This is a genomic window from Spongiibacter thalassae (genome assembly GCF_012272835.1).
Lineage (GTDB): Bacteria > Pseudomonadota > Gammaproteobacteria > Pseudomonadales > Spongiibacteraceae > Spongiibacter > Spongiibacter thalassae.
In genome coordinates this window covers 685,479-743,149 of sequence record NZ_JAAWWK010000002.1, presented here as the reverse complement: position 1 = coordinate 743,149, position 57,671 = coordinate 685,479, and the positions used below count along the sequence as shown (strand labels likewise).

At 56.7% G+C, this 57,671-nt stretch carries 51 protein-coding genes, 3 tRNA genes and 1 pseudogene (2 of these 55 cut by a window edge); 9 read left to right on the top strand and 46 right to left on the bottom strand.

Features of this window, described 5'->3' with window-relative positions; genetic code table 11:
- The 12 genes and pseudogenes from htpG to sdhC form a co-directional block, all read right to left on the bottom strand.
- Window positions 1-1,523, bottom strand: a pseudogene (gene htpG / locus HCU74_RS07550) (molecular chaperone HtpG); it reaches 395 nt to the left of the window's first position.
- Between the two features lie 75 nt (window positions 1,524-1,598).
- On the bottom strand, window positions 1,599-3,266 hold the full coding sequence (locus HCU74_RS07545) for an acyl-CoA dehydrogenase family protein (RefSeq protein WP_168449783.1): 1,668 nt from the start codon (window positions 3,264-3,266) through the stop codon (window positions 1,599-1,601).
- A 13-nt stretch (window positions 3,267-3,279) separates the two neighbouring features.
- Entirely contained in the window at window positions 3,280-3,891 is a 612-nt protein-coding gene (locus HCU74_RS07540) for a TetR/AcrR family transcriptional regulator (protein ID WP_168449782.1), read from the bottom strand.
- A gap of 130 nt (window positions 3,892-4,021) precedes the next feature.
- The gene (gene sucD / locus HCU74_RS07535; protein ID WP_168449781.1) at window positions 4,022-4,894 is read right to left on the bottom strand and encodes a succinate--CoA ligase subunit alpha; all 873 of its coding nucleotides are present in this window, start codon (window positions 4,892-4,894) and stop codon (window positions 4,022-4,024) included.
- Entirely contained in the window at window positions 4,894-6,060 is a 1,167-nt protein-coding gene (gene sucC / locus HCU74_RS07530; protein ID WP_168449780.1) for an ADP-forming succinate--CoA ligase subunit beta, read from the bottom strand. Before sucC ends, sucD begins: the two co-directional genes overlap by 1 nt.
- Before the next feature lie 142 nt (window positions 6,061-6,202).
- Window positions 6,203-7,639: a dihydrolipoyl dehydrogenase gene (gene lpdA, locus HCU74_RS07525; RefSeq protein WP_168449779.1), complete on the bottom strand. Its 1,437-nt coding sequence runs from the start codon at window positions 7,637-7,639 to the stop codon at window positions 6,203-6,205.
- A 68-nt stretch (window positions 7,640-7,707) separates the two neighbouring features.
- Window positions 7,708-8,904, bottom strand: coding sequence for a 2-oxoglutarate dehydrogenase complex dihydrolipoyllysine-residue succinyltransferase (gene odhB, locus HCU74_RS07520; RefSeq protein WP_168449778.1), 1,197 nt, complete (start codon window positions 8,902-8,904; stop codon window positions 7,708-7,710).
- 55 nt (window positions 8,905-8,959) lie between these two features.
- Window positions 8,960-11,797 (bottom strand): 2-oxoglutarate dehydrogenase E1 component, encoded by a 2,838-nt coding sequence (locus HCU74_RS07515; protein WP_168449777.1) that lies wholly within the window; start codon window positions 11,795-11,797, stop codon window positions 8,960-8,962.
- A 280-nt stretch (window positions 11,798-12,077) separates the two neighbouring features.
- On the bottom strand, window positions 12,078-12,794 hold the full coding sequence (locus tag HCU74_RS07510; RefSeq protein WP_210425144.1) for a succinate dehydrogenase iron-sulfur subunit: 717 nt from the start codon (window positions 12,792-12,794) through the stop codon (window positions 12,078-12,080).
- A 17-nt stretch (window positions 12,795-12,811) separates the two neighbouring features.
- Window positions 12,812-14,584 (bottom strand): succinate dehydrogenase flavoprotein subunit, encoded by a 1,773-nt coding sequence (sdhA, locus tag HCU74_RS07505; protein ID WP_168449776.1) that lies wholly within the window; start codon window positions 14,582-14,584, stop codon window positions 12,812-12,814.
- Between the two features lie 3 nt (window positions 14,585-14,587).
- A complete protein-coding gene (gene sdhD, locus HCU74_RS07500) occupies window positions 14,588-14,956 on the bottom strand; it encodes a succinate dehydrogenase, hydrophobic membrane anchor protein (protein ID WP_168449775.1) in 369 nt (122 codons plus the stop codon).
- Window positions 14,950-15,324, bottom strand: coding sequence for a succinate dehydrogenase, cytochrome b556 subunit (gene sdhC, locus HCU74_RS07495; RefSeq protein ID WP_168449774.1), 375 nt, complete (start codon window positions 15,322-15,324; stop codon window positions 14,950-14,952). The genes sdhD and sdhC overlap by 7 nt, the downstream gene beginning before the upstream one ends.
- Before the next feature lie 510 nt (window positions 15,325-15,834).
- On the opposite strand from sdhC, the gene HCU74_RS07490 reads away from it, so the two are divergent.
- Both HCU74_RS07490 and HCU74_RS07485 read left to right on the top strand, forming a co-directional pair.
- Window positions 15,835-17,118, top strand: a complete 1,284-nt coding sequence (locus HCU74_RS07490) for a citrate synthase (protein WP_168449773.1) — start codon at window positions 15,835-15,837, stop codon at window positions 17,116-17,118.
- A 179-nt stretch (window positions 17,119-17,297) separates the two neighbouring features.
- Window positions 17,298-18,311, top strand: a complete 1,014-nt coding sequence (locus HCU74_RS07485) for a GGDEF domain-containing protein (protein WP_168449772.1) — start codon at window positions 17,298-17,300, stop codon at window positions 18,309-18,311.
- A gap of 136 nt (window positions 18,312-18,447) precedes the next feature.
- On the opposite strand, the gene rdgC is transcribed toward HCU74_RS07485, so the two are convergent.
- Window positions 18,448-19,398 (bottom strand): recombination-associated protein RdgC, encoded by a 951-nt coding sequence (rdgC, locus tag HCU74_RS07480; protein WP_168449771.1) that lies wholly within the window; start codon window positions 19,396-19,398, stop codon window positions 18,448-18,450.
- Window positions 19,399-19,514: 116 nt separating this feature from the next.
- Window positions 19,515-21,173, bottom strand: a complete 1,659-nt coding sequence (locus HCU74_RS07475; RefSeq protein ID WP_168449770.1) for a hypothetical protein — start codon at window positions 21,171-21,173, stop codon at window positions 19,515-19,517.
- 155 nt (window positions 21,174-21,328) lie between these two features.
- Between HCU74_RS07475 and HCU74_RS07470 the strand changes: the two genes are divergently transcribed.
- Window positions 21,329-23,179: a cation:proton antiporter gene (locus tag HCU74_RS07470; protein ID WP_168449769.1), complete on the top strand. Its 1,851-nt coding sequence runs from the start codon at window positions 21,329-21,331 to the stop codon at window positions 23,177-23,179.
- 6 nt (window positions 23,180-23,185) lie between these two features.
- Here HCU74_RS07470 and HCU74_RS07465 read toward each other — a convergent pair whose 3' ends face one another.
- The 10 genes from HCU74_RS07465 to HCU74_RS07420 all read right to left on the bottom strand — a co-directional run bounded on the left by HCU74_RS07465 (window position 23,186) and on the right by HCU74_RS07420 (window position 32,957).
- Window positions 23,186-23,629 (bottom strand): nuclear transport factor 2 family protein, encoded by a 444-nt coding sequence (locus HCU74_RS07465; RefSeq protein WP_168449768.1) that lies wholly within the window; start codon window positions 23,627-23,629, stop codon window positions 23,186-23,188.
- A 14-nt stretch (window positions 23,630-23,643) separates the two neighbouring features.
- Window positions 23,644-24,513, bottom strand: a complete 870-nt coding sequence (locus HCU74_RS07460; RefSeq protein ID WP_168449767.1) for an amidohydrolase family protein — start codon at window positions 24,511-24,513, stop codon at window positions 23,644-23,646.
- Window positions 24,514-24,622: 109 nt separating this feature from the next.
- Window positions 24,623-25,039 carry an HIT family protein gene (locus tag HCU74_RS07455; RefSeq protein WP_345889666.1) on the bottom strand — a complete coding sequence of 139 codons (417 nt, stop codon included), beginning with the start codon at window positions 25,037-25,039 and terminating at the stop codon, window positions 24,623-24,625.
- Window positions 25,040-25,058: 19 nt separating this feature from the next.
- Window positions 25,059-26,159, bottom strand: coding sequence for an MBL fold metallo-hydrolase (locus tag HCU74_RS07450; RefSeq protein WP_168449765.1), 1,101 nt, complete (start codon window positions 26,157-26,159; stop codon window positions 25,059-25,061).
- Between the two features lie 204 nt (window positions 26,160-26,363).
- Entirely contained in the window at window positions 26,364-28,526 is a 2,163-nt protein-coding gene (locus HCU74_RS07445) for a xanthine dehydrogenase family protein molybdopterin-binding subunit (protein ID WP_168449764.1), read from the bottom strand.
- A complete protein-coding gene (locus HCU74_RS07440) occupies window positions 28,526-29,041 on the bottom strand; it encodes a (2Fe-2S)-binding protein (protein ID WP_168449763.1) in 516 nt (171 codons plus the stop codon). The genes HCU74_RS07445 and HCU74_RS07440 overlap by 1 nt, the downstream gene beginning before the upstream one ends.
- Before the next feature lie 112 nt (window positions 29,042-29,153).
- A complete protein-coding gene (locus HCU74_RS07435) occupies window positions 29,154-29,828 on the bottom strand; it encodes an outer membrane beta-barrel protein (protein WP_168449762.1) in 675 nt (224 codons plus the stop codon).
- Window positions 29,829-30,058: 230 nt separating this feature from the next.
- Window positions 30,059-30,145: transfer RNA gene (locus tag HCU74_RS07430), tRNA-Leu, on the bottom strand.
- Between the two features lie 86 nt (window positions 30,146-30,231).
- Window positions 30,232-32,553, bottom strand: coding sequence for a CFI-box-CTERM domain-containing protein (locus HCU74_RS07425; RefSeq protein WP_168449761.1), 2,322 nt, complete (start codon window positions 32,551-32,553; stop codon window positions 30,232-30,234).
- 29 nt (window positions 32,554-32,582) lie between these two features.
- A complete protein-coding gene (locus HCU74_RS07420; RefSeq protein ID WP_168449760.1) occupies window positions 32,583-32,957 on the bottom strand; it encodes a hypothetical protein in 375 nt (124 codons plus the stop codon).
- Between the two features lie 291 nt (window positions 32,958-33,248).
- Between HCU74_RS07420 and HCU74_RS07415 the strand changes: the two genes are divergently transcribed.
- The 4 genes from HCU74_RS07415 (at window position 33,249) to HCU74_RS07400 (ending at window position 35,899) form a co-directional block, all read left to right on the top strand.
- On the top strand, window positions 33,249-33,593 hold the full coding sequence (locus HCU74_RS07415) for a metalloregulator ArsR/SmtB family transcription factor (RefSeq protein ID WP_168449759.1): 345 nt from the start codon (window positions 33,249-33,251) through the stop codon (window positions 33,591-33,593).
- Window positions 33,594-33,616: 23 nt separating this feature from the next.
- A complete protein-coding gene (locus HCU74_RS07410) occupies window positions 33,617-34,102 on the top strand; it encodes an arsenate reductase ArsC (protein WP_168449758.1) in 486 nt (161 codons plus the stop codon).
- Window position 34,103: 1 nt separating this feature from the next.
- The gene (arsB, locus tag HCU74_RS07405) at window positions 34,104-35,126 is read left to right on the top strand and encodes an ACR3 family arsenite efflux transporter (RefSeq protein WP_168449757.1); all 1,023 of its coding nucleotides are present in this window, start codon (window positions 34,104-34,106) and stop codon (window positions 35,124-35,126) included.
- Between the two features lie 182 nt (window positions 35,127-35,308).
- A complete protein-coding gene (locus HCU74_RS07400; RefSeq protein ID WP_168449756.1) occupies window positions 35,309-35,899 on the top strand; it encodes a hypothetical protein in 591 nt (196 codons plus the stop codon).
- 260 nt (window positions 35,900-36,159) lie between these two features.
- Here the strand turns inward: HCU74_RS07400 and HCU74_RS07395 are convergent.
- The 13 genes from HCU74_RS07395 to HCU74_RS07335 form a co-directional block, all read right to left on the bottom strand.
- Window positions 36,160-36,233, bottom strand: a tRNA-Cys gene (locus HCU74_RS07395).
- 68 nt (window positions 36,234-36,301) lie between these two features.
- Window positions 36,302-36,377, bottom strand: a tRNA-Gly gene (locus tag HCU74_RS07390).
- A 116-nt stretch (window positions 36,378-36,493) separates the two neighbouring features.
- Window positions 36,494-37,054 (bottom strand): CDP-diacylglycerol--glycerol-3-phosphate 3-phosphatidyltransferase, encoded by a 561-nt coding sequence (gene pgsA / locus HCU74_RS07385; RefSeq protein WP_168449755.1) that lies wholly within the window; start codon window positions 37,052-37,054, stop codon window positions 36,494-36,496.
- 41 nt (window positions 37,055-37,095) lie between these two features.
- Window positions 37,096-38,928 carry an excinuclease ABC subunit UvrC gene (gene uvrC, locus HCU74_RS07380; RefSeq protein ID WP_168449754.1) on the bottom strand — a complete coding sequence of 611 codons (1,833 nt, stop codon included), beginning with the start codon at window positions 38,926-38,928 and terminating at the stop codon, window positions 37,096-37,098.
- A gap of 8 nt (window positions 38,929-38,936) precedes the next feature.
- The gene (locus tag HCU74_RS07375; protein ID WP_168449753.1) at window positions 38,937-39,596 is read right to left on the bottom strand and encodes a response regulator; all 660 of its coding nucleotides are present in this window, start codon (window positions 39,594-39,596) and stop codon (window positions 38,937-38,939) included.
- Window positions 39,597-39,732: 136 nt separating this feature from the next.
- On the bottom strand, window positions 39,733-40,758 hold the full coding sequence (gene murB, locus HCU74_RS07370) for a UDP-N-acetylmuramate dehydrogenase (protein ID WP_168449752.1): 1,026 nt from the start codon (window positions 40,756-40,758) through the stop codon (window positions 39,733-39,735).
- Window positions 40,755-41,237 carry a low molecular weight protein-tyrosine-phosphatase gene (locus HCU74_RS07365; RefSeq protein WP_345889665.1) on the bottom strand — a complete coding sequence of 161 codons (483 nt, stop codon included), beginning with the start codon at window positions 41,235-41,237 and terminating at the stop codon, window positions 40,755-40,757. Before HCU74_RS07365 ends, murB begins: the two co-directional genes overlap by 4 nt.
- Entirely contained in the window at window positions 41,230-42,000 is a 771-nt protein-coding gene (gene kdsB / locus HCU74_RS07360; RefSeq protein ID WP_168449751.1) for a 3-deoxy-manno-octulosonate cytidylyltransferase, read from the bottom strand. The genes HCU74_RS07365 and kdsB overlap by 8 nt, the downstream gene beginning before the upstream one ends.
- A 72-nt stretch (window positions 42,001-42,072) precedes the next feature.
- Complete coding sequence (gene lpxK / locus HCU74_RS07355) at window positions 42,073-43,062, bottom strand: tetraacyldisaccharide 4'-kinase (protein ID WP_210425142.1); 990 nt, start codon at window positions 43,060-43,062, stop codon at window positions 42,073-42,075.
- A gap of 2 nt (window positions 43,063-43,064) precedes the next feature.
- Complete coding sequence (gene msbA, locus HCU74_RS07350; RefSeq protein WP_168449750.1) at window positions 43,065-44,864, bottom strand: lipid A export permease/ATP-binding protein MsbA; 1,800 nt, start codon at window positions 44,862-44,864, stop codon at window positions 43,065-43,067.
- Between the two features lie 22 nt (window positions 44,865-44,886).
- Window positions 44,887-45,315, bottom strand: a complete 429-nt coding sequence (locus tag HCU74_RS07345) for a biopolymer transporter ExbD (protein WP_168449749.1) — start codon at window positions 45,313-45,315, stop codon at window positions 44,887-44,889.
- Window positions 45,312-45,971 carry a MotA/TolQ/ExbB proton channel family protein gene (locus tag HCU74_RS07340; protein WP_168449748.1) on the bottom strand — a complete coding sequence of 220 codons (660 nt, stop codon included), beginning with the start codon at window positions 45,969-45,971 and terminating at the stop codon, window positions 45,312-45,314. The genes HCU74_RS07345 and HCU74_RS07340 overlap by 4 nt, the downstream gene beginning before the upstream one ends.
- Before the next feature lie 71 nt (window positions 45,972-46,042).
- Window positions 46,043-48,367: a DNA internalization-related competence protein ComEC/Rec2 gene (locus HCU74_RS07335; protein WP_168449747.1), complete on the bottom strand. Its 2,325-nt coding sequence runs from the start codon at window positions 48,365-48,367 to the stop codon at window positions 46,043-46,045.
- Between the two features lie 210 nt (window positions 48,368-48,577).
- Between HCU74_RS07335 and HCU74_RS07330 the strand changes: the two genes are divergently transcribed.
- On the top strand, window positions 48,578-49,144 hold the full coding sequence (locus tag HCU74_RS07330; protein WP_168449746.1) for a DUF2062 domain-containing protein: 567 nt from the start codon (window positions 48,578-48,580) through the stop codon (window positions 49,142-49,144).
- On the opposite strand, the gene HCU74_RS07325 is transcribed toward HCU74_RS07330, so the two are convergent.
- Genes HCU74_RS07325 through HCU74_RS07315 form a run of 3 tightly spaced genes read right to left on the bottom strand, consistent with a single transcriptional unit; the run spans window position 49,141 to window position 52,335 of the window.
- Window positions 49,141-50,346, bottom strand: a complete 1,206-nt coding sequence (locus tag HCU74_RS07325; protein WP_168449745.1) for a lipoprotein-releasing ABC transporter permease subunit — start codon at window positions 50,344-50,346, stop codon at window positions 49,141-49,143. The genes HCU74_RS07330 and HCU74_RS07325 overlap by 4 nt on opposite strands.
- Entirely contained in the window at window positions 50,346-51,044 is a 699-nt protein-coding gene (lolD, locus tag HCU74_RS07320; RefSeq protein ID WP_345889671.1) for a lipoprotein-releasing ABC transporter ATP-binding protein LolD, read from the bottom strand. The genes HCU74_RS07325 and lolD overlap by 1 nt, the downstream gene beginning before the upstream one ends.
- A gap of 49 nt (window positions 51,045-51,093) precedes the next feature.
- A complete protein-coding gene (locus tag HCU74_RS07315; RefSeq protein WP_168449743.1) occupies window positions 51,094-52,335 on the bottom strand; it encodes a lipoprotein-releasing ABC transporter permease subunit in 1,242 nt (413 codons plus the stop codon).
- 117 nt (window positions 52,336-52,452) lie between these two features.
- Here HCU74_RS07315 and HCU74_RS07310 point away from each other — a divergent pair, with 117 nt between their 5' ends.
- A complete protein-coding gene (locus HCU74_RS07310; protein WP_168449742.1) occupies window positions 52,453-53,574 on the top strand; it encodes a 3-deoxy-7-phosphoheptulonate synthase in 1,122 nt (373 codons plus the stop codon).
- A 22-nt stretch (window positions 53,575-53,596) separates the two neighbouring features.
- Here HCU74_RS07310 and nqrM read toward each other — a convergent pair whose 3' ends face one another.
- The 6 genes in view from nqrM to HCU74_RS07280 are tightly spaced (at most 27 nt apart) and all read right to left on the bottom strand, a layout consistent with a single transcriptional unit that may run on beyond the window.
- Window positions 53,597-53,833: a (Na+)-NQR maturation NqrM gene (gene nqrM, locus HCU74_RS07305; protein WP_168449741.1), complete on the bottom strand. Its 237-nt coding sequence runs from the start codon at window positions 53,831-53,833 to the stop codon at window positions 53,597-53,599.
- Entirely contained in the window at window positions 53,833-54,885 is a 1,053-nt protein-coding gene (locus HCU74_RS07300; RefSeq protein WP_345889664.1) for an FAD:protein FMN transferase, read from the bottom strand. Before HCU74_RS07300 ends, nqrM begins: the two co-directional genes overlap by 1 nt.
- A complete protein-coding gene (gene nqrF / locus HCU74_RS07295) occupies window positions 54,878-56,101 on the bottom strand; it encodes an NADH:ubiquinone reductase (Na(+)-transporting) subunit F (protein ID WP_168449740.1) in 1,224 nt (407 codons plus the stop codon). The genes HCU74_RS07300 and nqrF overlap by 8 nt, the downstream gene beginning before the upstream one ends.
- Window positions 56,102-56,128: 27 nt before the next feature.
- On the bottom strand, window positions 56,129-56,737 hold the full coding sequence (gene nqrE, locus HCU74_RS07290) for an NADH:ubiquinone reductase (Na(+)-transporting) subunit E (RefSeq protein ID WP_168449739.1): 609 nt from the start codon (window positions 56,735-56,737) through the stop codon (window positions 56,129-56,131).
- Window positions 56,737-57,402 carry an NADH:ubiquinone reductase (Na(+)-transporting) subunit D gene (locus HCU74_RS07285; RefSeq protein ID WP_168449738.1) on the bottom strand — a complete coding sequence of 222 codons (666 nt, stop codon included), beginning with the start codon at window positions 57,400-57,402 and terminating at the stop codon, window positions 56,737-56,739. Before HCU74_RS07285 ends, nqrE begins: the two co-directional genes overlap by 1 nt.
- Before the next feature lie 3 nt (window positions 57,403-57,405).
- Window positions 57,406-57,671, bottom strand: the 3' portion of a protein-coding gene (locus HCU74_RS07280) for a Na(+)-translocating NADH-quinone reductase subunit C (RefSeq protein WP_168449737.1). The gene runs 502 nt beyond the window's last position; 266 of the gene's 768 nt are visible here — the last part of the coding sequence; its start codon lies off the right edge, out of view; the stop codon is at window positions 57,406-57,408.

The window sequence follows — 57,671 nt, the reverse complement described above, 5'->3', positions numbered from 1 at the left end:
CCGCTTCGTCTTCCAGGTCACCCAGGTCCAGCTGGCCACGACCAACGTCCTTGAAGGCCTTACCGTCAAACTCAGACAGGTGGTTCATCAGCCAGTCGTCGACACGGTCAGACAACAGCAGCACTTCGATGCCCTTTTTGCGGAACACTTCCAGGTGCGGGCTGCTGGCGGCGGTGCGGTGGTTTTCTGCAACAACGTAGTAGATATCTTTCTGCCCTTCCTTCATTCGGCTGACGTAGTCCTCCAGCGAATGGGTCTGCTCGGGCTTGTCGTCGTGGCTGGTCGCAAAGCGCAGCAATTTGGCGATTTTTTCCCGGTTGCTGAAATCCTCAGCCGGACCTTCCTTGAGGATCTGGCCAAAGGCTTTCCAGAAGGTCTGATATTTTTCGCTGTCGTTCTTGGCCAATTTGGCCAGCATGTCGAGAACGCGCTTGGTCAGGGCCGATTTCATCGCGTCAACGGCGGGGTCCTGCTGCAGAATCTCACGGGACACGTTCAGTGACAGGTCGTTGGAGTCCACCACCCCTTTTTACAAAGCGCAAGTACAGCGGCAGGAACTGCTCCGCGTCGTCCATAATAAAGGTGCGCTGGACATAGAGCTTAAGCCCGCGGGCGGCATCGCGGTTCCACATATCCATTGGCGGCTGGGTCGGCAGGTACAACAGGCTGGTGTATTCCAGCTTGCCTTCCACTTTGTTGTGACTCCAGGTCAGCGGGTCGACAAAGTCGTGGCTAACGTGCTTGTAAAAGGCCTTGTATTCGTCGTCGCTGACGTCATTACGCGAACGTGTCCATAGCGCCGTCGCAGAGTTAATGGTTTCGAATTCCGGCGCCTTCGCCTCTGACTCTGCATCCTCCTCTTTGTCCTCGGCAGCGTCTTTCTTCAGCATCTGTACTGGAATACCGATGTGGTCCGAGTACTTTTTAATAATGCTGCGCACCCGCCAGTCGTTGGCAAATTCCTTGTCGTCGTCACGCAGATGCAATACTACCGTAGTGCCGCGCTCTTCACGGGTGCAGCTTTCAATGGAGAAGTCGGCCTCGCCAGTGGATTCCCAATGCACGCCCTGATCGGCGGGCGCCCCGGCGCGACGGGTGAATACCTCAACCCGATCAGCAACGATAAATGCCGAGTAGAACCCGACCCCGAATTGGCCAATCAGCTGGGAGTCCTTCTTCTTGTCCCCCGCCAGATTTTTCAGAAACTCTGCCGTGCCGGAACGAGCTATCGTACCGAGATTGGCAATCACCTCGTCCCGCGACATACCAATGCCATTGTCGCTGATACTGATCGTGCTCGCGTCTTCGTCAATATCGATGCGCACACGCAAATCGGGGTCATTTTCAAACAGGCTGCCGTCGGCCAGTGCTTCAAAGCGAAGCTTGTCGGCGGCGTCTGAGGCGTTGGATACCAACTCGCGAAGGAAAATTTCCTTGTTGCTGTACATGGAGTGGATCATCAACTGCAGCATTTGTTTTGCTTCAGTCTGAAACCCGAGAGTCTCTTTCTCAACTGTCGACATTGTTATCACCTGTAAAGTCTGAAATCAGCGGTCTCTTCAGGACCTGACAGGGTTATGGGGACAGGTGAGGATTTTTCAAGGGTGGCCGACCACCAAAGCGCGACTCAGTATGGCCTCGATATCACAGGAGTCAGGCAAACAACCGTACATGCTGTGGCCTGAAGCGACCCGGGACGCGATAAACGCTTCGGCCACCGCCGGTATGGCGTATTGCTGCAACATAGCCGCCTGGAAACAGACCGCCATACGCTCCACCAGCCGCCTGGCGGAAAACTCTGCGCCGCCGTGATCTGCCAAATCAGCCTTCAGCGCGGCGATTGCCCCATCCAGAGTTGGCGACTTACCTTCACTGAGGGCCATTTCCGCAAACCAGCGCTGCTGTACCTCGGGAGATTTTTTAAAGGCCCGCAGCACATCAAGTGCCTGGATATTACCCGACCCTTCCCAGATAGCATTGATCGGCGCTTCGCGGTACAAACGCGGCATAATGCAGTTCTCGATCACACCATTACCGCCGAGGCACTCCATGGCTTCATAGGCATGCCCCGGCGTGCGCTTGCAGATCCAGAATTTACCCACAGCACTACCCAGGCGCAGCAACAGCTGGTCGGCTTCAGTGCCGCCATCCAGTGCCGCCGCCATACGCAGGGTCATTGCCAGCGAGCCTTCAACCTCCAACTGTAGATCCGCCAGCACATTGCGCATTAATGGCTGATCCAGCAACGGCCGCCCAAAGGCCGAGCGCTGACTGGCGTGATGCACCGCCTGCACCACCGCCTGGCGCTGGCCCGCAGTAGACCCCACCATACAATCGAAGCGGGTCAGAGCGACCATTTCAATGATCGCCGGGACACCCCGCCCCTCCTCGCCGACCATCCAGCCCTGAGCGGCGCGCAGCTCTACCTCCGAGGAGGCATTGGAAACATTGCCCATTTTGTTTTTCAGGCGCTGAACATACAGTCCGTTTTTTTGACCATCCGGCCGCCACCGGGGCACCAGAAAGCAGCTCAACCCCCCAGGCGCCTGGGCGAGCATCAAAAAGGCATCGCACATCGGCGCCGACAGAAACCATTTGTGACCGGTCAGGGCATAAAGCTCCCCAGGCCCCTCTCCAGCGACGGGCTCGGCCCTGGTGGTGTTGGCGCGAACATCCGATCCACCCTGCTTCTCGGTCATACCCATACCGATGGTCACCGCGTCTTTTTCAAAATACGGTTTATTACGCGGGTCATAGGCTTTGTTCAGCACCTTGGGCAGCCACTCCCTGGCGATAGCCGGGGTCAGCTTCAGGGTGGGTACAGCGGCAAAGGTCATGGTCAGTGGACAGCCATGTCCGGCCTCTACCTGGCTTTGAAAGTAGCTATAGGCGGCGCGAAGCACATGGCCATGCTTACCCTCGCTGCCATCCCATGGCTTGGCGTGCAACCCCTCCCCCAGGGCCATCGCCATTAAATCGTGGTAAGCAGGATGAAAACGCACTGCGTCTACGCGGTGCCCAAAGCGGTCGTGGCTATCAAATTGAGGCTTGAACTCGTTGGCATCAAAACCCCAGCCAATGACCTCGGCGCTGCCACAGCGGCTGGCATAGGCCGATAATGGTGTCAGGTCTACCTCTGGGGCAAAGTGGCTCAGAAGTCCTTTCAGGGCAGTATCGGCATAGAGAAGATTATAGTCTTGCAGAGGCTGTGACTGATTGAACACAGCGTGGGTATCAGTGGTGTTGGGGGCGTCCTGGTCAGACATGGTACAACTCCTTTCACGGCTGGGGGTCGCCCCCCACAGCTCGCAGCGAAAGACGACACAATTCGTTGATTAATTCCGCTTCACTTTGTTCTTCCGAGGCCCGCAGTGGCCCAAGCAGACTCTCTGCCAGCGCACCTACCAAGGCCGCAGCGGTCACACCCGGTCGCTGGGGGGCAAACTGCCCCTGTTCCACCCCTCGAGCAACGACACGCTCAAACAAGGCAGTGTAACTGCGGCGATATTCCAGCCGTGCCACATCGACCGCCGCATCAACAGGCTCTGCGATCAATGCCCAGGCGAAGCGAGGGGCCATAAATGCCCGCTCGGCAAACACCCTTGTTCCGGCAGCGATGCAGCTCGCCGGGCTCTCTGCCGATGTCAGCGCCGCCGCGACCGCGCGCAATTCACGGCGAGTCGCATGCTCAAAAACCTCTGTTGCCAGCTGATCCTTGTTCTTGAAATAACGGTATACCGAGCCAACACTCACCCCCGCATCGGCCGCCAGGGCTTGTATGGTCAGTGCCTTGAAGCCACCGGAGCGAACCAGACTCTCTGCACTCTGCAGCAGCCGTTCGCGCAATTCTGCCTTGCGACGCGCGATATCAGGGGTTTCTCGGTAAACCATTCCGGCCTCTATCAAGATGTGAATACTAATTCAGTTATTGACCCAATACCAGCATTGTAAAACCTCGCTGTGCGGATCAACAGACATAAAAAAAGGCGGCCAAAGCCGCCTTTCTCAAGTCAGGCCGGAATTACCAGCCAGTAACTTCTTTCAATGCATCGCCAATTTGCGCCAGTGAACGCACGGTTTTAACACCAGCGTCTTCCAGAGCGGCAAACTTCTCATCGGCAGTACCTTTACCACCGGAGATGATGGCACCAGCGTGGCCCATACGCTTACCTGCAGGTGCGGTTACACCGGCAATGTAAGACACAACAGGCTTGGTCACGTTAGCCTTGATGTAGGCCGCCGCTTCTTCTTCAGCAGATCCGCCGATTTCACCGATCATAACGATGGCTTCAGTCGCGGGATCTTTCTCGAACATTTCCAGAATGTCGATGAAGTTAGAACCGGGAATCGGGTCACCGCCGATACCGACACAGGTAGACTGGCCAAAACCGAAGTCAGTGGTCTGCTTGACCGCTTCGTAGGTCAGTGTACCGGAGCGGGAAACGATACCCACTTTGCCAGGCAGGTGGATGTGACCAGGCATGATGCCGATTTTACATTCACCGGGAGTGATAACACCGGGGCAGTTTGGCCCGATCAGGCGCACACCCAGCTCGTCACACTTCACTTTGCACTCAAGCATATCCATAACCGGAATGTGCTCAGTGATGCAGACGATCAGTTTGATACCTGCGTTAGCAGCTTCCAGGATAGAATCCTTACAGAATGCTGCGGGCACGTAGATAACAGAGGCTTCCGCACCGGTTGCATCAACCGCTTCTTTCACGGTGTTGAAAACCGGCAGGCCCAGATGCTCGGTACCGCCTTTGCCCGGGGTAACACCGCCGACCATTTTAGTACCGTAGGCAATCGCCTGCTCTGAGTGGAAAGTACCCTGACCACCAGTGAAACCCTGGCAGATTACCTTCGTGTCTTTATTAATCAGAATAGCCATTATTTACCCCCCGCTGCTTTAACAGCTTGCTGAGCCGCGTCGGTCAGGCTGGTGGCCGCAATAATGTCGAGGCCTGATTCTGACAACAGTTTTGAGCCCAGCTCAGCGTTGTTACCTTCCAGACGAACCACAACGGGTACGCTGACGCCTACTTCCTTCACTGCACCGATGATGCCTTCGGCAATCAGGTCACAGCGCACAATACCGCCGAAGATGTTAACCAGCACGGCTTTTACGTTGCTGTCTTCGAGGATGATTTTGAAGGCTTCAGTAACACGCTCTTTGGTCGCGCCGCCGCCTACGTCGAGGAAGTTAGCGGGGAAACCACCGTGGAGAGAAACGATGTCCATGGTGCCCATGGCCAGGCCAGCACCGTTTACCATACAACCGATGTTACCGGTCAGGGCAACGTAGTTCAGGTCCCACTCAGCCGCACGTGCTTCACGCTCGTCTTCCTGTGAGGGATCGTGCATGGCTTGCAGGTCTTTGTGGCGGTAAATTGCATTGCCGTCGATGACGATTTTCGCGTCCAGGCAGTGCAGATTACCTTCAGAGGTGATAACCAGCGGGTTGATTTCGAGCAGCGCCAGGTCTTTCTCCTGGAACATTTTCGCCAGTCCCATGAAGATATTGACGAACTGCTTCACCTGGGTCTGGTTCAGGCCCAGCTGGAACGCCAACTCACGGCCCTGGTATGGCTGAGCGCCAGTCAGGGGATCGATAACCGCTTTGAGAATCTTCTCTGGAGTCTCTTCGGCGACTTTTTCGATCTCTACGCCACCTTCGGTGGACGCCATGAAAACGATGCGACGGGTACCGCGATCGACAACTGCACCCAGATACAACTCTTTGTCGATATCTGTGCACGACTCAACCAGAATCTTGGAAACGGGTTGGCCATTTTCGTCTGTCTGATACGTGACCAGATTCTTGCCCAACCAGTTCTCGGCAAAGGCCTTGATCTCGTCGGTGCTGCTCACCAGTTTGACGCCACCAGCTTTACCGCGGCCACCGGCGTGAACCTGGGCTTTTACAACCCACTTGTCTCCGCCAATTTTTTCCGCTGCTGCTGCGGCCTCTTCCGGGGTGTCGCAGGCATAGCCTTTGGACACAGGCAGCCCGTATTCAGCAAACAGTTGTTTGCCTTGGTACTCGTGAAGGTTCATGTTGGAATTACCATCTCGGTCTGTGGAAGTGTTAAGCGGACTGAATCCCTGTCAGTGCGATTGGCCCGCTCCCTTTGCACATTGCGATGTTGCCGCAAAATTCGGGACTGCATTTTCCCCAATTTTGCGGACTACCGCAAATCTATTTGCGCTTCTTGCGATTGGGCATATGAATTGCTTGCCCGTTCACTGCCAGCGCGGCTTCATGTACGGCTTCAGACAGCGTTGGGTGACCGAAGACGGTCAGGCCAATATCTTCCGCTGAAGAGCCGAACTCCATAGCAATGACGATTTGCTGCACCAGATCCGCCGCGCTGGCGCCAATGATATGGCAACCCAGAATGCGATCGGTCTCTTCGTGGGCCAGCATTTTCACCATGCCAGTAGAGTCGTTTGCGGCAACGGCGCGGCCAATTGCCGCAAAGGGGAATGTTCCCGCTTTGTAGGGAATTCCCTCTGCCTTCAACTGTTCTTCGGTTTTGCCCACGCCAGCAATTTCCGGGTGGGTGTAGATCACCGAAGGGATACAGTCGTAATTCATGGTGATTTTGTGCCCGGCGATACGCTCGGCGACCATGACGCCCTCTTCGGAGCCTTTATGGGCCAGCATAGGACCGCGCACAATATCACCCACCGCGTAGATCCCCGCGGCGTCAGTCTCGCAGTGATCGTTGACGAAAATAAAGCCACGCTCGTCAAGGTTCACGCCGCAATCTGCCGCCAACAGGCCGTTGCTGAGGGGGCGTCGCCCGACACAGACAATCAACTTGTCGAAGGTTTCGGTTTTTTCTTCATCTTTATACGTGTAGCTGACCTTTACCTTGCCCTTGGCAGTTTCGGTGCCGGTCACACGGGCGCCCAGACGAATATCCAGACCTTGCTTTTTCAGAACTTTAGCCGCTTCCTTGGCGATCTGGCCATCAACCGCAGGCAGAAAGCTTTCCAGCGCCTCAAGTACCACAACCTCACTGCCCAGGCGCGACCATACGCTACCCAGCTCGAGGCCGATAACGCCGGCACCAATAACCCCGAGACGTCCGGGAACATCCTGAAACTCCAGCGCACCTGTAGAATCGACGATAATGTCCTGATCGATGGGTGCTGGTGGAATTTCTACCGGTACTGACCCCGCGGCAATAATAATATTGTCAGCGTCCAATACCGTCACCTCACCCTCGGCGTCGGTGACTTCCACTTTTTTGCCCGCCAGCACCTTGCCGGTGCCCTCTATCGCGGTGACGCCATTGGCCTGAAACAGACCACCGATACCGCCGGTCATCTGGTTCACAATCGCGTCTTTGCGCTTGATCATCTCAGGCACATTAATCGCTACGTCGCCGGTAGAAATACCGTGAATCGCGTAATTGTCCTTGGCTTCATGGTACTTGTAGCTGCTATCGAGCAGCGCCTTGGAGGGAATGCAGCCAACGTTCAGGCAGGTTCCGCCCAACGCGATCTTTCCGCTCTTGTTTTTGCCCTTTTCAATACAGGCGGTTTTAAGACCCAGTTGGGCAGCCCGAATCGCGGCTACATAACCTGCGGGGCCAGAGCCGATTACTACGACATCGTATTTCGACATAAGCTTATCTATCACTCCTGTTGTTGGCGTACCCAACGTTGAAAACGCGTGCTTCAGCTATTCCCGGATCAGATTTCCAGCAGAATACGTGCAGGATCCTCGATCAAGTCCTTGATCGTCACCAGGAACTGCACCGCGTCCTTACCGTCGATTAAACGGTGGTCATAGGACAGCGCGAGGTACATCATCGGCAGAATCACGACTTCGCCATTCACGGCCATCGGACGGTCCTGAATTTTGTGCATACCCAGAATCGCTGTTTGCGGTGGATTGAGAATCGGCGTAGAGAGCAAGGAACCGAATACCCCACCATTAGTGATGGTAAAGGTGCCTCCGGTCATCTCATCGATACCCAGTTTACCGTCGCGGGCGCGCAGACCAAAATCGCGAACCCGGTCCTCGACCTTGGCAATACTCATTTGATCCGCATCGCGCAAAACCGGCACAACCAGACCTTTTTCAGTCGATACCGCAACACCGATATCCTGGTAACCGTGATAAACGATGTCGTCGCCGTCGATTGAGGCGTTCACTGCGGGGAAGCGCTTCAGTGCTTCACAGGCCGCTTTGACAAACAGCCCCATAAAGCCCAGTCGCGTGCCGTTGTGGCTCTTTTCAAACAGCTCCTTGTACTGACTGCGCAGCTCCATCATCGGCTTCATGTTGACTTCATTAAAGGTTGTCAGCATTGCCGTGGTGCTTGTGGCTTCGAGCAGACGCTCGGCCACTCGCTTGCGCAGGCGCGTCATGGGCACACGCTTTTCAACGCGGTCGCCGGCTGGCACATCGACCGCCGGAGCCGGAGCGGCTTTGGCTGCTGGCTCGGTTTTACTTGGCGCCGCGGGCGCCTTGTAATTCATTACGTCTTCTTTGGTGATCAGTCCACCCTTGCCACTACCGGCAATCACACTGACATCAATCCCCTTTTCTTCCGCAGCTTTGCGTGCAGCTGGGCTTACTTTGAGATCATCGCTGCTGGCAGGTGCTTCAGCGGCAGGAGCTGCTGCCGGCGCGTCCGCACCAGCGGCACCCTCGTCAAACAGGGCTATCAGCTCGTCGCTCAGTACGGTGCTGCCTTCGGCGTGAATAATTTCCTTCAACACGCCGTCGGCGGGTGCCACGACTTCAAGAACAACCTTGTCGGTTTCAATATCCACCAAGGGTTCGTCGCGTTTAACAGATTCTCCGACCTGTTTGTGCCAGGTTGCTATTGAACCATCGGCCACAGACTCCGGAAAAGTTGGCGCTTTGATTTCAGTACTCATCTTTCATCCTGTCGTTTATATCGCTGCAAGCGTCTGTAATATGCGTAGTCCGTACTCAGAGTTTGAGTGCCTGACTGATGAACTCTTCCTGCTGCTTGAGGTGCAGCGCCATATATCCCGCAGCGGGAGACGCCGAGGGCTCGCGGCCAACATAGCCGAGCAGAAGATTTTTCTCGGGTTTGAAACTGCGAATCACCCGAGCCATACGATGGCGACTGTTGTACCACGCCCCCTGGTTACGCGGCTCTTCCTGGCACCACACCACCTTTTTCAGGTTGGGGTACTGGGCGATAACATTGCGCAAGTCATCGTAGGGGAACGGATACAGCTGCTCAAGACGAACAATGGCGATGGAGTCTTTACCATGCTCGCGACGGGCTGCACGCAGGTCGTAATACACCTTGCCGCTGCACAGGATCAGTCGTGTGACCTTGGACATATCAATATCGTCGGTCTCGTCAATAACGTTCTGGAATTGCCCTACGGTGAGTTCTTCCAAGGTTGAGACGGCCTCTTTATGGCGAAGCAGGCTCTTGGGCGACATTACCACCAGCGGCCGACGCAGCGGACGCACTACCTGACGGCGCAGCATATGGAATACTTGCGCCGGTGTTGATGGCACACAAACCTGAATATTGTGCTCAGCACACAGTTGCAGGAAGCGCTCCAGACGCGCAGAGGAATGCTCTGGCCCTTGCCCTTCGTAGCCGTGGGGCAACAGCATGGTCAGACCACAGAGGCGACCCCACTTGAGTTCACCGCTACTGATAAACTGGTCGATCACCACCTGGGCACCGTTAGCGAAGTCACCAAACTGGGCTTCCCAGATGACCAGAGCCTTGGGTTGGGTGGTGGCATAGCCGTACTCGAAAGCCAGTACAGCCTCCTCTGACAGCAGCGAATCGTAAATATCAAACGCCGGCTGCGACTCTGAAATGTGCTGCAGAGGCACATAGCGGCCTGCGTCGTTCTGATTGTGCAATACCGCATGACGGTGGGAGAAGGTACCCCGACCGACATCCTGACCGGTCAAACGCACCGGGTGACCCGCGCGCAGCAGCGTTCCGTAGGCCAGGGTTTCAGCGAAGCCCCAGTTGATCGGCATAGCCCCTGCAGCCATTTTGCGGCGGTCTTCGTAAATCTTGGCGACCTGGCGCTGAACACTGAAACCTTCGGGGACGTGGTTTATCGCCTCGGCGATATCCTTCAGTTCCTTGGCGGTAATCGACGTGTCACCGGCGACATCCCACTCGTGGCCGAGGTAGGGCGTCCAGTCAACAAACAGTTCGGTATTGGGTTCTTTCACCAGACTCTTGGCAACATGCTCGCCATCTTCAAGGGCCTGGCGGTAGTCGGCGGCCATTTTGTCTGCCAGCTCCTGGTCGATCACCCCTTCGTCCAGCAAGCGCGCGACATACAGTTCGCGGGTGCTCTTCTGTTTGGCAATCTGCTTGTACATCAGCGGCTGCGTGCCCGAAGGCTCATCGGCCTCATTGTGGCCGCGACGGCGATAGCAGATCAGGTCTACTACCACGTCTTTTTTGAATTCCTGGCGGAAGTCAGCGGCAAGCTGGGACACAAACAGCACCGCCTCGGGGTCATCACCGTTTACGTGGAAAATCGGCGCCTGAACCATTTTGGCAACATCGGTACAGTATTCGGTAGAGCGCGCATCTTCCTGCAAGCTGGTGGTGAAACCAACCTGGTTGTTAATGACAACATGCACCGTACCGCCGGTTTTGTAGCCGCGGGTCTGGGACATCTGGAAGGTTTCCATGACCACACCCTGTCCAGCAAAGGCCGCGTCACCGTGCAGCACGATGGGCACAACCCGGTCACCGATAGGATCGTTACGGCGATCCTGGCGAGCGCGTACCGAGCCTTCGACCACAGGAGATACAATCTCCAGGTGTGAGGGGTTGAACGCCAATGCCAGATGGACTTCGCCACCGGAGGTCATCACATTCGACGAAAAGCCCTGGTGGTACTTCACGTCGGCAGAGCCCTGGTATTTCACCTTGCCTTCAAACTCGTCGAACAGCTCTGCAGGATTTTTCCCGAGAATGTTGACCAGCAGGTTCAAACGGCCGCGGTGGGCCATACCAATGACAATCTCTTTGGCGCCGTATTCACCCGCACGCTGGATCATTGCATCCATCATCGGGATCAGGCTTTCGCCGCCCTCCAGACCAAAGCGCTTGGTGCCGGGGTATTTTGAGCCCAGCGATTTTTCCAGCCCTTCGGCGGCGGTCAGACGCTCCAGCAGGTGGCTGCGGGCCTCAAAGCCATATTCCGGCTTGGAGCGCACGCTCTCCATTCGCTGCTGAATCCAAGCCCGCTCTCGGGTATCGACAATGTGCATGAACTCTGCACCGATGCTGCGGCAATAGGTCTGACGCAGGGAATCGTATATCTCGCGCAACGTCGCCTGGTCTTTGCCGATATACAAACTACCCGTCTGGAAGACGGTGTCGTAATCCGCTTCGCTCAACTGGTGGTATTGCAACTCTAAGTCAGGCACACCCGGACGTTGCCACAACCCCAGAGGGTCCAACTGGGCCTCCTGGTGGCCCCGCTGCCGGTAGGCACTGACGAGCTGAATAACGCGAACCTGCTTGCGCTCATGGTCGCTGAAATCGGTGCTTGTCGAGCTTGTCGCGCGCACCAGCTGCTGCTTGGCCAAATGGGCGAAGTGGTCGCGGATGGGGCTGTGGGGGATGTCGCGAATTGCCGTTTCGCTGACGCGGGGCAATTGCTGAAAATAGTTACGCCACTCTTCGGGAACGGCGTTGGGGTCACTGAGGTAGGTTTCATACAGGTCTTCTACATAGCCTGCATTGCCACCGGATATATGGGAGCTCTTCCATAGAAGCTCCATTGACGCTTTCTGCATTCCTGTCCACCTGATAACGAGGGAGTGGTCATCGGATGCGGCTTCGCCCGATAAGGCGCTTGGCATCTGTTATACGCCTAAAGCGTTAAGTGTACGCTTTAGGGCCGATCTACACCACTGGCCGAAGCCCGGGCCCTCAATACGATTTTTCTCGCTAGTGCCGGTAAGCACCGAGTGTAAGTTGTTCCGGTGCCACCGCAGTGGCACCAAAGGACACAATACGCGCAGATATCACGCCCCGTCTGACGCGGGGCTTATATGTGTTACTGATGAAACGCAATTAGCTTGCGCGGCTCAGCAACATGTTCCGAATATGACCGATTGCCTTGGTCGGGTTCAGACCTTTAGGGCAAACGTTGACACAGTTTTGGATGCCATGGCAGCGGAATACGCTGAATGGATCATCCAGTTCGCTCAACCGTTGCTCGGTGGCGGTGTCACGGCTATCGGCCAGAAAGCGGTATGCCTGCAACAGACCGCTCGGCCCAACAAAGCGATCCGGGTTCCACCAGAACGACGGACACGCCGTCGAACAGCAGGCACACAGAATGCACTCGTACAGTCCGTCGAGTTTTTCACGGTCCTCAGGCGACTGCAACCGCTCAATTGCGGGGGCAGGCGTATCGTTAATCAGATAGGGTTTGATCTTTTCATACTGCTTGTAGAACAAACTCATGTCGATAACGAGGTCGCGAATGACCGGCAGACCGGGCAGCGGACGCAGCACCAGAGTGTTGCCGCCCTTACCGTTTTTCAGTGCTTCTGAAATCGGTGTCACACAGGCCAGACCGTTTTTACCATTGATATTCATGCCGTCGGAGCCACAAACCCCTTCGCGGCATGAGCGGCGATAGCTCAGGGTTGGGTCTTTGGCTTTCAGCAGCTCAAGCACGTCGAGAACCATGAGGTCTTTGCCCCCGGTATCCAGCTCGACGTCTTGCATGTACGGCTCCTGATCGACCTCAGGATTGTAGCGATAGAGACTGACTTTCAACATTTTCTCTTCTCCCCAGATCAGTAGGTACGCACTTTAGGTGCAAAGGCTTCGCGAGTTTTCGGTGTAAAGTTCACCGCGCGCTTGGCAACGCGTTTCTCGCCGGGGAAGTACAGAGAGTGACACAGCCAGTTCTCATCGTCGCGCTCCTGGAAATCGTCGCGAGCGTGAGCACCACGGCTTTCCTTGCGCTCTTCAGCGGCAATGGCGGTCGCCTCGGCAACTTCAAACAGGTTATGCAGCTCAAGCGCTTCGATACGCGCTGTGTTGTAGGCGCTGCTCTTGTCTTCCAGATGGGCATTTTCAATGCGGCCACGCAGATCTGCCAGCTTGCGAATACCTTCCTGCATGTAATCGCCACGGCGGAATACGCCGAAGTGATTCTGCATAACGTTTTGCAGCTCAGTGCGCAGGTCGGCAACTTTCTCGCCACCGGTGCTGTTGTTCACCCGGTTCAGACGTGCGCTGGCTTGCTCGATGTCGCTCTCGGAAGCATCGCGCATTTCTACACCTTCACGCAGCGCCTTCTCGATGAATAGACCCGAAGCGCGACCAAATACCACCAGATCCAGCAGCGAGTTACCGCCCAGACGGTTGGCGCCGTGAACAGATACGCAAGCCACTTCACCGCAGGCATACAGACCTGGAATCACCTGGTCGTTGCCGTTGGCATCGACGGTCAGCGCCTGACCGTGAACGTTGGTGGGAATACCACCCATCATATAGTGACAGGTCGGCACAACCGGCACTGGCTCTTTCACCGGGTCGGCATGTGCAAAGGTTCGGGACAGCTCACAAATACCGGGCAGACGGCTTTCCAGCACTTCTTCACCCAGGTGATCGAGTTTCAGATAGACGTGATCGCCATTGGGACCACAGCCGCGACCTTCCAGAATTTCCAGAGTCATCGAGCGGGCAACAACGTCGCGACCCGCAAGGTCTTTGGCGTTCGGAGCGTAACGCTCCATGAAGCGCTCGCCGTCTTTGTTAATCAGGTAACCACCCTCTCCGCGACAGCCCTCTGTAACCAGAACACCCGCGCCGGCGATACCGGTGGGATGGAACTGCCACATTTCAATGTCCTGCACCGGGAAACCCGCGCGCAGAGCCATACCAACACCGTCACCGGTATTGATATGCGCATTGGTGGTAGATGCATAGATCCTGCCAGCACCGCCGGTAGCAAAAACAGTAGCCTTGGATTTAACGTAAACTACTTCACCGGTTTCGATGCAAATGGCCATTACGCCGACAACGGCACCGTCCTGGTTCTTCACGATATCGGTGGCGTACCACTCGTTGAAGAACACAGTGTTGTTTTTCAGGTTGCCCTGATACAGGGTGTGCAGCAGTGCGTGACCGGTGCGGTCAGCTGCAGCACAGGTACGAGCGGCCTGACCGCCCTCACCGAAATTTTTGGACTGACCACCGAAAGGACGCTGGTAAATACGACCTTCTTCGGTACGCGAAAACGGCATACCCATGTGATCGAGTTCAAATACCGCCTCGGGACCAACGCTACACATGTATTCGATCGCTTCCTGATCGCCAATGTAGTCTGAACCCTTGACCGTATCGTACATGTGCCACTGCCACTGATCCTGGGGATCAGCACTGGCGATGGCGCAGGTGATACCACCCTGGGCCGAAACAGTGTGCGAACGGGTTGGAAATACCTTGGAAATTACCGCTGTTTTGTAACCGGACTGCGCCAGCTGCAGGGCTGCGCGCATACCTGCGCCGCCGCCACCAACGATAACGCCGTCAAAGCTTATTGTGCGAATATTAGCCATTACTTAACTCCACAGAATCTGGATGCCCCAAACGAGGTAGGTGAACAGGACAACTGCCGATGCAGCTTGAAACGCCAGGCGCAGGACATTGCCAGTGCTACCCATCAAACGTTCGGTCAAATAATCTGTGGAAACTGCCCACAGCCCAATCCACGCGTGGGCGACAACCGACAGCACTGCCGCAGTGCTGAATACACGCATAAATGTGCTACTAAAGAAGCCGCTCCACTGTGCGTAATCAAGGCTGGAACCTTCGCAGAACAGGTACACACCAACCACTACAAAATAGGCTAGCAGCACAACACCTGTGACGCGCTGCACCAACCAGTCAGACAGGCCGCTGCGGCCAAAATTAGTCACTGCCCTTACCATACCCATAACCCCGTCAGAACAACCAAAACCGCCGTTGCCACCAGCACCAGTTTGGAGCCAGTTTCACCGCCCTGCATGGATTCACCGAGACCGGCATCCATTACCAAATGCTTAACACCCGCTGCAGAGTGATAGCTCAGACCGATCAGCACAGCCCAGATAATCAACTTGCCCCAGAACGAAGACAGACATTCTTTCGCCTGCTCAAAGCCTTCCGGACCACTTAGACTGGTGCCCAGCAACCAGAACAACACGGCCATACCGGCCACAAGAAACACGCCGCTGACGCGGTGCAATATAGAGGTATATGCGGTAATCGGCAGTGCGATTGTCCCGATATCCAGGTTCACAGGTCGTTTATCGTTCACGGTATTCCACACTTTATTTCTGGCCCTTTGTGATACGGGCGGTTCAACGGAAGTGGATCTTTTAGCTACCCGGGCTCTCCTCCCGGGGCTTCTCCATCCTTTTAGAAAGAGGGGGCGCAAGGACCCTTGAAGAAACGCCGCGCATTATAGGGCTATCAATAGGCAAATACAAACCCCGAAAAATCGCCACACCCTGCCTTAAATTTTCCGAATATCAATAGCTTAACTCACTATTTCGCACCATTATGACGCCATAAAAAAACATACGCACAACAGTGGTGCACCATTTTCACTCATTCACCCCCTCGGAAGAACTTGGACCTTTGCAATTCCCTAAAGCGCTCCGGCACTGTAAAATGTGCGCAGCGTTGACAAAACGTTTCAGCTCTCTATATTTGTCTCTCCCCTAATGGGGACCTTTCCACGGTTGGCTCAGGCACTACCACGCCCATGCCAGACCATGGAAATCACCGCCACAAGCCTAGTAAAGAAGAAACAGGAGCCCGTCACATGAGCGAGAAGAAAGCCAGTCTGAGTATCGATGGCAAAACGCTGGAATTAAATGTTCATTCCGGCACCATTGGCCCGGACGTCATAGAAGTTGGCGCCCTGACGGGTAATGGATACTTCACCTACGACCCCGGTTTTGTCTCCACCGCAGCCTGCGAGTCAAAAATCACTTACATCGATGGCAATGCGGGCATTCTGTTACACGGTGGCTACCCCATCGAGCAACTGGCCGAGCAGTCTGACTACCTGGAAACCTGCTACCTGCTGCTCTACGGCAAGCTGCCCAACTCCACAGAAAAAGAGACCTTTGTAAACAAAGTGCGCATGCACACCATGGTCAACGACCAGATGAGCACCTTCTTCAAGGGCTTCCGCCGCGACGCACACCCCATGGCCATCATGTGTGGCGTAGTTGGCGCTCTGTCTGCCTTCTACCACGACTCGCTGGATATCGCAGACGAGAAGCACCGGGAAATTTCGGCGATCCGCCTGATTGCGAAAATGCCCACCCTGGCCGCAATGACCTACAAGTACACTATTGGTCAGCCTTTCATGTACCCGCAGAACCACCTCAGCTACTCTGAGAACTTCCTGCACATGATGTTCGGCAACCCCTGCGAACCCAGCAATGTTAATCCTGTGCTTGCCAAGGCGATGGACACCATCTTCCTGTTGCATGCAGACCACGAGCAGAACGCATCGACCTCAACAGTTCGCCTTGCTGGCTCTACCGGTGCCAACCCCTTCGCCTGTATTTCAGCGGGTATTGCCGCACTGTGGGGACCGTCTCACGGCGGCGCCAACGAAGCCGTACTGAATATGCTGGAAGAAATCGGCGACGAATCAAATGTTGACGCCTGCGTCGCTCGCGCCAAGGACAAGAACGACCCCTTCCGCCTGATGGGCTTCGGCCACCGGGTATACAAAAACTTCGATCCTCGCGCCAAGGTAATGAAGCAGGTTGCTGACGAAGTGCTGGGCGAGCTGGGCATCGACGATCCACTGCTGAAAGTTGCCAAGCGCCTGGAGCAAATTGCGCTGGAAGACCCCTACTTTGTCGAGAAGAAACTCTACCCCAACGTAGACTTCTATTCAGGCATTATCCTCAAGGCAATCGGTATTCCAACCAGTATGTTTACCGTGATTTTTGCTCTGGGCCGCACGCCTGGCTGGATTGCTCACTGGAGCGAAATGCACGCCAGCGCCTCGCGCATTGGCCGGCCGCGCCAACTGTATACCGGCCCCGAGCAACGGGACTTTGTCAAACTGGAAGATCGCGACTAAATCGCCAGATCCATCCACACGCTGGCAGCGTAAACCCCGGCACACGCTGGGGTTTTTTTTCCTCAGCGGTTCCGCAAGGACGTATTTGGTTAGCAGCCGCAAGGCGAAGGTATTCCACCACAGCACTCTGGTGTTATATTTATCAAAAAATTCATCCCACAGACATACAGGACGAATACATGCGACACCGGGACGGTGATCAGGCACTGACAGTTGTTGAAGCGCGGCGTATCGCCATGGAACGCTTCGGCTTCAGCGCCGACGACAAAGACTACAATATCTACCGCATACTCGACCTCGCGCGAAAGGCAACCGGCGCGCTTTACACCAGTTTCTCGGTGCCCATACGCGGCGGTTCGGCGATACTGGCGCTGGCGGGGGCAGACATGGGCACCCCCATTCAAGCCTCGCCCCTGTGCGAAAAAACCTACGCCCAGCAGGACATTGTTGTAAAGCAGCAACCCGACCTGGGCAGCTGGCTGGCATCGGTACCCGGTGCCAGTGACGTGGTCGTTGAAAGCTACTTTGGCGTACCGGTATTTGGCCCCGACAACCGGGTTGTCGGTTCGTTTTCGCTGTTTTTTGGCCAGGGTGGCCCCGAAGCAAACGACGAAATCAAAAAGGTGCTCAACGACTACGGCCGCCTGATTGAAGACAGCCTGATCATGCGGGCATTGAGCATTCGCGATCCACTGACCCAGATGTTCAATCGCCGCTATATGGAGCAGCACGCGAAGGAAGAATGGCGTCGGGCGATTCGCTTGAAGACCCCCATCAGTTTCGCCATGCTAGACGTAGACTATTTCAAGGCTTTCAACGACTCCGCAGGTCATGTTGCCGGCGATTCGGTACTTATCCGTCTGGCGGAAGTCATTACCACTGTGTGCAAGCGAGCCGGTGATGCAGCCTGCCGCTATGGCGGCGAGGAGTTCGCACTGATCCTGCCAATGACCCCCGCCACTGGTGCGGAGATCGTGGTGGAACAAATGCGCGAGCGTTTCAGCTCCCTGGCGATAGCCAACCCCGGCAAAGACAATGCGCCAGTGACCTTTTCCGCCGGCATCATCACCTTGGACAATTCCGAGGCACTGCAGGACCTCGGCGTGCTGGGCTGTTTCAATGAAGCCGATCGCGCGCTCTACGCCGCAAAACAGGCCGGACGCAACACTCTGATTCACGCCAGCAGTCTGTAAGCGAAAACCGTTATTCGCTGCGCTTTTTTGACCGTTTACCCATAAAAAATGGCCGAGTTTCCTCGGCCATTTTGCGTTTCATTCGTCGGCTTCCACGCGCCTGAACTTAGAGGTTGGTCGCATTGAAACTACGCTTTTAAGCTGACAAACGCTGCTCGCCTGTCTCGGCTTCCCCGGCGACATCGCTTAGGTCTTCGCCACCAAAGGCGTCGAGAACCGCAGGAATAAATCGGGCAAATTCCCCACTCATAATGCTGAAATCCGCATCGAATTGCTCGGCGGCGGATTCAGCGTTAATGTCATCAGCCTTGTCGCGAATCAAATCGCCAAACTGTACACGTTTGATCGCCAGCTGGTCGTCCACCACAAAGTCGATACCGCCGGTCCAGGTCATTGCCAGCTTGCTGACATACATGCCGGCTGATAAGTGGCTTTGAATCTGTTCCGATGACAGGTCCTGATTCTTTGCTCGAATCACGGCGGTTTCATCAGCACTGTCGCGCAGCTCACATTCGCCGCCCACCTCGAAGCCCTGCGGCGCGACATTTTTCACCCAGTCACTGAGCATATGCTGAGCGGTATTTTTCGCCTTAACGGGGATGACAGGCAAGCTGCCCAAAGTGTCACGAAGCAAGCCGAGCAGGTCTTCAGCACGCTTGTAGGAGGAGCTGTCCACATACAACAGCCCCTGTTCCACATCGATGTAGGCATACAGTTTTTTCGAACGGGAAAATGCTCTGGGCAGCAGCTCAAACACGATCTGCTCCTTTATTTCAGTGCGCTCTTTACGACCGGGTTTCCGCCCATCCTGATCCTGGATTTCACGAATTTTTTCATCGAGAAATTCATTCACTACCGCCGCAGGCAACACTTTTTCCTGCTGTTTAGCACACAGCATAATATAGCCGTTACAAACGTGCAGATATTCCGATCCGCTATCGCCGAGGGGCTTCACCCAGCCATAACTCAGTTGATCCTGACTGCCACAGGGGCTGAACGCCGACGCCTCGAGTTTCTCGTTCAATTCTTCAATTGAAGTCGTGAACGGACGGGTAAATCGATATAACAAAATGTTTTTAAACCACATTCAACTTTTCCAATCGGGCGGACACAGATCCGCAAACAAGGCGCTTCATTGTAGCGGTTTCGCCGCCAGACTCCACCGCCAATTCGACAACTGGGAGCGGCCCCGAAACAAGATCTTTATTCCTGTGCACCTGCCTCCCCGCCCCTGGCTGAAATCGACAAGGTGCGCGGCGTGTTTCCCGCCAATTGCTCGGCCATAGCATCGCACTCGGCAGTGCCGAAGTGAATTTGACACTGCCGCGCGATAGCGTCCTGCGGCAAGGCCACACAGGCCCAGCGAACGCCGTGCAGTTCCAGGCCATGCTCTGCGCAATAGCGCTGCGCCAGACTGGTCAATATCTCCCGCCCCGCCTCTTCCAGTCGATCAAGGCGCGCAGACAAGGCTTTCTGCAAGCGGGCCGGGCCGCTGCCGTCCCTGGCTTGCCAACGACCACTATCAATCAGCGAGAGCGCATCAACCAACCATTCACGCCAGATTGCATCAACGCGGGAGTGAGCCATAAATTGGGCTGGCGGCGCAGTGTGAACCGTTTGATTCAGGGCGGACTGATACTGGTCTACACTTGCAGACGAAGACGGCAGCCTAGCGAAGGCCGTGTGGAGCGCCTCTCTCACCGACGCAAAGTGCTGCGCCCAAACCTCAACGGAGACCTCATTAGGTGCCACACCGCCGTGACTGTCGGCAGCATAGGAGACGTAGCGGGGAGCAACGCCTTTTGGCGCATCAATACCGACGCCGGCGGGCTGCCCATCGCGCATAAAGAATGCCCGGCGCAATTCCCCGTATTTCCATACCAGTTGCAATCCCGCTGCGACCAGATCGCCCTGTGCCAACGCTCTCTTGTCGATTTGCATACTGCGCTCCTCGCCGTGGTGCAACAGGCGCAATCGGTGGAAATAGCCGCTGTTATCGATATCCTCGGCGGCAACAACGATTACCGTTGCGGGGTATTTTTCGCTCATCCCCAGAAATTGCTCAGCGTCGCAGTCGTAGGCATAAAAGTGAATCAGGCCCTGGGGTGCCGTGAGATTTGGCGCCCTCTCGCAGCCCCCCAACAAGGCGATATCCTGGTAACTGCCCGGCTCAAAATAAAAGTAGTGAATGCCACCCTGGGGGATTTCATAGTTGAAATATTGCCGCTCCACCACATAGCTGCCACCACGCAGGGCCGCATTGATCACCGCCACTCCCCGAGGCTTACCATTGCGATACCGCACGGCAACATCAAAGGGGCCATTAAGGGGGCGGTGGATTTTTACGAACTGCCGCGGCTCCTTGGCTGGGCTGATGCTATGCCGATACTGTCGATAACGCACCTGACCATCGAGCTGAAACAAATGGGGAGACACGAGAAACTGCCCATCGGGATAAACCGTCAGCCAGTCACTGCGATCAGCCTCGGCCAGCACGCTTCCGGCGGCGTCGGCGATCACAAAGCCACCGGCAAAACGTAATTGCTGATCGCTATGGCTAAAACGACCACTCAAGCGCAAAGACAAACGCTTGCCCTGCTCATCCATATAGTGTTGAACAAGCTCGCCCTCAGCCGGGAAGCCCTCGCGATCAAAACTGCCGATAAAATACGCGTCGCTGTCGGCGAAATGCAACCGGCCTTGCCGGGGCACTCCCCCACGCAGCTCGCCGCTAAACCGCGCGACAGCGGGTCCCTCTGCATCCAGCACCACATCCTTGCTGGTGGTGGCACACCCAAAAAGCGCTGCCGCCAATACCAGTCCGCAAACGGCAATGCCGCTGCGTTGTAATAAGCCTTTCATGTACTCCCCCATTTAACCCCCACCCAGCCCAATCCACTACGCAAATGCGCCAACAGCAAGACGTGAACGCATTGGCATTTGCCTCAGTGATCGTCTTTACTTGCTGCAGTAGTCATGCGAACGTGACGTGCTTTTATCAATTAATTCGGTGAGTTATGACCCTGTCGTTAGTGACCATTCTCGCAGTCGGTATTTTTTGTCAGTGGTTAGCGTGGCGCTTTCGTCTTCCTGCCATTGTACTGCTGGCCGCAGGCGGGCTCGCCCTGGGGCCAGTAACCGGTCTTATTCAGCCGCAACAGGATTTCGGCGATGGCCTGAAGGCGGTCACCTCACTGTTTGTTGCTATTATTCTGTTTGAGGGCGGTTTGAACCTCCAGTTCCACGAATTGCGAGAAACTGCCAAAGTGACCCGCCGTTTGACCTCAATCGGTGTTGTTCTGGCCTGGCTGCTGGGCACCGCAATGGCCCATTGGGTGGGTCAGCTAAGCTGGGGGATAGCCGCACTACTGGGGGCAATACTGGTGGTCACCGGGCCGACCGTCATTATGCCGCTGCTCAAGCATGCGAAGCTCAATCGACGCACCGCCTCCTACCTGAAATGGGAAGGCATTATCAACGACCCGATTGGAGTATTGCTCGCGGTACTGGTCTACCAATACCTGCTGTACTCCGGTGAAGGCCCCGCTCTGGGCCAGGTGCTGGGCAATCTCGGCCTGGCTATTGTCGCCGCGCTGGCACTGGGTGGCGGCCTCGCCTATGCTCTTGGCTACTGCTTTCGCCTCGGCTGGATACCGGAATACCTCAAGGCACCGTCTATAACGGCTGTCGTGTTGGGAGTCTACGCCCTGTCGGACCTCGTCCAGCATGAATCCGGCCTGCTCGCGACCACCCTGATGGGCATAGTAATGGGCAATATGCGGCTGCGCAGCCTCGATGAAATGCGCCGCTTCAAGGAATATTTGACCCTGATACTGGTGTCTTTTCTATTCGTTGTCCTGACCGCCTCACTCACCATGGAGTCGATTCGCTCCATTCACTTTTCCATGGTGTTGATGATTCTCGGCTTTCTGTTTGTGGTGCGCCCGCTGGCGGTCTATCTCGCCACCATCGGTACCCAATGCCAGTGGCAGGATCGCGTCTTGATCGGCTGGATCGCACCGCGCGGCGTCGTTGCGGCGGCCTCGGCGGGGGCCTTTGCCCCCGCGCTGATCGACGCGGGCTTCGAAGATGCAAAATACCTGGTGCCAGCGGTGTTTATGCTGATTTTCACCACCGTCATCGCCCACGGTTTCTCACTGGGGCCTCTCACGCGCTTGCTGAAACTGGGCTCTCCTGGAAAGGGCCGCATATTGATTGTCGGCGCGTCGCCGTGGACGATTGAACTCGCACTGCACCTGAAAAAGCTGGGCCAAGATGTCATTATCGCCGACAGTGAATGGGGCCGCTTGCAACCGGCGCGACAGCAGGGGCTGGAAACCTGGTTCGGCGAAGTGCTGTCCGACATGGCCGACGAGGCCATGGCACTGGACAATATCTACACTGTACTGGCGGCCACCGGTAACAACCACTACAACGCCATGGTGTGCAACCATTACGCCCCTCATATCGGTCGCCATCGGGTATACCAGCCCTACGATACCGGCCGCGAGCACGGCAAGCACCGGGTGGCAGAAATGCGCCGGGGTATCACCGCCTTTTCTGCCGATGTGTCCTACGCTGAATTGTGGACTCGCCTGATTCGCGGATGGGGTTTTCGCAAAACCAATATTACGGAAAACTTCGACGAAGCCGCCTTTCTGGCGAGCCTGCCAGAGGATGCGGTGCGCCTCGCGGTAATTCCGGAAAACGGCAAAATGGAATGGTTAAGTCAGAGCAGCCGACGCTTGCAGCCGGGGGACAAGGTGGTCAGTTTTGTGCCTCCAGAGAACAAAACCGCCGAGGCAGCCCGTCAACCCGGCAATGGCAAGCTCAGTGGCCAACAGGGAGAATCGCCATTGCCAGAGTGACACTGACTACAGCGCCATAAACTCCGGCGCATTGAACACCCAGCTTTTTTCTTCTACGCGACGGCTGATGCGCCAGCCGTCGCTTTCGCGACGATACTCGTCGGCGTACCAAAGGCCCAGCATAAAGACCGCCTCTTCCCCACCCGCCGGCATCACCATAGGGTTGAAACACATCACCCGTCCTCTGGCATTATCACCGTCAATCCACAACTGAATATTGGCATTCAGGTGCTGGGTGTCGGAAAACGCAGGCAGAGCCTCGCGCAGAAAGGCCATTGTCTCGCCCACGTCGCCTACACTCCCCCCGAAGGCGGAATAGTCGATATGGGCGTCAGTGGTAAACACCCCGGACAACTCCTCTACCGCCCGCCGATCAATAATATCCGCATAGCGGTAGAGCAGATCCTGAATTTCAAAGCGATCCGAAATTTCCTGCAAACTTAGGCTCATCAGCGTATCCCTTGCTAGTCGAGCTTGAACACCCGGCGCGCATTGTCGCGCAGGAATTTAGGCCATACGTCATCTTTAAAGGGCACGCCCGGCATATCGCGGAATATTCGATCCAACGACAAGCCCATGGGGAAATAGCCGGCATACATCACCTTGTCGGACCCACGTGAATTAGCGAAATTCACAATTTCCTCAGGGTAATGTTTGGGGGCAAAGGCGCTGGTCATGTAATACAGGTTGGGGTACTTCAACATCAGCTTCCACGCCAGCTTTTCCCAGGGCTCGGCGCCGTGACGCATCACTACTTTCAATTCAGGGAAGAACCAACACACTTCATCCAGAAGCTCCACCTTTTGTGGCGCCATGGGCAGGCGCGGCCCGGGCACGCCGACACAGGGACAAAAGGGAATATCCAGCTCCACCAGCTTGGCGTAGATCGGGTACCATTTCTTGTCGTTGTAAGGCACCTGCGGACACAGACCCGAGGCGAAACCGGTGACCGCCTTGATGCCGTAGTCACGATGAAAACGGACGATTTTTCGCACCTCGTCCATGCCGTTATTCGGGTTGACCTCAAGGGAGGTAAAAAACCTGTCGGGGTGGCGCGCCACAGCAGCCTTGGCCACCTCGTTATGATCGTCAATACCCAGCATCGCACGCTGAATATTGTGCTTGTCCATCTGCTCGATGGTGTAGGCGATATAGTCGTCTTTGTCCGCCGTATCGGGAATGTCCTTGAACATATACTGGGCGGGCATTTTGAACATTTCCCTACTTTCTTCGTCCATCAGCAGCGGCTTCATAAACTCATACCACTGGCTGTTATCTTCACCTGGCACACTCAGCATCAGGTCGATAACCTGGATATCACTCGGCATTGGCATAGCGCCCTTCCTCCCGTTTTTTGTTGTTATTAATTCTGGGTGTCTGACCCCTCGCCCTCAATGGCATTAAACGCCAGCCAATACACAAATTCGGTCAGGCAGCGATCTGTCACTCGCCGGCAAAAGCCCTGCGCAAACGCCCCGCCAGCTCGCCCAGTTGCTCCGCTGACGCGGGCTCGCGGCCGTGAATACGCGGAGTTTGACCGGTATAGCCAGGAATCAAGTGGCAGTGGTAATGAAACACCGTTTGCCCTGAGGCCGCGCCATTAAGCTGGTGCACCCCTATGCCATCCGCCGCGCAAACCTGTTTCAACACCGGCGCAAAACGCCGGGCGAATCTGCCGATCTGCGCAACCTCCTCCTCACTCATAGAGAAAATATCGTCGTGATGACGCAGGGGCACAATCAGACAGTGTCCCGGGGTGGCGGGTGCAATATCCAGAAAGCAGATCAGCTCATCGTCTCGATAAATCTCGTGGGCTGGGGCATTGCCGGCAATAATCTGGCAAAAAATACAGTCGGTCACGGCGGGCTCCTTGCCTATCCTAGACTTCGAAGGGCGCATCTCCTGGCTCGTAGGGAGCGCCGGTATACGGGCTATGCTCAGGGTCAGTGCTGCGGTAGCGACATATGCCATCGTCGCCGATCAAGCGCTCCATCCGCCCTTGGTAGTAAAGATAATGCAGGTGGGCAATGGCTTCGCCCAGGGCCAACGGCAATTGGCTTTCGTCGAGTTTACGTGCAAACAGCACGTCAAATAATTCAATGGCCGCCTTCGGCGTCTCGCAGGCCTTTTCTATCGCCGCCAAATGCCCCTGATGATGGGCAACAAGATAGTCGAGGCGCTGGTGCACCCCGTAAAACGGCGCATTGTGCGCGGGCAATACCAGGGTATCGGCATGAATATCGTTACGGAAGCGGTGCAGGGAATCCAGCCACTCAGCCAATGGATTGCCATCCGGCTCCACCGGCATAACGCTGACATTAGAGGTGATACGGGGAATAATCTGATCCCCCGACAGCAGGAATTTATCGCCTTCACAATACAGGCTGACATGTTCAGGGGAATGCCCCGAACCCGTCATTACTCGCCACTCCCGACCGCCGATAGACAGGGTGTCACCGTCGCGCATTCGCCGAAACGACTGAGGCATAGGCTCGATAATTTTACTGAATCCACGCAGGCGCGACGCCAGCCGCTCCAGGGTTTCCGGGGCTACCCCTGCGCGCAGATAATGGGCCTTGCCGGTCCAGGACATACCACCTTCCGACGGCGCGCCAAAGGTCCGGGCAGACAAATACTCGGCGGCGCTCATATACAGCGGTACCCGCCATTCATTGCACAACCACCCGGCCTGTCCACAGTGGTCAGGGTGCATGTGGGTGCAAATCACCGCTTTTAATGGCTTGCCCGCCATAGGGCCATTAATCAGTTGCAACCAGTATTTTTGGGTATCGCGCAGGCCCATACCGGTATCGACAATGTACCAACCCTCGTCATCTTCAAGCACATAGAGATTGATGTGATCCAGGGCCATCGGCAACGGCATCTGCAACCAATAGATGCCCTCGGCGACAGACAACCACTGCCCCGCTTCGGGGGGATGGTCAAAGGGATACGTCAACTCGGTTGAAAGTGCAGTCATAAACTCGGCCTACCTCGCCGCAACATGAAAAACGTCAAGTGTCGCACAGATTGGCCCGCAACGGAGTGATCTAATTGGCCCGCAACGGAGTGATCTAATCTGTGCAGAACGCGTTATCAAGGTCTGTTAACACCCATTGAATCGGCACTGCTGCGCCTGCAAAACCACAACAGGCACCAAGCAATTTGAGTCAGCGGTGCCTAGCTAGACCAGTCGCAGGGGTAATTCCCGCAGGCGCTGCCCGGTTGCCGCAAATACCGCGTTGGCCAGGGCGGGTGCCACTGGTGGCACTGCCGGCTCACCCACCCCGCTTGGACGGTCCTGAGCGGGTAACACATAGACCTCTATATCTGGCGACTCCGGCAGCCGTAACATTTGATAGTCGTGGAAATTACTCTGCTCGACAGCACCGTCTTTCAGGGTAATTTCCCCCTTCAAGGCAGCGGTCAGCCCGAACACAATGCCACCTTCCATTTGCGCGACCACCATATCGGGATTCACCGCCAGACCGCAGTCCACCGCACACACCACTTTATGCACGCGGATCGTTTTACCCTCTACCGACACATTGACCACCTGGGCAACCACAGTGCGGAAGGACTCGTGAACGGCAATCCCCTGATACTGCCCTGCCGGAGGATTCCCCCAGTCAGCCTTATCGGCGACAAGTTTCAATACCTTGGCGTAGCGCGAATCCTCGTCGAGCTGACCAAGCCGAAAGTCCAGCGGATTTTTCTTCACCTTGTGGGCCAGCTCGTCAATAAAGCTTTCCATAAAGAAGGCATTCTGCGAGTGCCCCACCGACCGCCAATACCCTAGCGGGGCAGTGCGCTTTTGCATCACGTAATCAGCGCGCTGGTAGTCGAACTGATAGGGCTGCTTCGCCAAGCCCTCGGTCGCCGACGGATCAGAGGGAGCTGCCAGCCCGCCAATCGTCGAGTGAGTGGCATCGGGCACCCAACGGGGCATAAAGCTCTGCGTCATCAATGGGATAAATTGACCGAAAATACTCGGCGCAACCGCCTTGCTTTGCAGGCTGGTGACCTTGCCATTGTCTATGGTCGCGGTCATCAGCGCGGTAGCACAGGGCCGGTACAGGTCGTGGCGAATATCATCTTCACGACTCCAGACCAAGCGAATCGGCGCGCCGGAGCGCTGGGCAATTTTTGCCGCCTCTACGATATAATCGGGAACAATTTTCCGGCCGAAACCACCACCAAGCAGCTGGTTATGCAGAATGACCTGGTCCTCGGAAATACCCAGTGCATCAGCGACCATTCCCTGTACAAACTGCTGCGACTGGCAGCCGCTCCAGATTTCCATTCCCCGCTCGGTTCTGACCGCCAGAGCATTGGGTGGCTCCATGGTGGCATGGGCCAGCAAGGGCACATCGTAGCGCTGCTCAAAGCGCTCTCCGCGGGCCAGTTCCGCACTGCCCCGCTCCTCGACATTCTTCCCCGGCTCACTGTCGGCCAGGCGATGGCGCTCGGCCCGCAGCGCGGCACTATCAACACCTTCCAGCGGTCCCGCCTTCCAGGTCACCTTAATCTTGTTTGCCGCCTGTCTGGCCGCCCAGTAGCCCTTTGCCACCACTGCCAGCGCACCGTCGATTTCCAGCACTTGCGACACCCCTTTGGTGGCCAGTGCCGCCTGAGCATCGTAGGACTCGAGGCTGCCACCAAAGTGTGGGCAGCGTACCATCACCGCCGTCAAGGTATTGGGATATTGAATATCCAGACCGTATTGCGCAGCGCCGGTAACCTTTTCCTCACCGTCGAGGCGAGTCATTTTCTTGCCGATAAACCGGTATTCGCTGGGCGCTCGCAGGGTAAGCGACTCAGGCCTGGGCAAAGTGCGCGCCAACGACACTGCTTCAGCATAGGGGACAGTCCCCTTCGGCGAACTTAACACGCCGTCGATCAGCGCGACCTCAGTTGCGGCTATGCCGTGGAGCTGGGCCGCGGCCTGCTTCAGCAGCGCCGACACCATTGCACCGGCTTCGCGCAGCGGCTCAAAGCTGGTACGCAGCGACGAACTGCCGCCGGTAATCATCGCGTAAAACTCAGGGTCGGCAAAATCGGGGTGATAGCGGGCGTGTTCAACAACGATCATCGACGGCGGCATATTCAACTCCTCCGCCACCAGGGTTGCCATTCCCGTCAGGGTGCCCTGCCCCATTTCGACTTTGGCCAATTGCAGAATAAAGCGCCCATCCGGGGTCACCTGCAAATAAGCACTGGGTTGCAGGTCTTCAGCGTTACGATGGGGCAAGGGCATCCGCCCGCATCCGGTCATCGTCACACCCACAACAAGGGCACCGGCAGTAATCGCCGTGCCCTTTAGAAAATTACGGCGGTTAAGGGTCATCACACCACCTCCTGCTGCACAGCTGTGCCAGTGCCCGGGTCGAACACCTGCACTGCCGCCAGCGAGGCCGCGCGATGAATCGCTCGCCGAATACGGGGGTAAGTGCCGCAGCGGCAAATATTGCCCGCCATAGCCGCGTCGATTTCTGCATCAGAGGGGTTAGGCTGGCTCGCCAACAGCGCCACCGCCGACATGATTTGCCCGGACTGACAGTAGCCGCACTGGGCGACATTCAGTTCTTTCCAGGCCTGCTGAACCGGATGCAAGGCCGAGTCGCTGGCAATACCTTCAATGGTGGTGATCGCCTGGCCCGCAGCGGCCTGAACGGGAAAGCTGCAACTGCGTATAGGCGAGCCATTCAGATGAACCGTGCAGGCACCGCACAGCCCCAACCCGCAGCCAAACTTGGTGCCGGTCATGGCCAATTCGTCGCGAATCAGCCATAACAGTGGCATGGAGGGATCGACATCCACCTCCAACGGCTGACCATTCAGCGTAAAACCTAACTTCGCCATCTACCCTCCCCGGACTACAACATGTCAAAAACCGGACAGAATTCGCCGGCCAAGACCGACGATTATGGCGAAGTTGTCACTGTAAACCTATTACATATCGTTAATTTAACGGCTAAAACCTGAACACAATATCCATCGACAGCACATCTGCCGACGACTCGAAACTCTGCTCGTCGTCGTCCAGCATATAATAGTCGTAGGCCAGCGACAGTGACGCCTCCCGCGACAACTGCATCATCACACCCACCCCAAAATAGGGGTCTGTCCCCTCTATGGTGTACTCACCGCGCCGATCGTTGTCCTCAACATGACCGTCCATCGACCAGCCGTAAAGACCAAAGCGCGTAAACACCGCTGCGGGCTCGGAAAGCGGCGAATGCAACCTCACCCCGAGAAAACCGCCGCCGACATCACCGTCCATCTCGACCTCCCCCGCCGCGTAGCCATTCGCCGCACGTCGACTGCCATCAGACTGCGCCACAGCGTGAATTTCACCCAGACTGGCGATACCAAACTCAACCGCCACATTGGGTGTAATAACCAGACCCACCCCAAAACGTACGGCGGTCGAGTCAGTATCCAACTCGATATCACTCAAAGAGCCATCCCCAAAACCATGACGAAAATCCGCGCGACGATAATCAAACTCACTCAATCCCAGACCACCAAATAAATACATGCTGGTATCCCGGTGAGAGGAATAAGAAGGACTATGCAAATGACCCGCCGTGGCCGTAGCGGTGGCTAGGCAAAGGCAAGCGGCAGACACAAAAGATGAAATTTTCATTGTGGGACTCTCCCTATTAGTTGGCGCCAGTATGGGAGGTGGGAACTGAATCGGTGCTGAATGGGTAAAGGTCACCCGCAACAAAGCACACGATAACATCTGATGTGATCAGGCTCGCCAGAACGAAGGGGAGCGGAGGCAAACAGCCCGTCTACTAGTAAGTCTACTATTGGATTAAACGGCAAAAATAGGCAACGGCATTGAAAGGCAAGAGAGTGCCTGGAACTTATTGGTGCCCGGGGCCGGACTTGAACCGGCACGACATTGCTGTCGGGAGATTTTAAGTCTCCTGTGTCTACCGATTTCACCACCCGGGCGGAAGGGCTGGCAATGAGGGCAAAGGCGCTCAAGGCAGTAGAGAAGGTTCGGGAGTCTAATAGCATAGCCCCCGAAAATCAACGTCTTAGCTGGCTTTTTCCAGCACTTGGCGGCGCTGTAGGTAAATCACTCCACCACCTATCATAGCGAGTAACAGGCAAAGTGCAGTGGCGGGGTATTTAATCGCCATTATCAACGGGCTTAAGCCCACCCTTACCACTGCCCGCGCCGAGGGCGATTCTGCAATGGCATTGGCCAGCGGCGGCGAGTGGCGGTAGTAAAATTCGACGAAATGACGGCCCAGCGGGAAGCTGAGCAGCACCTCGTCGCGAAACTTACGAAGCACCCAAACTTCGTCGGCCAGAAAGCTGCCATAGGCTGCGGTGGCGATAAAACAAGGGCCACCCCCGCCACCGCCACTACCCACCGACGGTGCAGGAGCAGGGCCAGGAGCTGGCGGTGCTCCGTCGCGCCCAACCCGCTCCTGTAGTAGCACTGCGGCGGCATCTACGTCGATCAATCCAGCGCCTGTAACATCATCGGGGCCAGCCGCAGCCCGAAACCCGGTAACGTCAATCGCCGAATCCGCTAACGCCGCCCGCAGATCGGCGAGGGTTGCCGCCGGAAATGTCTGCTTGAGTATCGCCAGGGCAGCCGCCAGGTTGGGCGCTGCTGCAGAGGTACCAAAGAAATTGGGAAATTCATCGTGCTCACCACTTTCCCGTGGCGTACCGGTTAAACCACCGAGAAAGGTGTTGTTATTGCCGTCGATAGCGCTGATGGTCGGAGCATAACGCTGCGACACCAGGTAGTTGCCATTGCGATCAAACTGCACCGGCTGAACGCCCCCCCGTGAGGTGAAGGATTCAGGGTCAATCGCGCCAGTGGTGTATTTTTCCGGGACAAATTCCGGCGACTCCCACCAGGGCACCGCTGCGACAGAGATAATACCGGGGGCAAGCGCATGGCCCCAGCTGCTGGCATAGTTGAAGGCGGGCTTGGCCTCCAACACATCTGCGCCGGTATACAGCAGGCGAAATTCCAGGGGTACAGAGGGCTGCTGAGGGATGGTGTCCTGCCGACCTTTGTAATGCTCTACCGCTATGTAAAAGGTCTTTGGCGCACCCTCGGTAACCAGTTCAACCCACTCGACGGGGTCGCCGGAGGGCGCACCCGTGCTCCCCTGGGGATCACGGCTACTGGCCACAAAGCCGGGTTGACCGCTCTGCATCGACGACACCCTTCGCTCTGTGGTGACGTAAAGGTCAAGGTCAATTTGCGCGCCACGGTCGGAGCGCACCGTCGCACCGGGCTGGTTCCAATTCAGAACCACATACAGCTGGGAATTTGGCGGCAACGTCAGTTCAAGGTAGGGGTCTGTCCCCTCCTCTGACCAGTTGTGAAGGTCGTTGCCGGTGGGCACGTTTTCGGTGCCGTTTTCATCTACTACGGGGTTAGCGTCGCGAAACACATAACGATGGCCTTGATCACCATCGTTGCCCACCGCAGAGAGATAGGGAATGCCCTGCTCAACGCATCGACCAGCGGCGATGGCTGGCAGGTCGTCCTGGTAGTTGTTCTCGACGACAAACAGAATATCATCGACCACAATCGTGGCATTACCATTGCTGCACAGGGTATCGATACCTTGTGCAAATTCCTGTCGACTCACGCCTGCGGTGTGGAAGGCCAACGCTGCCCCTGGGGCCACGTCATGCACCAATTCCGCCATCGCAGCGCCCTCATCGGTACCGCTTGTGGCGTCTTTGAATAAACGCACCGATGACGGTAAGTCGCCGCTTCGCTGTGGCTTGCTACCCTGCAGTTGGCCAGCCACTCCCCGCGCCGGTGTGGTCGAGGTTGTTCGCACATCGTCGGTCACGGCAAAACTGTCTGAGAGAATGCCGACAATCTGACCTTCGCCGTCAACACTGTAGCGACTGGCCATCTGGTCGCTGCGCATGGCTAGACCCGCGCGACTGGTTACACTGCCCCGGCGCAAAATGGCGGGCGGCGCGGTGCGAATACTGCTGACCCAGGGCAATGTTGCCAATTGCTCAAGCTCTGAGGCATGGCTGATCCTGAGCGTGGCGGAACGACCGTCGCGACTGACGAACTCCGGGACTAAACCTAATTCGCTGAAGCGCGCAGCGGCGCCGGCGTAGTCCAGCGACTCCAGACTGACCACCACGAGGTCACTACGCTCCACCGACAGCCGAGTACTGCGCTGCACACGCGCGCCGTCAGCGCTACTGAAGAAGTGATCTTGCAGGTGACTGCCTAGCTTGCCATTTTTACCGACGAACCCGCCATCGGCGGCTAGCGCCACTAGTGGCGACCACGCCAAACCAGCAAGCACAAAAGGGATCAAGCAACTGCGAGAGCGAAACTCGGGTCGGTTTGGCATAGAGAATCCTGTTACAGGGAGTCGAGCGGTCAGTCATCCAAACTCACCATTGTTACGCCTTCAAACTGCTGCAAGCGCTCCAGCTCGTCGCGGCTGGAAATTTTTATACGAATAATTTCAAACGCCGGATTCGCGTAAACCACAGAGTAGCCCTCGATGCGAAGGCGTTCAAGAAGTGGCGAACTCACCCCTGCCTGATGACGCAGGTTCATCTCCACTCCGTCGAATGTCTGCTCCCCTGACTGCAATAGCGCGAGCACGGGAATATCGTACAAGGTCTGGATCCGCGTGCGCTTTTCCTGCGCCTGATCCTGCCGCTGCTGCTCCTGGCCGGAACAGGCAAATGGGCCGACAACAACGACAAGCACAGCGGTCGCCAAAAATACTATCGATCTGACTATCATTGGCACCTCCTGTTCATCGGCTCCGGAAAATTAAGTTGCATCGCCGCTGTTGCGGCCTTTGGTTGACCCAACGCATCACGCTCGTTCGCCTTACTCGGCAAATAAGTACCTACCGCAGCAATGATCCAATTAGCGCTGCCACGCTCTCCCAATCTGCGTTACACACTAACCGTTTTAGCGCATTTGCGATGTAAGGGATTTACGTATGCCGACAAACACATTCACTATTCCATATATATGTTTTTTCGCATATGATACCTGCCAACAAAATGCCCCAAAGAAGGAAGCACCGTGACGCCAACCAGCCTGTCGCCCTTGCAGCTATTCAAATGCCTGTCGGAAGAGACGCGACTACACAGTATTGGCTTGATCTACCTCGCCGGTGAACTGTGCGTTTGCGACCTGTGTGACGCGCTGAACGTTAGCCAACCCAAAATGTCCCGGCACCTCGCCGAGCTGAAAAACTGCTCCTTGCTTGCGGCAGAGCGTCGGGGAAAGTGGGTTTATTATCGACTGCACCCGCAGCTACCGGACTGGGCGAGCGAGATCGTTGCGCACACCAGTCACACCCTGAAAAACCAATTCAACCTCCCCCAGCCACCCGTTAGCTGCGCGGAAGATAGCCGCTGCAACTGAGAATATTAGCGAAGGAAATCCCCATGAATATCTTGTTCGTCTGCACCCACAACCGCTGCCGAAGCATTCTCAGCGAAGCCCTGCTGCGGGACATCGCCGGTAACGACATTGCCGTGGCAAGCGCAGGCAGCGCCGCCTCTGGCCAGGTTCACCCCCTGTCGATCGCACATCTGCGCCGGGAAGGCATCGACACCACTGGCCTTCACAGTAAATCCTGGGACGATATCGAAGACTTTGCCGCCGATGTTGTCATAACTGTGTGCGACTCCGCCGCCGGGGAAGCCTGTCCGCTCTGGCTGGGGAATGCTCTGAAAATTCACTGGCCGCTGAAAGACCCCTCCTCGATCGCTGGCAGTGAGCAGGAAATCGACGACGCCTTTACCGCCTGTATCGAAGAAATTCGGCAGCGCTGTGCACTGCTCCTCGACCTCGTTCAGCGGGGCCTTCCCACGACAGACTGGCCCGCCGCATTGGCAAGCACTGGCGCGACAACTGGCAAGGGGAACTGAAATGGGTGTATTTGAGCGTTTTTTGAGCCTGTGGGTGGGTCTTGCTATTTTGCTGGGTGTCGCCGCCGGCACGCTGGCCCCGGACGCCTTCGCAGTAGTTGCCTCATGGGAATATGCCCACGTTAACCTGGTGGTAGCAGCGTTAATCTGGCTGATGATTTACCCGATGATGCTGCAAATTGAATTTTCCGCCATTCTGGAGGCCGGACGCCGCCCCAAAGGCATTGTGCTAACGGTGATTATCAACTGGCTACTCAAGCCACTGACCATGACCCTGCTCGCCTATTTGTTCTTTGAGTTTCTGTTCGCCGACTGGGTCGATCCCGCTTCAGCCAAGGAATACATTGCGGGCATGATTCTTCTCGGGGTTGCTCCGTGCACCGCCATGGTGTTTGTTTGGAGTCAGCTGACCAAGGGTGATCCCAATTACACACTGGTGCAGGTTTCGGTCAACGACATCATCATGGTGTTCGCCTTTGCGCCGATTTGCGCCCTGCTGCTGGGGCTTAACGACATTTACATCCCCTGGCAGACCCTGCTGCTGTCAGTGGTCCTTTACGTGATACTGCCTCTGGCTGCCGGGATTCTCACCCGCCGCGCACTCCAACCGGAGGCCCTGGGCAAGCTGAGCAAGGCTATCAAACCCTGGTCCATTCTCGGCCTGCTGGCCACCGTAGTACTACTGTTTGCCTTTCAGGCAGATGTATTGCTGAATTCGCCGCAGATTATTGTGATGATCGCAATCCCCCTGCTCATTCAGACCTACGGCATTTTCTTTATCGCCTACGGCATCGCCTGGAAACTGCGCCTGCCCCACAACATCGCAGCGCCCGCGTGCATGATCGCCACCTCCAATTTTTTCGAACTTGCCGTCGCGGTGGCCATTTCCGTATTCGGTTTGCATTCCGGCGCCGCTCTGGCAACGGTGGTTGGCGTTCTCGTCGAGGTGCCTGTCATGCTGTCACTGGTGGCCCTTGCGAACCGCAGTCGGGCTTACTTCCCAACATCACAAGATGGAAATTAATACTTTTATATCAAAAACTTAACAAACACTACGGCACGCATAACCAGCGGAGGGCATTACCCAAAAAGGAGATGGGGTGCACATTAAACTGTGACAATACGCATTTTTACGTAGTCACTATTGTGCAAACCCCTACGCCGACGCATACTAAAAGCGTTAGAAACAAAGGCGGGAAAATAATTATGCGTTTTTCAGATCTGAACTGCTTTGTAGACTTGCGCTGTTTCAAGCAGAGCTCCTTTTACGACGTTCCGGTAAAAGCCCTTCGCCACGAAGACTTGCTGGATTTTCTTATGCGTATTGAGATGGTCGATGGCAAAGCGGCCCGCGCCGACGCCATTCACCGCCTAAAGGTTGCTGGCCGACAGGCACAACAGAACGGCTGGATCGACGATGGTGCCCGCCTGATGCCCAGCGACCTCGGCTCGATGTCTGACGTCAGCATTCTGATCTCCCGTTTTGACCGCGGAGAGCGCGCCGCAATTATGTTTGCCCTGAGTGAAGGCACCAGCCTGATTGAAACCATCACACTGAAGCGCACCGACCTGCGCAAGCGTTCGCTGTCACCCGCGTCGCGGCAAATCGCCGAACGCATGCCTGCCCACATTCACTGCGAGTGGCTGTTTTGGCGCGAATGTGGCGGTATCGCCGTACCATTAAGCAACCTGCCAGGCCGCTGGGCGCAGAAAATGCCTATCAGCTGGGAGATATTCAGCAAAACCTTCCACCAACGCTGGGACTCACACTACCCACCGGTCAGCAAGCAAGCCTAACCCTACCCCGCCTTTAATGAAGGGCAGGTCGATCTGACGTGCCCTACTCTCCACCTCCCCCATGCGATAAACAATCTCTCAGCGAACGTATATTTCAATCACAGGGGTCTGTCCCCCAAAACGAGGGACAGACCCCATGGCCGGTATCGGGGTCTGTCCCCGCTTTCGGAGGGGACAGACCCCAACACACGCAGACATGCCGAATATGGCGATTGAATACTTGCGGAGAGTGGTTATTGATCGGGAGAGTCCCGTAGAAATGGAGGCGCGGGTCGGAATCGAACCGGCGTACACGGAGTTGCAGTCCGCTGCATGACCACTCTGCCACCGCGCCTTTGATCGTTTTGTTCTACACGTTTTCGTGTACACCGGCACGATAACCGGGTTTTCACAGGCAATAATTGGAGCGGGATATCGGGTTCGAACCGACGACCTGTACCTTGGCAAGGTACCGCTCTACCAACTGAGCTAATCCCGCAATATCTGAACAAACCTGCCGTTGGCCTGCTGTTCAAGAAGGCGCCTATTCTAGTCACTCACTGCGCGCTGTCAAGGAAAGTTGCTGATTTTTCGCAATTTTTTAACGTCGGGGCGCTATTCCGCCCCTGAGTCGCGAAGGTCTGGCCACGCGGCGTGAAGATAGATCAACATCGACCACAACGTGAGTACAGCGGCGACATACATGCAGCTCATGCTGGCGATGTACCAGTGACCACCAACGGTGGGATCAACCATTAACAAGCCAACAATGGCGACGATCTGGGCCGCCGTTTTCACCTTGCCAATGTACGACACCGCCACACTGGTGCGCTTACCCAGTTCCGCCATCCACTCCCGCAGTGCCGAAATCACAATTTCACGGCCAATAACAATCACCGCCGGCACGGTAAACCACCAGGCATCATAACGCTCGATCAGCAGTGCCAGGGCAACCGCAACCATCAGCTTGTCTGCCACCGGGTCCAGAAATGCGCCCAGGGGCGTAGACTGCCCCAACTTCCTCGCCAGATAGCCGTCCAGCCAATCTGTAACCCCCGCCAACGCAAACACCAGCGCGGTAGCGGTATAGGACTGGGGTATCGGCAAATAGAACAGCACTACGAACACCGGTATCAACAGTATTCTGAAAAGTGTCAGGGCATTGGGTATATTCATAAGACTCTCAACAGTTTCGGCGGCACCATTCTAGTGCTTTTCTACTCACTGCGCAGTCCTTCATAGATATCCCGCGCGATTTTCTCGCTAATACCCGGAACAGTGCTCAAATCCTTGATGCTGGCCTGGCGAATGGCCTGCAAGCCGCCAAACTGACGCAGCAAGTCCCGTCGCCGCTTGGCTCCCACTCCCGGAATAGACTCAAGGCCGGAGGTTCGGCGGGCCTTATCCCGCCGCGCCTTGTGGCCTGTTACCGCGAAACGGTGGGATTCGTCGCGAATGTGCTGAATCAGGTGCAGTGCCGGGCTGTTGTCCGGCAGGGTGATCTCACGACCATTGTCTCCGCGAATCAACACCTCGAGCCCCGCGCGACGATCACTTCCCTTGGCCACCCCGAGCATCATCAAATCGACCACACCCAGCTCGGCCATAACTTCCTGCGCCTGACGCAGCTGACCTTTGCCACCGTCTATCAACAGCAGGTCGGGGCGCGGAATTTCACCGCTGCTGATACGCTTGTAGCGACGTGTCAGCGCCTGGCGCATGGCAGCGTAGTCATCGCCGCCGACAACGCCTTCTATGTTCATCAGCCGATAGTCGGACTTCAGTGGGCCATTGCTGTCGAATACCACGCAGGAGGCCACCGTCGCTTCACCACTGCTGTGGCTGATATCAAAGCACTCCAGCCGCTCCGGCAAGCTGTCGAGGTCCAGCGCCTCCTGCAAGGCCTGAAAGCGCCCGGCCATGCTCGCTGAGGCCGCCAGTTTATTACGCAAGTTCTGTTCCGCTGCGGTCACCGCCAGCTGCAACCATTTTGCCCGGTTGGCCCGCACCCGGGTGGAGATCACCACCTTGCGCTCACAGTGCTCACTCAGGCTACTCGCCAACAGTGACGCGTCGGGCAGTTCAACATTGCACAGCAACTCTCGCGGCATATCCACAACACCGCTGCCCGCCAGGTAGTGCTGGGCAATAAATGCCTCAATATGACGCTCAACGCCTTCTTCCAAGGCGCTCTTGGGGAAATAACTGCGACTGCCCAGCACCCGCCCGCCTCGAACGTAGAGCAGCTGGATGCAGCTCATACCCGCAGCCACCACCCCGGCGATAATATCCAGGTCGCCGGATTCTCCTTCGATACACTGGCTCGCCTGCACCTGCTGCAGAAAGCCGATTCGATCGCGCAGTTCTGCGGCTTTCTCAAATTCCAGCGCCTCGGCATGGCGTTCCATATCATCTGCCAGCGCGAGCCGCAGGGCGTCGCTTTTACCGGTGAGAAACATCTCGCTGTGTTGAACATCCCTCAGGTAATCATCGTCGCTGACCATTCCCGCACAGGGACCGGTGCAGCGACCAATCTGGTACTGCAAACACGGGCGACTGCGATTGCGGTAGTAGCTGTCCTCGCACTGGCGCACCTTGAACACCTTCTGTAGCCAGCTCAGGCTTTCCCGAACGGCGCCCGCACTGGGGTAGGGGCCGAAATACTGCCCTTTGCCCCGTTTGGCGCCCCGGTGAATACTCAGCCGCGGGTGCCGGTGGTCGCTCAGGTATATATAGGGATAGGATTTATCGTCCCGCAGCAGAATATTATAGGGCGGTCGGTACTGCTTGATCAGGTTCTGTTCCAGCAACAGCGCTTCGCGCTCGGTACTGGTCACCGTGACTTCGATATTGGCGATCCGGGCCACCAGGGCCAGAGTCTTGTTGGTCAGCCCGGCGCTGCGAAAATAGCTGCCCAGGCGATTGCGCAGGTTTTTTGCCTTACCCACGTAAAGCACCTCGGACTTGTCATTGAGCATGACATAGACACCGGGTTTGCGGGTAACTGTGGCGAGGAAACGCTTGTGATCGAATTCAGAGGGTTCAGCCATACTGCCATTTACTGCCCGGGGCTCGGCGCCTCAATCAGGCCGTGGCTGATCGCCAGCAGCGTCAACGCAACATCTCCGGCCACGTCGAGCTTCTCGAAAATGCGATAGCGGTAGCTGTTTACGGTTTTGGTCTGAATATGCAGAGTATCGGCGATGTCCTGCACCCGCAAACCGTTGCCTATCATAATACTGATTTGAATTTCCCGTTCTGACAGGCTTTCAAAGGGCGAGCTGACTTCGTCGTCGTAATTTTTAAGGGCCAGCGCCTGAGCAATTGCCGGGCTGAGATAACGTTTGCCCTTTGCCACCTGGCGCACGGCCTTGATAATTTCATCGCCGGCATCAGCGCCACTGCCCTTGGACAAAAAGGCTGAGGCCCCGGCTTTCATCAGTCGACTGGGGATCGGCTCCTGCTCACAGGCACTGACGGCGATAATTTTGGTTTCGGGGGCCACCTGCTGTAGTTTGCGGGTCGCTTCAAGGCCACCCATTCCCGGCATGCGAATATCCATGAGGACGATATCGGGCTTTAATTCACGACAGCGCAGAACAGCTTCTTCACCGCTGCTTGCCTCTCCCACCACCTGTATATCGTCGGCGTCATCGAGCATTCGGGATATACCCGTTCGAACCATCGCGTGGTCATCGGCGACTAGAACTGTGATCATACATTGCCTCCACACCCAAGCCTCTAAACGATACCATTGCGTTCGCGCCCAAGCTACTCCAGATAGGATAACGACGCCGATTGTTACACCCGCGATTCGGTCTGGTCATCGCAGCTAACGACATCCAGCGCGCACGCTACACCACCCGAGGCTCAATCTCTAACGACACGCCAAAGGTCTCGCGTACGTCTAGTTGAATTGCCCCGGCCAGGGCCATCAGCTCTGCCCCGCTGCCATTGTCGTAGTTCACCAGCACAATGGATTGACGAGGGTGAACCCCTACCGGCCCCATTCTTTGCCCCTTCCATCCGCACTGTTCCACCAACCAGGCGGCGGCCAGTTTGACCTGCCCGTCCGGCATCGGCCAATGGGCAGCGTCGGGCCAGCGCTGCAAAAGGCTTCGGGCTTCCTCCTCGGGAATCAAAGGGTTTTTAAAAAAACTGCCCGCATTGGGCTCAAGCTGATAATTTGGCAGGCGCGCTCCACGTATTCGGGCCACGCAGGCCGAGACCTGCTCCGGGCTTACCGTTGCCAGGTCGACGCCCTGCTCCAAAAGCGTGTTTTTCACAATGTCATAGGACAGGACGGGGCGAGGCTCGGTATGCAGGCGCAGGCACACCTCAACAATAATGTAATGAGCCCCCTCGGCCGACTTGAACAGGCTGTCGCGATAGGCCAATTTGCAATCCTGCGCTGACAGCTGTCGCAAACTGGCTGTCTGGCGATCCCACACCGTCACCGACTCCAGAACCTCTGCCAACTCGACGCCATAGGCGCCGATATTCTGCACCGGGGCAGCCCCCACCGAGCCGGGTATCGCAATAAGGTTTTCAATACCGTACAAACCCTTCCCGAGACAATGTTCGACCAACGCGTTCCAGTTTTCCCCGGCAGCGGCGTGAACCAGGCAGTTTTGCCCCTGCGCTTCCTGGCGTACGCCGGTCATGGCCAGATGGATGACCATTCCCGGGTAGTCGCCACTGAACACCGTATTGCTGCCACCGCCGAGCAACAGCACAGGTAAATGTTGCTGCTTGGCGTAGTCCAGGGCCTGAATCAGGCTTTCAACATCGGTGACCGCACAGAAGTGCGCCGCCGTCGCCGGCAACGCCAGAGTGGTCAAGGGAGCCAATGCGTATTCGCGGGATACCGCCACAGTCATGCGGGTAAATCCTGTTTGAGTCGAGCGATCAGCCCGCGCGACCCGGCCTCCACTAACTCAAGCACCTCGACAAAGCCTTCGTCGCCGCCGTAATAAGGGTCGGGGACTTCCCTGAGTGCTGTATCACCAAAGGACAGAAACAGGGCAATATGCGCCCGGCTGGCGCCGGCGAGCGAGCGCAAGTCAGCCAGATTGCTGTTGTCCATCGCGAGGATATAATCGTATTCGTCGAAGTCGGCCGCACAGACCTGGCGCGCGCGCAAGGGCGACAGGTCATAGCCCCGCTGTTGCGCCGCAGACAGCATTCGCGGGTCCGGTGGTCGACCCACATGCCAATCGCCAGTGCCCGCTGAATCTACCGCAACCCGATCCGCCAATCCTGCCTCCGCGAGCTGGTGCAACAGCACGCCGTGGGCTGCCGGCGAGCGACAAATATTGCCGAGGCAGACCAGTAATACCCGCAGTTCCGGCTCAGCCACTGGCGGCTCCCAGAAGTTGTCTGACTTTCTCCAGATCAGCCTGGGTGTCTACCCCGCCCGGAATGGCCACACAACTTTCCTGCACATGGATACGAACGCCATTTTCCATCGCCCGCAGCTGCTCAAGACGTTCACAGCCCTCCAGCTTACCCAGTGGCCACTGGACAAATTGATTGAGAAATCCTACCCGGTAGCCGTAAATACCAATATGTCGCCAATACTTCTGATCCGCCGGCAGACCCTGGGTATTCCCCGGCTGCCAACCGTCGCGGCAATAGGGGATCGGCGCGCGACTGAAATACAGCGCGAAACCCGTCTCATCGGCAACCACCTTGACCACATTGGGGTTCATCACGGTGTCGATATCACCGATTTCTTCCATCAGGGTGCTGATCCCCGCCTCGGGGTGAGCCGCAAGATTGGCGGCCACTTGCTCAATGGCGGCCACCGGAATCATCGGCTCATCGCCCTGAACATTGACGACAATTGCATTGTCGGGCAGTCCCAGCTGCTGCACCACTTCCTGTAGCCGATCGGTACCACTCTCATGGGTGGCCCGGGTCATGCAAACCTGCGCACCGAAGCCCTTACAGGCATCAAATACCCGTTGGTCTTCAGTGGCGATCACCAGCTGTTGGGCGGCGCTTTGTCCCGCCCGCTCCCAGACATGTTGAATCATCGGCTTGCCGGCGATGTCCATCAGCGGTTTGCCTGGCAGACGGCTGGATGCATAACGAGCAGGAATAATAACGGTGTAACTCATAATTTTGCCTGTATCAAAATCTTCACCTCATCCCGATCCGCAGCGCGCTCAGGTGGGGGCAGTTAGGGAATACTATTCAAAGCGTTGCAGCCGCACCGCCAGTTCGCGGTAGAACGACTCGGGCAACTGGGCCGACACCGGCAGATACCAAGCGTCCTTCGGGGCAATACCACGACACTTTACCGCGTCTTTTTCCGTCATGACCAGTGGCTGATTGTCACCAAAGCGCAGGTCGTCGGCGGTATAAGGATAATGATCGCCAAAGGCATGTTCACTGACCTCCAGCCCCTGGTCACGCAGCAGCTGAAAAAACCGCGGGGGATGGCCGATACCCGCCAGGGCGTGAACAGGCTTGCCCACCGCCCCCCACTCCGTCAGGGACTGAGCTACCCCAGTATGCAGATTCACCAACTGTGTCCCCGCCAGCGTCATGGCGAAACCCTGCACCCCGAGATCAGCCCGTGCCACACCATTGATCAGCGTCATATCCACCGTCGACGCCCGGGCAACCGGCTCCCGCAGCGGCCCCACCGGCAAGCAGTGGCCGTTGCCAAAACCGCGCTGACCGTCAACCAGCAGTACTTCGACATTCCTCGCCAACCGGTAGTGTTGCAGGCCATCGTCGCTGACAATGACATCACAGCTAAGTTCTTCTACCAGAAAGGTCGCCGCGGCGACACGGTCGGGATCAATCGCCACTGGCACACCCAGGCGGCGGGCAATAAGGCAGGGTTCATCGCCGCCTTCATCAGCAGGACTGTCGGCAGTCACCAGATAGGGATAATGATCGGGCTTGGCGCCGTAGCCTCGGCTAACCACACCGGGGCGAAAACCGCGCTGCTGTAGAAACTCGACGATAGCCACTACCGCCGGTGTTTTCCCGCTGCCGCCAACGGCGATATTGCCAACCACTATCACTGGCGCCCCGCAGGGTTGAGGCACGATATGACGTCGCCGCAGTGCCGCTACGACCCTGAACAAGCCCTCCAGGGGCAGCAATAGATTGAGCAGCCCCGGGCGACCATACCAGGCAGCATTGATCCGCTGCTCCAGCGACGACACGATCAGTCCTCGAAGTTCTTGTGATAGAGCTGGGAATAGCGCTGCCCAAGGGCCAGCAGTTCGTCGTGACTACCCTGCTCGAGCACACGCCCCTCCTCCATCACCACGATCTTGTCGGCTTTTTCAATGGTGGTCAGCCGGTGGGCTATCACGATGGTGGTACGCCCCTTCATCACTTCTTCCATCGCCTGCTGAATATGGGCTTCAGCGCGGTTATCCAGCGCCGAGGTCGCCTCATCCAGAATCAATACCGGAGCATCTTTCAGGAACGCTCTGGCGATGGCCAGCCGCTGGCGCTGGCCACCGGATAACATCACCCCGTCCTCACCAATAACGGTGTCCAGCCCCTGGGGCAACTGGGCAATAAATTCGCTGGCATGGGCTGCTGCCACTGCAGCCTCAACATCCTCGCGGGTGGCCGATGACATCGACCCATAGGCAATATTGTTGTACACCGTGTCGTTGAACAAGGTGACCTGCTGGGTGACCAGGGCAATATTGCTGCGCAGGTTTGCGAGCTTATAGTCCCTCACGTCTACCCCATCGAGTAACAGTTCGCCCTCGGTGTGCTGGTAGAATCGCGACAACAGACTCACCAGTGTTGACTTGCCGGAACCGGACAGCCCAACCAATGCCAGCGACGTGCCCGGTTCAACCCGCAGATTTATATCGCGAAGTACCGGAGGCAGATCCGGCGCGTAGCTGAAGTTCAAATCGCGAATTTCAATTTCTCCGCGCACCCGCTCGACCTCAAGGTGGCCCTTGTCCTCCTCAGGAGCCGTGTCGAGAAAGCCAAAGATATCCTGGGCCGCCGCCAGACCTTTCTGAATAACGTTGCTGACTTCTGCTAGCTGGCGAATAGGCTTGGGCAAAAACAGCGCTGCCGACAAATAAGCAACAAAGGCCCCCGGGCTCATTTCGTCGGTGAGCCCCAGGGCGATCCAGATAAGCACCCCTGTAGCCAGCACCACTGGAAACTGAATCACCGATGGACTGATCGCGCCGTAAAACGCCATTTTGAGGTTTTGATTACGGTTGCGGTTACTGGCGTGGGTGAACCGGGCCAGTTCCTGCTCGGTACCGCCGTACAAGCGAATTTCCCGATAGGCGTTAATGCTGTCGTTGGTAACCTGATTCACCTCGCCCATCGCGTCCTGGATATTGCGACTGATTTTGCGAAACCGCTTGCCTACCCAATACACAATAACGGCGATCATGGGCAACGCCAACACAAACACCATGGTCAGCTTCCAGTTGATATACAACAGATAGCCGATCAAACCGATGGCAAAGGAGCCCTCGCGCAGAACAATTTTCAGGGCGTTTACCGCCGCCCCGGTAACCTGCTCGACATTAAAGGTGATCTTGGAGATCAACACCCCGGTCGAGTTGCGGTCGTAATAGGCGCTGGGCAGGTACTGCATTTTTTCATACAGCTCACAGCGCAGAATGTGCACCAGGCGCAGCGAAATACCGGCGATATAATAGTTACCGGCGAAAAAGCCAACACCCCGCAGCACCCCGAGGACGATCAGGGCCGCCACGATCCAGTTGCGAGCCGAGGCCGGATTAAAGTCGTCTCCCCCCAGCGCCCACATGATCTTGGCAGAAATTCCCCCTTCGCCCTGCACCACATTACCGCCGATGTAATCGACGATCAGCTGCATCATATCCGCCAGCAATACCTGGGAACCGGAAAACAGGGCAAAGCCCAGCACACTCAGCGCAAACAGTGGCCAAAAAGGAATAACGTATTTGACCAGACGGCCATAAATTTTTAAATCAGACGGTTTTTTACTCATAAGCCTCAACGCCGCTGCGGGATTACCGTTTCGCGGCGTTCTCAGGTTCCTGGGTACTGATACTCAGTTGGACAAAGCCAAGTTGACCGGCAGCATCCATCGCGGAAATAACCGACTGATGGGGGCTGTTGGCATCGGCAGTGATAATTACCGGGCGCATCGTATCACCCCCGGCGGCCTTTTGTATCGCACGCATCAATGCCTGCACATCGCCCCCCGGCAAGCCCTGCTCATTCACCTGATAGCGCCCCTGGGCACTAATGAGAATTTCAATCGCCTGGGGCTGTTCCACGGCGACCTCGCCCTTTGCGCTGGGTAATTCCAGCTGCAAGCGGGTCTCCTTGGTAAAGGTGGTCGAGACCATAAAGAAAATCAGTAACAGAAAGACAACATCAATCAGCGGTGTAAGGTTTACCCCACCATCGTCAATACGCTGGCGCCGGAACTTCACGATGCCTTACTCGCGGGTTGGCCGCTGGCGGTATTGAGAAATTCCTTGGCGGCGGCGTCGCCGTGTACTGCGTTCACCAGTTTGACGGCATCCTGTTCAAGGGTAACCACGATGGCGTCGATCCGCCGCAGGTAATAGCGGTGCATCACCAATGCGGGAATAGCAACACACAAGCCTGAAGCGGTGGTAATAAGGGCCTCGGAAATGCCCCCGGCCAGCACCCCGGCGTTGCCAGTACCCTGCACCATAATTTCACTGAAGACGCGGATCATCCCCAACACCGTACCAAGCAGCCCCAGCAGCGGCGCGATCGCCGCGATGGTACCCAAAGCATTGAGATAACGTTCCAGCTCGTGAATTACGTGGGAGGCGGCATCCTCGATGCTTTCCTTCATAATCTCCCGACCGTATTTGGCGTTGCCGAGACCAGCGGCGAGAATCCGCCCCAGCGGACTGCCATTGCGCAACTGGCGAAACTTGTCGGCGTCCATCTGCTTGTTCTGCAACCAGCCCCAGACCTGATTAAGCAGATTTCGCGGCGCGACCTTTTCCGGATTTAACGCGAGGTAACGTTCCACACAAATCGCTAACGCGATAATCGAGGAGAGAATAATCGGCAGCATTAACCAGCCGCCAGCTTTGACCAATTCAAGCACATCAACATCCTGCAACATTATTGTGAACGCATTATACAGCGATGGCGCCATTGCAAAAGCGGCCCGTCGAGCTAATCCGCAGTAGCGCACAATTCCGCGTAAGCACGCTGCCAGAAATACCTGCCGCGCTGGCTATGCCAACGCAGCGCGGCACCGGTCTCGTTCACTGCAAAGGACATTGTGCCGTGCAAGCCTGTTTGCCAGCAGCGGGCGCCCGCAGATCGATAACGTGCCACTACTTCTTCATGGGGATGACCGTAGCGGTGTTTGCGGGCGGCGGCAAACACCACGTGACGCGGGGCAACCTCCCTCACCAACTCCGCAGAGGAGGAGCTGCGACTGCCGTGGTGGGGCGCCACCAGCAGCGCGCTACCCAGCGGTGTCACGGCCCGCTCGAGCAGGCGCTGCTCGCCCTTGGCCTCGATATCGCCGGGCAACAACACCGACTGCCCACTGCCAGTAATCAGTAACACGCAGGAAGCATTATTTGACGACACCAACCCGCTAATACCAAGGTGGATTAGCCGAAAACCAAAGCCATCCCACTGCCATTCGCCTTCGCAGGGTCTAACCCCAGCGGAGGTCTTATCAGGCTCACCGGCGTAGATAACGCCCACGGGATAGCGTGCAAGCAAAGCCCCAAGGGAGCCGGCGTGATCCCGGTCACCGTGACTGACCACCACAGCATCCAGTCGCTCAATGCCCCGACGTCGAAGCAGCGGCGCGATCACGCTGTCAGCACTGTTGTAGCCGGAGTCGAAATCAGGCCCAACGTCGTAGAGCAGCGCCCGTGAGGGGGTTTCCGTTAACACCGACAAGCCCTGCCCAACATCTATCACCGTGACCCACAGTTCCCCCGGCTTCACCCCCGGCGCACGCCACAGCAGCAAGGCCGACATAAACAGCAGCCCCAGCGGTCTGCCCGGCAATCCCCGTGGCAGCAGCAACAGCGCAACACCGAGCAGGGCAAAAACGATCGCAGCGGGTGACTGCGGCAACCACACTACGCCCGCCAATGTTCCCGCCCATGTCAGACCGTCCACCATAGTGGTCAACAGCTGGTCCGCAAGGGCAAACAGTCTGTGCGCCCAGGGCACATAAAGCACGGCCATCAGCAATCCGGCAAACAACACCGGCAACAGACAAAAGCCCAACAGGGGAATCGCCAGCAGATTCACCGGCAATGACGAGAGTGGCTGGGGAAACCCCAAAGCACTTAGGGTAGGCAGCATGGCAAGCAGAATCGCCCCCTGGCCGGTCAGCGCTTGCCAGGTGTAACGTTTGCCTTGATGTTTGCGTCCCTGAAAGACATAGAGCAGGCTGCCGACCGCCGCGAAGGAAAGAACACACCCCATCTGGTGCGCCGCCAGTGGCTGAACCAGCAACACCACCAACAACGCCAGCTGATAACTCAGCCACGGGGACAGCTGCCGTCGCCAAATAAAGCCCAGCGCAAATGCGGCTACCATCACCAAAGCGCGCTGACTGGGAATACTGAACCCCGCCATCGCCGCATATGCCGCAGCCGCCAGTAAGCCTGCCACTGGCCCTACGGCCACACTGAAACGGCCGCCCTTGCCCAGACGCGCAAAGCTCCGCGTCAACAGCCATACGCCACCAAAGACCATGCCGATATGCATACCGGAAATCGCCATGAGATGACTGGTGCCGCTATTGGCAAAGGCCTGCCATTGCTCCGCCGATATATCCTGTCTGTCAGCGAACAACAGGGCGCGCATTACGCCGCTCTGTTGGTAGGGGCTCAACAGCATCTCGCCGGCTTCCAGCAAACGCGTCCGTGCCTGCCAATAAATTCGCTGAACACGGTGCAGCGGACTAAAACCCTGCGCCTCCACCAGGTGGTATGTCCGAATATAACCAGCGGCGGAATAACCGTGGGAAAACAACCATCGCCCGTAGTCGAAAGCACCTGGCGAATGGCTGCCATAGGGACGGGTCAAGCGCAGCTCAAAATGGTAGGCCAGCCCGCTGTCCGGGGGAATATCGCCATAGTAATTCAGCTGCAGCAGCGGCCTCCCTGGAGGACAGTAACCAAGCCCACACTGATGTGGGTCGAGCCGTACTTGCAGCCGATAGTAAGGCCTCGAACCGGCTCGCTGCTCTACCGGACCGACAACCTCGCCACGCAGATGTAAGCTATGGCGCTCGACTGACTCCGGCGGCATTTGCGCCACCCGCAGGGAAAAATGCCCCAGGGCATGGCAGGACGCCAACACCCCTGCAAGAACATGCAGCTGAAGGTGACGACGTCGACTGCACAGCGCGCCGAGCAGCACCGCCGCCTGAATAAGCAAGGCGGGCTCCCGTCCCGGCAACGCGGGCAAATAGGACAGCGCCGCAATGCTCAGCGCCGCCGTTGTCATCCATGACACCATGCTGGCTCCCTGCCTGAGGTTTGTCGTGGTCTTTTATCTCTGGCGATAACCGCGAGCCGCCAAGGCGATTGACGGCCACAACGATATATTTCTTGCTAACGTCCCCCTTGCCAGCGCTGGAGAAGCGCGGGGCTTACGTGCATAATACGCCGTCAAAGACGGCCCGCCGTCTGTTTTATTAATTTCATACTACGCAAGTAAAGTGGGCGGATGGCACGTAAATTCTTCAAGCGCTGGCTACCGACCCCCGAAATTATGCGTGAGCATCCCTCGGTAAGGGTCTTTGGCAGTCTTCTACACGACGCCAACCTTTGGCATCTGAATCGTCGGTCGGTCACATTGGCCTTTTTTATCGGCTTGTTTACCGCTTTTGTACCACTGCCAGCGCAAATGTTATTGGCAGCCATGGTCGCGATCGTCTGCCGCGCCAATCTGCCAATCTCTGTCATGCTGGTCTGGATCAGTAACCCGGTCACCATTCCCGCGATTTTTTACTTCACCTACAAAGTGGGCGCTCTGCTGCTCGACGTGCCCCGAGCCAAATTCCACTTTGAATTATCCTGGATATGGATTCAGGAGGAACTGACCTTGCTGTGGCGGCCCTTCCTGCTGGGCTGTTTTGTCACCGGTTTGTTCAGTTCCCTGTTGGGGGCCGTTACCGTCCACGTGCTCTGGCGGGTGAATGTCGTTCGGCGCTGGCGCAAACGCCAGGCACTGCGCCGAACCCGTGGCGTGTTAAAAAAGCCCGCAAAGACGCCCCCTCCCCCAAACAGCTAGCCGTGACGCAGGGCCTCGGCAGGGGGCAGGCGCGACGCTCGCCACGCGGGATACAGACTGGCAAAGATACTCATCACATAGGCGGTGGCCGCCACCAACATCACGTCGGCCAAGCGAATATCCACCGGCAGATAGCTGATCGGATAGACCTCGCTGCTCAATAATTTCACCCCGAACAGTGCTTCGATGCCAGACAGCAAGTCGCCAATACCCAGCGACAGGATGACACCGGCCAGAGACCCCAGCACACTGCCAATGCCGCCGATCATGGCGCCGTAGACCAGAAATATTTTCAGGATATCGAATTGCCCCGCGCCCTGGCTGCGCAAAATGGCAATATCCCCGCGCTTGTCATTCACTACCATCACCAGTGTTGACACAATATTGAACACCGCCACCGCCACAACGCTGAGCAGCATGATCACCACCAGCTTCCGCGACATCTGAATAGCGTGGTACATGTTGCCAAATTGTCGACTCCAGTCACTGATAATGAAGTCACCACCGTGGACGGTGGACAACTCCCACGCCACCCGAGGCGCCGCGAAAACATCCTCAACACTGACCCGCAACGAGGGTCGCGCATCGGGCATCAATTTCACTGCAGACACGATATGCATCAGCACCAATTGGTGATCCAGTTCCGTGCCGGTAGCGGCAATGCCAGCCACATCAAAGCGGTGAAAGCGCACACCGGCTTTTTCGGCGGGTATCGCCAGGTTGACACTGTCGTTAACCGCCACACCCAGCCGCTGCGCCAGACCGCTACCCAGCACCACGGCGTCATCACCTAACAGCGACAGCTCCGCAAAATCACCAAGACTGGAGACCTCTGCTTCCGCAACGGGATCGATCCCGAAAAACTGAACAGGCTCGGCCGAGCCTGCCTTTATCAGCAGAGCGTTGCCGGTCATATAGGGCGCCGCCGCTCGCACCTCGTCGTGGCGCAATACCTGTTCACGCAGCGACTGCCAATCCTCACTCTGACTGTTCCACGGCTCCAGACTGATATGGGGCACCAGAGCCAGAATGCGCTGCCGCATCTCCCGGTCAAAGCCATTCATTACCGAGAGCACGGTGACCAGAATGGCAATACCAATAATCAGCCCCGCCATCGACAAGCGTGACAAAAACGACAGCAGCTCACCGCCGCCTCGTCCGAGGCTGTAGCGCAGCCCAACGAAACCGGCAAAATTCGCCATTAGCGCGTTTGCTCCTGCAATTGGCCATCGCGCAGCTCCAGCACCCGCTGCATACGCCCGGCCAGTGCCGGGTCGTGGGTAACCACCAGCAAACTGATAGCAAACTCCTTGTTGAGCTGTTCCAGCAAACCGTGCACCGAGTCTGCGGTGTCCCGGTCGAGATTGCCCGTGGGCTCGTCCAGGAGCACACAGGCTGGACGGTTTACCAGCGCCCGGGCTATGGCGACCCGTTGCCGCTCGCCGCCGGAAAGCTGTGCCGGACGGTGTTCAAGCCGGGCACTCAAGCCGACTCGTTCGAGTAATTCAGCCGCCTGGGCCCTAGCCTGCTTTTTCCCCATGCCGCCGATCAACAGTGGCATGGCGGCATTTTCCACCGCACTGAACTCACCCAACAGGTGATGGAACTGGTAGACAAAGCCCAGCTTGCGATTGCGCAGTGCGCTGCGCTGGCGGTCATCCAGGGTCGCGAGATCGTCGCCGCCGAGCAAGACCCGACCACTGCTGGGCAAATCCAGACCACCCAGCATATGCAACAGGGTCGTTTTACCCGCGCCCGAGGGGCCGACAATCGCCAGGGTTTCTCCCGCTTTCACCTCCAGCTCGACAGCATTGAGGATATGCAGCACTTCACTGCCCTGACGATAGTGCTTGCACAGTGCCCGGCATTGCAGCACTGCCTCGGCGGGTATTGATTCCATTGCAGTCATGTTGCTACTCATACGGTGAGACGCCATCGCATCATCAGTATTATTCATAACGGAGTGCTTCGGCAGGTTGAATCCTTGACGCCTGCCATGCGGGGAACAGCGCCGCCAGCAAGCTCAATGTCAGACAGAAAGCGCCCACTAGCACCACATCTCCCGGCTGCACCAGCGACGGAATACGGCTGATAAAATACACTCGAGGGTCAAAGATATAGATGCCGCTCAGCTGCTCGAACCAGGCAACAATATCACCGACATGGAAAGCCACCGGCAGGCCGATGGCCAGCCCACCCACCAATCCGAGCAAACCTGTGGTCATGCCGTAAACAATAAATATCGCCATCACTGTCATTGGACTCGCGCCCATGGTACGCAGCACCGCAATGGCTCCTCGACGGGCCGACACCGCCATGCTTAATATCGAAATAATATTGAAGGCCGCGATCAATACAATAAACATCAGCAGCAGGCGCACCATTTGCTTTTCCATATTCACCGCCTGAAACAGGCTCCCCTGAGACTCGCTCCAGGCCGTTGCCGTGCTGCCCGGCGGAAGATCTGACAACAGGCCTTCACTGAGGGGCTGCGCCGCGAACATATCATGGAATTGCAGGCGCAGGCCCACCACATCCTCACCCAACTGATAGAGTTTGCGAGCGTCGGCAATATGGATAAACGCTGTGGTGCCGTCCAGTTGCGCGCCGGCACTGAAGGTACCGACCACCCGGAAGCCACGCTCTCGGGGGAACAGGCCGAAGGGGGTGACGGTCACCCGTGGCAGAATGACCCGCACAGTATCACCCACCGCCACGCCAAGTTGCCGCGCCAGAATATCGCCCAGCACAATGTCATAGTCACCGGGGTCTTGCAGATAGCGCCCGCTGGAGACACTGCGGGCAACCGACGACACGCCGCTCTCCAGTTCCGGCTCTACCCCGTAAAGCGCTGCACCGCGTACCTCCCCTGCCGACAGCATGGCCTTGCCGCCAACATACGGTGCAACCGCAACCACCCCTTTACGGGCAGAAAGGGTGTCCAGGTGTTGCTCCCAATCACCCAGGCGCCCCTGGGGGCCGTCGACATAAGCGTGGGGCACCACCGCCAACACCCGCTTTTGTAGCTCGTATTCAAAGCCGTTCATCACCGATGTCACCACGACCAGCGACACCACACCGATCAGCATCCCCAGCAGTGAAAACCAGGACATCAGCGACAAAAAGCGATCGTCGCCGGAACCCCGGCGAAAGTAGCGCAGTCCTATGAACACGGGCAGTGAATTGGGCATGATCGGGTACGAAACACCTGCTGGGAAAATCTGCGCCTATACTATCAAGTGAGCACACCAAAAAGCATTGTTTTAGCACGCATTCACCACAAACTGCGACACTGACGGAGTATCGATATGCTGTTAATCCTCCACCCTGACATCGACACCAATGATTCCGCATATCAACAGACCCTGGCTCACCTCCAGGCCCTGCCCGGTATTAGCATCAAACAACATGTAATTCAGGGCCAGCAGCAATCACTGACCGAAATTTACCTGCTGGGCGACACCCACAGCCTGAGCATCGACGAGATATCCGCCCTGCCCGCAGTAGAGCGTGTCGTGCGGATTTCCGAGGAATACCGGGTACTGGGCCGCCACAACGACCCCTCACGCTTGTGCGGCTTCGATTATCAAGGACTGCGCTTTAGCCAGGACAGCCTACATGTGTTCGCCGGCCTGTGCGCCGTAGATAACCGGAAACACGTTGGCGAAATGATGTCTGCACTCCAGGCAAATGGCCTGCGCTGCACCCGCATGGGCGCCTACAAGCCGCGCACCAACCCCTACGCGTTTCAGGGCCATGGCGCGGTCTGCCTGCCCTGGGTGTTTGAGCAAGCAGGCAAGCACGATATTGCTGTAGTGGCGATGGAGGTCACCCACGAGCAGCACATAGACGAAATACAGCAGGCCCTAACGGAAAGCGGCAACGCCTGTGGGGTGATACTGCAAATTGGCACCCGCAATACCCAGAATTTTGAATTGCTTAAGGCCATCGGTCGTCAGCCACACTTTCCGGCCCTGCTTAAACGCGGATTCGGAATAACCCTGAACGAGTCGCTAAACGCCGCGGAATACCTCGCCAGCGAAGGCAACAATCGGGTGATATTCTGCCTGCGCGGCATGAAGAGTGAATTTGGCAACCCCCACCGCAATATGGTGGATTTTGCCCAGGTGCCCACAGTGAAACGCTTGACCCGGATGCCGGTCTGCATCGACCCCTCACACTCTGTCGGCAGTCGAGACCTTGCGCCGGACGGCATTATGGAGGTGTGTCATGCCACCGCCCAGGGCGTCACAGCGGGTGCAAACATGATTTTGGTAGACTTCCACCCCAAGCCGGAACAGGCCCTGGTAGATGGCCCACAGGCATTGCAGCTACACGAACTGGACAGGTTTTTAAAAGATGTGGAGATCGCCCGGGAGGCCTATTTGAAACGCGTGGCCGTGTGGGGCGATCCCAACGCCGCCCCGTAATCGGGGCCATTGGCGCGGCGTATCAGCGGTCTGCGTTATAGAACTGCGATGACGCGACCGGGGATGAGGACTTTTGCTTTTCTTCGATACATTTATTTGGGTCGTTGCCACACAGATCACACACATAGTCCGGCTCAGCCAGGGCTTGTCCCACTCCGCCGCAGGAACCCGAAATCGGCTTGCGCCCGAAGATTACGCCAACCGCCATCATTGCGACAATTAGCATCATTACAAATACTGCAGCAACTATCGTAGCCATTATTGCTCCCCTTCTACTGCGGTGTTCGGCGTCGCCACCGGAAGGTAGGGTTTGAAGGCGCTGCTGTAGCGCGCGACAAAGCCCTGTTCGGTTTTTTCCAGCAGATAGACCGGAATATCACTGGCCTCTGCAAGTTTCAGTGTACGCTCTGCACCCAGCACGGAAAAGCCCGTGGCCATCGCGTCCGCAAAAGCGCAGGACGCATCCAGCACCGTCACCGAGGCCAGTCGATGGGTAATGGGACTGCCGGTACGGGGGTCAATGGTGTGGGAATAGCGAACACCGTCCTCTTCAAAATAGTTGCGGTAATCCCCTGAGGTCGCCACAGCGATATCACCCAGCTCTATGGCCAGCATCGCATCGCTGTCAGCGCCGGGGTTTTCAACGCCAATGCGCCAGGCGTCGCCCCGTGGGCTCTTGCCTGCAACCCGCATTTCACCGCCGATTTCCACCAGGTAATCGGTCACCCCTAGCGACTCCAGCCAGATCGCTGCTGCATCAACACCATAGCCCTTGGCAATGGCTGACAAATCCATTTGCAGTGCTGCGGTTTTGCGCAGTTTGGGTTCCAGCATATCCAGCTCGAGACGGTTAAAGCCGACCTTGGCCATCTCTGCTTCAATTTCTTCGGCGGAAGGTTTGCCCTGACGCTTCCGGGGGCCAAACCCCCACAGATCCACCAGTGGGGCCACGGTAATATCGAAGGCGCCACCAGTGAGCCAGCTCACTTCAACTGCCAAGCTCAGAATATTGAACAGGGGCTCACTGACCGGCAGCCACTCACCAATACTCGCACGATTTAGGGTGTTCAGCTCGGAGTCGTCAATATAGGTCGAGGCGATCTGGTTAAAGTGCTGCAACTGGTAATCCAGCTGTCGCTTTAACTCGTCGCCGTGCAGATTACCGGGGTTGATCAGCGTAACGTGATAGGTCGTGCCCATCGTTTGCCCGTCAAGGCGAATGACCGCCTCCGGTTCGCGAGCACACGCCACCAAAAACAGAAAAAGCAGCGCAAGCGCTGCTTTTGGCAGATCAACGACTGCTTTAGCCACCGAAATCATCCAGCAGAATGTTTTCCGGCTCGACACCGAGGTCTTCCAGCATTTTGATCACCGCCGCGTTCATCATCGGAGGCCCACACATGTAGTACTCGCAATCCTCTGGCGCCGGGTGATCCTTCAGGTAGTTTTCATACAACACCTGGTGGATAAAGCCGGTGAGACCCGTCCAGTTGTCCTCTGGCTGAGGATCAGACAGTGCCAGGTGCCACTCAAAGTTTTCGTTTTCTTCGGCCAACTGGTCGTACTCGTCCATGTAAAACGCTTCACGCAGTGAACGGGCACCGTACCAGAAGGAGATTTTACGCTTGGACTTCAGGCGACGAAGCTGATCGAAGATATGCGAGCGCATCGGCGCCATACCGGCACCACCACCAACAAAGACCATCTCGGCATCGGTGTCTTTGGCGAAGAACTCACCAAAGGGGCCATAAACCTTGACCTTGTCACCGGGCTTCAGGTTAAACACCCAGGACGACATTTGCCCTGCGGGCAGCGCCAGGTTGTTCGGCGGCGGCGTAGCCGCTCGGATGTTGAACTTGACCAGTCCTTTTTCTTCCGGGTAGTTCGCCATTGAATAGGCGCGTATTACCGTCTCGTCCACCTTGGACTCAACGTCGAAGAAGCCAAAACGCTCCCAGTCACCACGGTATTCCTCGGGAATATCGAAATCCGAGTACTTAACGTGGTGAGGAGGACATTCCAGCTGAACATAACCACCGGCGCGGAAATCGACGTTCTCACCTTCCGGCAATTTCAGCGTCAATTCCTTGATAAAGGTCGCCACATTGGGGTTGGACTCAACAGTACACTCCCATTGCTTGACCCCAAAGACATCCTCGGGCACTTCAATCACCATATCCTGCTTGACCGGAGTCTGACAGGAGAGGCGCCAGCCTTCGCGAGCTTCGCGGGGGCTGAAATGCGCTTCTTCAGTGGCCAGCATGGAGCCGCCACCGTCCTTTACGATGCATTTGCACTGGGCGCAGCTACCGCCGCCACCACAGGCCGATGCCAGGAAGATACCCTGATTTGAAAGTGTACCCAGCAGCTTGTCGCCAGCGGGTACGTTAATTGTTTTTTCACCATTTATCTCGATACTGACATTGCCGCTGCTCACCAGTCGCGAGCGCGCAATCAGAATGACGGCCACCAGCGACAGGACTATCGCGGTAAACATCGTCACACCGAGAACAACCACTGTATTCATTAAAACGCCTCCAGTTATCTGTCTCGGTTACAGGTCAATACCGCCGAAGGACATGAAGCCCAACGACATCAAGCCAACGGTGATAAAGGTGATACCCAGACCGCGCAGACCTTCGGGTACATCGCTGTACTTCAGCTTCTCGCGAATCCCGGCCAGTGCGGCAATGGCCAGTGCCCAACCAGTACCGGCACCGGCACCGTAGACCACCGACTCAGCAAAGGTGTAGTCCCGCTCTACCATAAACAGCGAGCCACCCATGATGGCGCAGTTTACGGTAATCAGTGGCAGGAACACGCCCAATGCGCTGTATAGCGCAGGCACGAACTTGTCGAGGAACATTTCCATAATCTGCACGATAGCGGCGATAACACCGATATAGCTCAGCAGGCCGAGGAAGCTCAGATCCACGTCGGGATAACCGGCCCAGGCCAGCGCCCCATCACGGAGTAAGTAGTTGTAGATCAGGTTGTTAACCGGCACAGTCAGTGTCAGTACTACGATAACCGCAATACCCAGACCAATCGCCGCCTGAATCTTTTTCGAAATCGCCAGGAAGGTACACATACCGAGGAAGAAGGCCAGGGCCATATTCTCGATAAACACCGACCTGATAAACAGGCTGATAAAGTGTTCCATCAGAAGGCCTCCTTGACACTACGGGTGTTCTTGGTGATTTTGAATTCTTCTTTCTCAACCTGATCTTTCTGCACTGCGCGCAGAATCCAGATGAAAATACCGATCAGGAAGAAGGCGCTGGGCGGCAACAGCAGCAAGCCGTTGGGCACATACCAGCCACCATCGTTAATTGTGGGCAGAACGTCGATACCAAACAGTGAGCCGGAACCCAGCAGTTCGCGAACGAAACCAACGCTGAACAGCACCACGCTGTAGCCCAGGCCGTTGCCGATACCGTCGATGAAGCTCGCCAGTGGCGGATTCTTCATCGCGAAACCTTCCGCACGACCCATTACGATACAGTTGGTGATAATCAGACCGACGAACACCGACAGCTGCTTGCTGATCGCGAAGGCGTAGGCCTTCAACAATTGGTCAACCACAATTACCAGCGACGCAATAATGACCATCTGCACGATAATCCGAATGCTGCTCGGAATATGGTTGCGAATCGCCGATACCGCGAGGTTGGAAAAACCGGTAACCAGAATTACCGAGATACACATAACCAGGGTGACTTTCAGGCTGGAGGTCACCGCCAATGCACTACAGATACCGAGGATCTGCAGGGCAATCGGGTTGTTTTTAAATACCGGTGAGGTCAACGCCTCTTTGAGTGTCGCCATGACTTAGGCCTCCCCTGACTGCAGGTTTTTCAAGAATGGCTTGTAGCCGTTCTCACCCATCCAGAATTGCAGCAAATTGGTTACACCGCGGCTGGTCAGCGTTGCACCGCTAAGACCGTCGATCTTGTGCTCGGCCTCCGGCGTATTGGCGTCAACACTGCCTTTAATCAGCTGAATTTCCACCTCGCCGTCGTCGTAGACTTCCTTGCCCGGCCACTGTGCTTTCCAACCGGGGTTGTCCACTTCACCGCCCAGACCCGGCGTCTCGC

What these genes read in the sequence shown, in the direction of transcription:
- nqrF (WP_168449740.1), bottom strand. Translation starts at nt 56,101, where the DNA reads ATGAATACAGTGGTTGTTCTCGGTGTGACGATGTTTACCGCGATAGTC.
- nqrE (WP_168449739.1), bottom strand. Translation starts at nt 56,737, where the DNA reads ATGGAACACTTTATCAGCCTGTTTATCAGGTCGGTGTTTATCGAGAAT.
- HCU74_RS07485 (WP_168449772.1), top strand. Translation starts at nt 17,298, where the DNA reads ATGCGACACCGGGACGGTGATCAGGCACTGACAGTTGTTGAAGCGCGG.
- rdgC (WP_168449771.1), bottom strand. Translation starts at nt 19,398, where the DNA reads ATGTGGTTTAAAAACATTTTGTTATATCGATTTACCCGTCCGTTCACG.
- HCU74_RS07285 (WP_168449738.1), bottom strand. Translation starts at nt 57,402, where the DNA reads ATGGCGACACTCAAAGAGGCGTTGACCTCACCGGTATTTAAAAACAAC.
- sdhD (WP_168449775.1), bottom strand. Translation starts at nt 14,956, where the DNA reads ATGGTAAGGGCAGTGACTAATTTTGGCCGCAGCGGCCTGTCTGACTGG.
- sucC (WP_168449780.1), bottom strand. Translation starts at nt 6,060, where the DNA reads ATGAACCTTCACGAGTACCAAGGCAAACAACTGTTTGCTGAATACGGG.
- sdhA (WP_168449776.1), bottom strand. Translation starts at nt 14,584, where the DNA reads ATGGCTAATATTCGCACAATAAGCTTTGACGGCGTTATCGTTGGTGGC.
- HCU74_RS07330 (WP_168449746.1), top strand. Translation starts at nt 48,578, where the DNA reads ATGGCACGTAAATTCTTCAAGCGCTGGCTACCGACCCCCGAAATTATG.
- HCU74_RS07410 (WP_168449758.1), top strand. Translation starts at nt 33,617, where the DNA reads ATGAATATCTTGTTCGTCTGCACCCACAACCGCTGCCGAAGCATTCTC.
- sucD (WP_168449781.1), bottom strand. Translation starts at nt 4,894, where the DNA reads ATGGCTATTCTGATTAATAAAGACACGAAGGTAATCTGCCAGGGTTTC.
- HCU74_RS07315 (WP_168449743.1), bottom strand. Translation starts at nt 52,335, where the DNA reads ATGCCCAATTCACTGCCCGTGTTCATAGGACTGCGCTACTTTCGCCGG.
- HCU74_RS07470 (WP_168449769.1), top strand. Translation starts at nt 21,329, where the DNA reads ATGACCCTGTCGTTAGTGACCATTCTCGCAGTCGGTATTTTTTGTCAG.
- nqrM (WP_168449741.1), bottom strand. Translation starts at nt 53,833, where the DNA reads ATGGCTACGATAGTTGCTGCAGTATTTGTAATGATGCTAATTGTCGCA.
- HCU74_RS07545 (WP_168449783.1), bottom strand. Translation starts at nt 3,266, where the DNA reads ATGTCTGACCAGGACGCCCCCAACACCACTGATACCCACGCTGTGTTC.
- kdsB (WP_168449751.1), bottom strand. Translation starts at nt 42,000, where the DNA reads ATGAGTTACACCGTTATTATTCCTGCTCGTTATGCATCCAGCCGTCTG.
- odhB (WP_168449778.1), bottom strand. Translation starts at nt 8,904, where the DNA reads ATGAGTACTGAAATCAAAGCGCCAACTTTTCCGGAGTCTGTGGCCGAT.
- HCU74_RS07445 (WP_168449764.1), bottom strand. Translation starts at nt 28,526, where the DNA reads ATGACCCTTAACCGCCGTAATTTTCTAAAGGGCACGGCGATTACTGCC.
- HCU74_RS07510 (WP_210425144.1), bottom strand. Translation starts at nt 12,794, where the DNA reads ATGTTGAAAGTCAGTCTCTATCGCTACAATCCTGAGGTCGATCAGGAG.
- uvrC (WP_168449754.1), bottom strand. Translation starts at nt 38,928, where the DNA reads ATGGCTGAACCCTCTGAATTCGATCACAAGCGTTTCCTCGCCACAGTT.
- HCU74_RS07310 (WP_168449742.1), top strand. Translation starts at nt 52,453, where the DNA reads ATGCTGTTAATCCTCCACCCTGACATCGACACCAATGATTCCGCATAT.
- HCU74_RS07465 (WP_168449768.1), bottom strand. Translation starts at nt 23,629, where the DNA reads ATGAGCCTAAGTTTGCAGGAAATTTCGGATCGCTTTGAAATTCAGGAT.
- HCU74_RS07375 (WP_168449753.1), bottom strand. Translation starts at nt 39,596, where the DNA reads ATGATCACAGTTCTAGTCGCCGATGACCACGCGATGGTTCGAACGGGT.
- HCU74_RS07490 (WP_168449773.1), top strand. Translation starts at nt 15,835, where the DNA reads ATGAGCGAGAAGAAAGCCAGTCTGAGTATCGATGGCAAAACGCTGGAA.
- HCU74_RS07460 (WP_168449767.1), bottom strand. Translation starts at nt 24,513, where the DNA reads ATGCCAATGCCGAGTGATATCCAGGTTATCGACCTGATGCTGAGTGTG.
- arsB (WP_168449757.1), top strand. Translation starts at nt 34,104, where the DNA reads ATGGGTGTATTTGAGCGTTTTTTGAGCCTGTGGGTGGGTCTTGCTATT.
- HCU74_RS07425 (WP_168449761.1), bottom strand. Translation starts at nt 32,553, where the DNA reads ATGCCAAACCGACCCGAGTTTCGCTCTCGCAGTTGCTTGATCCCTTTT.
- lpdA (WP_168449779.1), bottom strand. Translation starts at nt 7,639, where the DNA reads ATGTCGAAATACGATGTCGTAGTAATCGGCTCTGGCCCCGCAGGTTAT.
- HCU74_RS07325 (WP_168449745.1), bottom strand. Translation starts at nt 50,346, where the DNA reads ATGGCGAATTTTGCCGGTTTCGTTGGGCTGCGCTACAGCCTCGGACGA.
- HCU74_RS07475 (WP_168449770.1), bottom strand. Translation starts at nt 21,173, where the DNA reads ATGAAAGGCTTATTACAACGCAGCGGCATTGCCGTTTGCGGACTGGTA.
- murB (WP_168449752.1), bottom strand. Translation starts at nt 40,758, where the DNA reads ATGACTGTGGCGGTATCCCGCGAATACGCATTGGCTCCCTTGACCACT.
- HCU74_RS07435 (WP_168449762.1), bottom strand. Translation starts at nt 29,828, where the DNA reads ATGAAAATTTCATCTTTTGTGTCTGCCGCTTGCCTTTGCCTAGCCACC.
- HCU74_RS07420 (WP_168449760.1), bottom strand. Translation starts at nt 32,957, where the DNA reads ATGATAGTCAGATCGATAGTATTTTTGGCGACCGCTGTGCTTGTCGTT.
- HCU74_RS07400 (WP_168449756.1), top strand. Translation starts at nt 35,309, where the DNA reads ATGCGTTTTTCAGATCTGAACTGCTTTGTAGACTTGCGCTGTTTCAAG.
- HCU74_RS07515 (WP_168449777.1), bottom strand. Translation starts at nt 11,797, where the DNA reads ATGCAGAAAGCGTCAATGGAGCTTCTATGGAAGAGCTCCCATATATCC.
- lolD (WP_345889671.1), bottom strand. Translation starts at nt 51,044, where the DNA reads ATGGAATCAATACCCGCCGAGGCAGTGCTGCAATGCCGGGCACTGTGC.
- HCU74_RS07335 (WP_168449747.1), bottom strand. Translation starts at nt 48,367, where the DNA reads ATGGTGTCATGGATGACAACGGCGGCGCTGAGCATTGCGGCGCTGTCC.
- HCU74_RS07440 (WP_168449763.1), bottom strand. Translation starts at nt 29,041, where the DNA reads ATGGCGAAGTTAGGTTTTACGCTGAATGGTCAGCCGTTGGAGGTGGAT.
- HCU74_RS07450 (WP_168449765.1), bottom strand. Translation starts at nt 26,159, where the DNA reads ATGACTGCACTTTCAACCGAGTTGACGTATCCCTTTGACCATCCCCCC.
- pgsA (WP_168449755.1), bottom strand. Translation starts at nt 37,054, where the DNA reads ATGAATATACCCAATGCCCTGACACTTTTCAGAATACTGTTGATACCG.
- msbA (WP_168449750.1), bottom strand. Translation starts at nt 44,864, where the DNA reads ATGAGTAAAAAACCGTCTGATTTAAAAATTTATGGCCGTCTGGTCAAA.
- HCU74_RS07540 (WP_168449782.1), bottom strand. Translation starts at nt 3,891, where the DNA reads ATGGTTTACCGAGAAACCCCTGATATCGCGCGTCGCAAGGCAGAATTG.